This window comes from Pseudomonas sp. 313, assembly GCF_000316965.1.
In the GTDB taxonomy this organism is placed as follows: Bacteria; Pseudomonadota; Gammaproteobacteria; order Pseudomonadales; family Pseudomonadaceae; genus Chryseomonas; species Chryseomonas benzopyrenica.
This window is the reverse complement of the sequence record NZ_ANBZ01000072.1, coordinates 1-55,532: the sequence shown is the minus strand read 5'-3', so window position 1 is coordinate 55,532 and position 55,532 is coordinate 1. Positions and strand designations below refer to the sequence as shown.

54 protein-coding genes and 4 pseudogenes (1 of these 58 running past the window's edge) are annotated in these 55,532 nt (G+C 65.5%); 36 read left to right on the top strand and 22 right to left on the bottom strand.

The features are described 5' to 3' along the window. Positions 1-776: the 5' portion of a choline-sulfatase gene (betC, locus tag C722_RS0116180; RefSeq protein WP_017641508.1), read on the bottom strand. Its footprint begins 724 nt before the window's first position; only the first 776 of its 1,500 coding nucleotides appear in the window; it begins with the start codon at positions 774-776; its stop codon lies beyond the left edge, outside the window. A 118-nt stretch (positions 777-894) separates the two neighbouring features. On the opposite strand from betC, the gene C722_RS25040 reads away from it, so the two are divergent. Next, positions 895-1,881 (top strand): LysR substrate-binding domain-containing protein, encoded by a 987-nt coding sequence (locus tag C722_RS25040; protein WP_017641507.1) that lies wholly within the window; start codon positions 895-897, stop codon positions 1,879-1,881. A 7-nt stretch (positions 1,882-1,888) separates the two neighbouring features. Here the strand turns inward: C722_RS25040 and C722_RS0116170 are convergent, their stop codons facing one another. The 5 genes from C722_RS0116170 to prlC all read right to left on the bottom strand — a co-directional run bounded on the left by C722_RS0116170 (position 1,889) and on the right by prlC (position 6,895). Beyond that, entirely contained in the window at positions 1,889-2,278 is a 390-nt protein-coding gene (locus C722_RS0116170) for a VOC family protein (protein WP_017641506.1), read from the bottom strand. Beyond that, the gene (locus C722_RS0116165; protein WP_017641505.1) at positions 2,278-3,444 is read right to left on the bottom strand and encodes a lactonase family protein; all 1,167 of its coding nucleotides are present in this window, start codon (positions 3,442-3,444) and stop codon (positions 2,278-2,280) included. Before C722_RS0116165 ends, C722_RS0116170 begins: the two co-directional genes overlap by 1 nt. A 262-nt stretch (positions 3,445-3,706) precedes the next feature. Beyond that, positions 3,707-4,165 (bottom strand): anti-virulence regulator CigR family protein, encoded by a 459-nt coding sequence (locus C722_RS26745; RefSeq protein ID WP_017641504.1) that lies wholly within the window; start codon positions 4,163-4,165, stop codon positions 3,707-3,709. Positions 4,166-4,529: 364 nt separating this feature from the next. Beyond that, positions 4,530-4,802 carry a YheV family putative zinc ribbon protein gene (locus C722_RS0116155; RefSeq protein ID WP_017641503.1) on the bottom strand — a complete coding sequence of 91 codons (273 nt, stop codon included), beginning with the start codon at positions 4,800-4,802 and terminating at the stop codon, positions 4,530-4,532. After that, positions 4,799-6,895 (bottom strand): oligopeptidase A, encoded by a 2,097-nt coding sequence (gene prlC, locus C722_RS0116150; protein ID WP_177323669.1) that lies wholly within the window; start codon positions 6,893-6,895, stop codon positions 4,799-4,801. The genes C722_RS0116155 and prlC overlap by 4 nt, the downstream gene beginning before the upstream one ends. 44 nt (positions 6,896-6,939) lie before the next feature. On the opposite strand from prlC, the gene C722_RS0116145 reads away from it, so the two are divergent. Next, the gene (locus C722_RS0116145) at positions 6,940-7,491 is read left to right on the top strand and encodes a gamma carbonic anhydrase family protein (RefSeq protein WP_017641501.1); all 552 of its coding nucleotides are present in this window, start codon (positions 6,940-6,942) and stop codon (positions 7,489-7,491) included. Between the two features lie 187 nt (positions 7,492-7,678). Here C722_RS0116145 and C722_RS0116140 read toward each other — a convergent pair whose 3' ends face one another. After that, positions 7,679-8,029, bottom strand: a complete 351-nt coding sequence (locus C722_RS0116140) for a MerR family transcriptional regulator (RefSeq protein ID WP_017641500.1) — start codon at positions 8,027-8,029, stop codon at positions 7,679-7,681. Between the two features lie 70 nt (positions 8,030-8,099). Here C722_RS0116140 and C722_RS0116135 point away from each other — a divergent pair, with 70 nt between their 5' ends. Further along, positions 8,100-8,525, top strand: a complete 426-nt coding sequence (locus tag C722_RS0116135; RefSeq protein ID WP_017641499.1) for a hypothetical protein — start codon at positions 8,100-8,102, stop codon at positions 8,523-8,525. Between the two features lie 193 nt (positions 8,526-8,718). Here C722_RS0116135 and aroE read toward each other — a convergent pair whose 3' ends face one another. Both aroE and hemF read right to left on the bottom strand, forming a co-directional pair. Next, positions 8,719-9,534, bottom strand: a complete 816-nt coding sequence (gene aroE, locus C722_RS0116130; RefSeq protein WP_017641498.1) for a shikimate dehydrogenase — start codon at positions 9,532-9,534, stop codon at positions 8,719-8,721. Positions 9,535-9,538: 4 nt separating this feature from the next. Continuing rightward, positions 9,539-10,468: an oxygen-dependent coproporphyrinogen oxidase gene (gene hemF, locus C722_RS0116125; protein ID WP_017641497.1), complete on the bottom strand. Its 930-nt coding sequence runs from the start codon at positions 10,466-10,468 to the stop codon at positions 9,539-9,541. Between the two features lie 118 nt (positions 10,469-10,586). On the opposite strand from hemF, the gene C722_RS0116120 reads away from it, so the two are divergent. The 4 genes and pseudogenes from C722_RS0116120 to C722_RS27110 all read left to right on the top strand — a co-directional run bounded on the left by C722_RS0116120 (position 10,587) and on the right by C722_RS27110 (position 15,106). After that, positions 10,587-11,564: an NADPH:quinone reductase gene (locus tag C722_RS0116120; protein ID WP_017641496.1), complete on the top strand. Its 978-nt coding sequence runs from the start codon at positions 10,587-10,589 to the stop codon at positions 11,562-11,564. Between the two features lie 158 nt (positions 11,565-11,722). Then, positions 11,723-14,206 (top strand): annotated as a pseudogene (locus C722_RS0116115) (PAS domain S-box protein); the annotation flags it as partial. 198 nt (positions 14,207-14,404) lie between these two features. After that, positions 14,405-14,647 (top strand): annotated as a pseudogene (locus C722_RS27115) (ATP-binding protein); the annotation flags it as partial. Next, positions 14,648-15,106 (top strand): response regulator, encoded by a 459-nt coding sequence (locus C722_RS27110; RefSeq protein WP_371099799.1) that lies wholly within the window; start codon positions 14,648-14,650, stop codon positions 15,104-15,106. A 1-nt stretch (position 15,107) separates the two neighbouring features. Here C722_RS27110 and C722_RS0116110 read toward each other — a convergent pair whose 3' ends face one another. The 3 genes from C722_RS0116110 to C722_RS0116100 form a co-directional block, all read right to left on the bottom strand. Next, on the bottom strand, positions 15,108-15,662 hold the full coding sequence (locus C722_RS0116110; protein ID WP_017641494.1) for an L-threonylcarbamoyladenylate synthase: 555 nt from the start codon (positions 15,660-15,662) through the stop codon (positions 15,108-15,110). Between the two features lie 64 nt (positions 15,663-15,726). Next, on the bottom strand, positions 15,727-16,812 hold the full coding sequence (gene dprA / locus C722_RS0116105) for a DNA-processing protein DprA (protein WP_017641493.1): 1,086 nt from the start codon (positions 16,810-16,812) through the stop codon (positions 15,727-15,729). A gap of 50 nt (positions 16,813-16,862) precedes the next feature. Continuing rightward, complete coding sequence (locus C722_RS0116100; protein ID WP_026083893.1) at positions 16,863-17,894, bottom strand: LysM peptidoglycan-binding domain-containing protein; 1,032 nt, start codon at positions 17,892-17,894, stop codon at positions 16,863-16,865. Between the two features lie 229 nt (positions 17,895-18,123). Here C722_RS0116100 and def point away from each other — a divergent pair, with 229 nt between their 5' ends. Genes def through rsmB form a run of 3 tightly spaced genes read left to right on the top strand, consistent with a single transcriptional unit; the run spans position 18,124 to position 20,931 of the window. Further along, positions 18,124-18,630, top strand: coding sequence for a peptide deformylase (gene def, locus C722_RS0116095; RefSeq protein WP_017641491.1), 507 nt, complete (start codon positions 18,124-18,126; stop codon positions 18,628-18,630). Positions 18,631-18,688: 58 nt separating this feature from the next. Next, complete coding sequence (gene fmt / locus C722_RS0116090) at positions 18,689-19,633, top strand: methionyl-tRNA formyltransferase (RefSeq protein WP_017641490.1); 945 nt, start codon at positions 18,689-18,691, stop codon at positions 19,631-19,633. Further along, positions 19,630-20,931, top strand: a complete 1,302-nt coding sequence (gene rsmB, locus C722_RS0116085) for a 16S rRNA (cytosine(967)-C(5))-methyltransferase RsmB (protein ID WP_017641489.1) — start codon at positions 19,630-19,632, stop codon at positions 20,929-20,931. Before fmt ends, rsmB begins: the two co-directional genes overlap by 4 nt. Here rsmB and C722_RS0116080 read toward each other — a convergent pair. The 3 genes and pseudogenes from C722_RS0116080 to C722_RS27105 all read right to left on the bottom strand — a co-directional run bounded on the left by C722_RS0116080 (position 20,915) and on the right by C722_RS27105 (position 22,145). Continuing rightward, on the bottom strand, positions 20,915-21,355 hold the full coding sequence (locus tag C722_RS0116080; RefSeq protein WP_017641488.1) for a polymer-forming cytoskeletal protein: 441 nt from the start codon (positions 21,353-21,355) through the stop codon (positions 20,915-20,917). The genes rsmB and C722_RS0116080 overlap by 17 nt on opposite strands. Positions 21,356-21,371: 16 nt before the next feature. After that, positions 21,372-21,731: a hypothetical protein gene (locus tag C722_RS0116075; protein WP_026083892.1), complete on the bottom strand. Its 360-nt coding sequence runs from the start codon at positions 21,729-21,731 to the stop codon at positions 21,372-21,374. Further along, positions 21,712-22,145 (bottom strand): annotated as a pseudogene (locus C722_RS27105) (M23 family metallopeptidase). Before C722_RS27105 ends, C722_RS0116075 begins: the two are co-directional and overlap by 20 nt. A gap of 744 nt (positions 22,146-22,889) precedes the next feature. Between C722_RS27105 and C722_RS0116065 the strand changes: the two are divergent. Next, a complete protein-coding gene (locus C722_RS0116065; RefSeq protein ID WP_017641487.1) occupies positions 22,890-23,207 on the top strand; it encodes a tetratricopeptide repeat protein in 318 nt (105 codons plus the stop codon). On the opposite strand, the gene C722_RS0116060 is transcribed toward C722_RS0116065, so the two are convergent. The 3 genes from C722_RS0116060 to C722_RS0116050 form a co-directional block, all read right to left on the bottom strand. After that, the gene (locus C722_RS0116060; protein ID WP_017641486.1) at positions 23,198-23,470 is read right to left on the bottom strand and encodes a PilZ domain-containing protein; all 273 of its coding nucleotides are present in this window, start codon (positions 23,468-23,470) and stop codon (positions 23,198-23,200) included. The genes C722_RS0116065 and C722_RS0116060 overlap by 10 nt on opposite strands. 168 nt (positions 23,471-23,638) lie before the next feature. Next, positions 23,639-24,526 carry a lysophospholipid acyltransferase gene (locus C722_RS0116055; protein ID WP_017641485.1) on the bottom strand — a complete coding sequence of 296 codons (888 nt, stop codon included), beginning with the start codon at positions 24,524-24,526 and terminating at the stop codon, positions 23,639-23,641. 90 nt (positions 24,527-24,616) lie between these two features. After that, a complete protein-coding gene (locus C722_RS0116050) occupies positions 24,617-25,201 on the bottom strand; it encodes a DNA-3-methyladenine glycosylase I (protein WP_017641484.1) in 585 nt (194 codons plus the stop codon). Between the two features lie 342 nt (positions 25,202-25,543). Between C722_RS0116050 and glyQ the strand changes: the two genes are divergently transcribed. From glyQ to C722_RS0116030, 4 genes are read left to right on the top strand one after another with little or no spacing between them, the layout of a single operon-like run. Beyond that, positions 25,544-26,509, top strand: a complete 966-nt coding sequence (gene glyQ, locus C722_RS0116045; protein ID WP_017641483.1) for a glycine--tRNA ligase subunit alpha — start codon at positions 25,544-25,546, stop codon at positions 26,507-26,509. Next, complete coding sequence (gene glyS, locus C722_RS0116040; protein ID WP_017641482.1) at positions 26,509-28,566, top strand: glycine--tRNA ligase subunit beta; 2,058 nt, start codon at positions 26,509-26,511, stop codon at positions 28,564-28,566. The genes glyQ and glyS overlap by 1 nt, the downstream gene beginning before the upstream one ends. A 2-nt stretch (positions 28,567-28,568) precedes the next feature. Beyond that, entirely contained in the window at positions 28,569-29,111 is a 543-nt protein-coding gene (gmhB, locus tag C722_RS0116035) for a D-glycero-beta-D-manno-heptose 1,7-bisphosphate 7-phosphatase (RefSeq protein WP_017641481.1), read from the top strand. Beyond that, positions 29,111-29,860, top strand: coding sequence for a 1-acyl-sn-glycerol-3-phosphate acyltransferase (locus tag C722_RS0116030; RefSeq protein ID WP_017641480.1), 750 nt, complete (start codon positions 29,111-29,113; stop codon positions 29,858-29,860). Before gmhB ends, C722_RS0116030 begins: the two co-directional genes overlap by 1 nt. 385 nt (positions 29,861-30,245) lie before the next feature. On the opposite strand, the gene gyrB is transcribed toward C722_RS0116030, so the two are convergent. The 4 genes from gyrB to dnaA are packed head-to-tail and all read right to left on the bottom strand — an operon-like array spanning position 30,246 to position 36,384. Beyond that, positions 30,246-32,666 (bottom strand): DNA topoisomerase (ATP-hydrolyzing) subunit B, encoded by a 2,421-nt coding sequence (gyrB, locus tag C722_RS0116025; RefSeq protein ID WP_017641479.1) that lies wholly within the window; start codon positions 32,664-32,666, stop codon positions 30,246-30,248. Further along, positions 32,663-33,772: a DNA replication/repair protein RecF gene (gene recF / locus C722_RS0116020; RefSeq protein WP_017641478.1), complete on the bottom strand. Its 1,110-nt coding sequence runs from the start codon at positions 33,770-33,772 to the stop codon at positions 32,663-32,665. The genes gyrB and recF overlap by 4 nt, the downstream gene beginning before the upstream one ends. A gap of 10 nt (positions 33,773-33,782) precedes the next feature. Then, positions 33,783-34,886: a DNA polymerase III subunit beta gene (dnaN, locus tag C722_RS0116015; RefSeq protein ID WP_007160136.1), complete on the bottom strand. Its 1,104-nt coding sequence runs from the start codon at positions 34,884-34,886 to the stop codon at positions 33,783-33,785. A gap of 28 nt (positions 34,887-34,914) precedes the next feature. Then, positions 34,915-36,384 carry a chromosomal replication initiator protein DnaA gene (dnaA, locus tag C722_RS0116010; RefSeq protein WP_017641477.1) on the bottom strand — a complete coding sequence of 490 codons (1,470 nt, stop codon included), beginning with the start codon at positions 36,382-36,384 and terminating at the stop codon, positions 34,915-34,917. A gap of 526 nt (positions 36,385-36,910) precedes the next feature. On the opposite strand from dnaA, the gene rpmH reads away from it, so the two are divergent. The 21 genes and pseudogenes from rpmH to C722_RS0115910 form a co-directional block, all read left to right on the top strand. Then, positions 36,911-37,045, top strand: coding sequence for a 50S ribosomal protein L34 (rpmH, locus tag C722_RS0116005; RefSeq protein WP_017641476.1), 135 nt, complete (start codon positions 36,911-36,913; stop codon positions 37,043-37,045). 12 nt (positions 37,046-37,057) lie between these two features. Then, entirely contained in the window at positions 37,058-37,459 is a 402-nt protein-coding gene (rnpA, locus tag C722_RS0116000; RefSeq protein ID WP_026083891.1) for a ribonuclease P protein component, read from the top strand. Next, positions 37,452-37,700 (top strand): membrane protein insertion efficiency factor YidD, encoded by a 249-nt coding sequence (yidD, locus tag C722_RS25880; protein WP_081594596.1) that lies wholly within the window; start codon positions 37,452-37,454, stop codon positions 37,698-37,700. Before rnpA ends, yidD begins: the two co-directional genes overlap by 8 nt. Positions 37,701-37,702: 2 nt before the next feature. Then, the gene (yidC, locus tag C722_RS0115995) at positions 37,703-39,418 is read left to right on the top strand and encodes a membrane protein insertase YidC (RefSeq protein ID WP_017641474.1); all 1,716 of its coding nucleotides are present in this window, start codon (positions 37,703-37,705) and stop codon (positions 39,416-39,418) included. Positions 39,419-39,481: 63 nt separating this feature from the next. Beyond that, the gene (gene mnmE / locus C722_RS0115990) at positions 39,482-40,846 is read left to right on the top strand and encodes a tRNA uridine-5-carboxymethylaminomethyl(34) synthesis GTPase MnmE (protein ID WP_017641473.1); all 1,365 of its coding nucleotides are present in this window, start codon (positions 39,482-39,484) and stop codon (positions 40,844-40,846) included. Positions 40,847-41,290: 444 nt separating this feature from the next. Then, the gene (mnmG, locus tag C722_RS0115985) at positions 41,291-43,183 is read left to right on the top strand and encodes a tRNA uridine-5-carboxymethylaminomethyl(34) synthesis enzyme MnmG (RefSeq protein ID WP_017641472.1); all 1,893 of its coding nucleotides are present in this window, start codon (positions 41,291-41,293) and stop codon (positions 43,181-43,183) included. Next, entirely contained in the window at positions 43,183-43,827 is a 645-nt protein-coding gene (gene rsmG, locus C722_RS0115980) for a 16S rRNA (guanine(527)-N(7))-methyltransferase RsmG (protein WP_017641471.1), read from the top strand. Before mnmG ends, rsmG begins: the two co-directional genes overlap by 1 nt. 8 nt (positions 43,828-43,835) lie before the next feature. Continuing rightward, positions 43,836-44,630, top strand: coding sequence for a ParA family protein (locus tag C722_RS0115975; protein ID WP_007160127.1), 795 nt, complete (start codon positions 43,836-43,838; stop codon positions 44,628-44,630). A 9-nt stretch (positions 44,631-44,639) separates the two neighbouring features. Next, positions 44,640-45,512 carry a ParB/RepB/Spo0J family partition protein gene (locus tag C722_RS0115970; RefSeq protein WP_017641470.1) on the top strand — a complete coding sequence of 291 codons (873 nt, stop codon included), beginning with the start codon at positions 44,640-44,642 and terminating at the stop codon, positions 45,510-45,512. Between the two features lie 146 nt (positions 45,513-45,658). Next, positions 45,659-46,063: a F0F1 ATP synthase subunit I gene (locus C722_RS0115965; RefSeq protein ID WP_017641469.1), complete on the top strand. Its 405-nt coding sequence runs from the start codon at positions 45,659-45,661 to the stop codon at positions 46,061-46,063. 16 nt (positions 46,064-46,079) lie between these two features. After that, a complete protein-coding gene (atpB, locus tag C722_RS0115960) occupies positions 46,080-46,943 on the top strand; it encodes a F0F1 ATP synthase subunit A (protein WP_007160124.1) in 864 nt (287 codons plus the stop codon). 139 nt (positions 46,944-47,082) lie between these two features. After that, positions 47,083-47,340: a F0F1 ATP synthase subunit C gene (atpE, locus tag C722_RS0115955; RefSeq protein WP_003097235.1), complete on the top strand. Its 258-nt coding sequence runs from the start codon at positions 47,083-47,085 to the stop codon at positions 47,338-47,340. A 55-nt stretch (positions 47,341-47,395) separates the two neighbouring features. Further along, the gene (locus C722_RS0115950; RefSeq protein ID WP_007160122.1) at positions 47,396-47,866 is read left to right on the top strand and encodes a F0F1 ATP synthase subunit B; all 471 of its coding nucleotides are present in this window, start codon (positions 47,396-47,398) and stop codon (positions 47,864-47,866) included. Between the two features lie 12 nt (positions 47,867-47,878). Further along, complete coding sequence (locus C722_RS0115945) at positions 47,879-48,415, top strand: F0F1 ATP synthase subunit delta (RefSeq protein ID WP_017641468.1); 537 nt, start codon at positions 47,879-47,881, stop codon at positions 48,413-48,415. 18 nt (positions 48,416-48,433) lie between these two features. Continuing rightward, positions 48,434-49,978, top strand: coding sequence for a F0F1 ATP synthase subunit alpha (gene atpA / locus C722_RS0115940; protein WP_017641467.1), 1,545 nt, complete (start codon positions 48,434-48,436; stop codon positions 49,976-49,978). Positions 49,979-50,026: 48 nt separating this feature from the next. Next, positions 50,027-50,890: a F0F1 ATP synthase subunit gamma gene (atpG, locus tag C722_RS0115935; protein ID WP_007160119.1), complete on the top strand. Its 864-nt coding sequence runs from the start codon at positions 50,027-50,029 to the stop codon at positions 50,888-50,890. 30 nt (positions 50,891-50,920) lie between these two features. Further along, on the top strand, positions 50,921-52,297 hold the full coding sequence (gene atpD / locus C722_RS0115930; RefSeq protein WP_017641466.1) for a F0F1 ATP synthase subunit beta: 1,377 nt from the start codon (positions 50,921-50,923) through the stop codon (positions 52,295-52,297). A gap of 38 nt (positions 52,298-52,335) precedes the next feature. Further along, complete coding sequence (locus tag C722_RS0115925) at positions 52,336-52,761, top strand: F0F1 ATP synthase subunit epsilon (RefSeq protein ID WP_007160117.1); 426 nt, start codon at positions 52,336-52,338, stop codon at positions 52,759-52,761. 154 nt (positions 52,762-52,915) lie between these two features. Then, on the top strand, positions 52,916-54,283 hold the full coding sequence (gene glmU / locus C722_RS0115920) for a bifunctional UDP-N-acetylglucosamine diphosphorylase/glucosamine-1-phosphate N-acetyltransferase GlmU (protein ID WP_017641465.1): 1,368 nt from the start codon (positions 52,916-52,918) through the stop codon (positions 54,281-54,283). Between the two features lie 54 nt (positions 54,284-54,337). Beyond that, positions 54,338-55,108, top strand: a complete 771-nt coding sequence (locus C722_RS0115915; RefSeq protein WP_017641464.1) for a DeoR/GlpR family DNA-binding transcription regulator — start codon at positions 54,338-54,340, stop codon at positions 55,106-55,108. Positions 55,109-55,174: 66 nt separating this feature from the next. Next, positions 55,175-55,516: pseudogene (locus C722_RS0115910) on the top strand (hypothetical protein); the annotation flags it as partial. Positions 55,517-55,532: the final 16 nt, after the last annotated feature.

Genomic DNA, 55,532 nt, shown 5'->3' with positions numbered 1-55,532 from the left:
TAGCTGCAGGCACCATAGTAGGCCTGGCGGGCGTCACGGATCTTGGCCTCGGGCAGCGGCTTGTCCCAGAGATCGATCACCTTGAGCAGGCGCTGGCTGTGGGGGTCCTGCTCGGCCTGGGGAATGGCGCCTTCCGGCAGGGGGATGTCGACGTCGTTGTACAGGTCCCAGTATTCCCGCGGAATGGTGTAGGGATCGTGGGGGTGGGTCAGGGACACGGTCAGGCAGAACGGCTTGTCGTCGCCACGGCGCACGTGATCGTAGAGATACTGGCGCGCCTTGAAGACCACCTCCTCGTCGAAATCCAGCTGGTTGGTGCGCACGCAGGGCCCGGCCTGCAGCACCGAGGACATGTTGTGGTACCAGCTCGGGCGCACGTCCGCTTCGTCCCAGTTCACCGCCCAGCCATAGTCGGCGGGATAGATGTCGCTGGTCAGGCGCTCTTCGTAGCCGTGCAGCTGATCCGGTCCGCAGAAGTGCATCTTGCCCGAGAGCGCCGTGCGATAGCCGAGGCGGCGCAGGTGGTGGGCATAGGTGGGGATATCGGCGGCGAAGTCGGCGGCGTTGTCGTAGCCGCCGATCTTCGACGGCAGCTGGCCGCTCACCAGGGTGAAGCGCGAGGGCGCGCACAGCGGGCTGTTGCAGTAGGCGGAATCGAACACCACGGCGCGCTCGGCCAGGCGTTGCAGATTTGGCAGCTTGATCGGCGAGGCGGCGTCGTACAGCGGCAGGACGGGTGCCGCCATCTGGTCGGCCATGAGAAAGAGGATGTTCATCGGCTTGGACAAGATCGCCTCCGCTTCGGATCAGGGTTGCTTATGGGTGGTCCATCATCCGATGCCAGAAAAATCACGTGAAGGGCATAGGAGATGATGTTTCGGATAAGCTGGGCTTATGTCTGATCATCGCGGGGATTTTACCTTGGACGCCACTACGCCTGCCGACCGCCCTGCCCTGGCGCTGGACAGCCTGCGCACCTTCGAGGTGGTGGCGCGCCGCCTGAGCTTTACCGCGGCGGCCAGCGAACTGGGCACCACCCAGCCGGCGATCAGCCAGCAGATCAAGCGTCTGGAAGCCCAGTTGCAGGTCCGGCTGTTCGACCGGGTCCATCGTGGCATCCTGCTCACCGAGGCCGGGCGGGTACTGCAGGAATATGTGGAAGCCGGACTCGCCACCCTGGACGAAGGGGTACGCCTGGTCACCGCCCGGCCTGCCCATGAAGTCCTGCAGGTGGCCACCGACTTCGCCTTCGCCGCCTATTGGCTGCTGCCGCGCCTGCCGCGCTTCCATGCCCGCCATCCGGAGCTGGACGTCAGCCTGGTCACCAGCGATCGAGTGCCGCTGCCCGGCCCGGAGATCGACATCACCCTGGGCTTCGGCGACGGCCGCTTCAAGCATGGCGAGGCCTGGCCGCTGTTTCGCGAGGAAGTCTTTCCGGTGTGCAGTCCGCGGCTGCTCCAGGGCCGGCAACCGCCGCTGCCCGCCACGGAGCTGGGGCGCTGGCCGCTGCTGCACCTCAAGGCGGCGCCCAACAGTCGCTGGTACGACTGGAAGACCCTGTTGCCGGCGCTGGACCTGGCGCCCCTGCCCGCGGCACCGTCCGGCGCGGTGCTGAGCTTCGACAACTACACCCTGGTGATCCAGGCGGCCATTGCCGGCCAGGGCCTGGCGATCGGCTGGCGCCACCTGGTGGACGACCTGCTGCAGCAGGAGCTGCTCTGTCGCCCCTTCGCCGGACTGGCCACCTCGCGCTACGGCTATTACGCCATCCTGCCCGAGCGCAAGCGGCGCCAGCGACTGGTGCAGCGCTTTCTCGACTGGCTGCTGGAAGAGCTGGAAATGCCGCGCGAGTCCCTGGCCAGCGCACGGCTGGCGACCTGAGCTGAACTCAGCGCTCGTAAACTTCCAGCGGCAGATCGTCCGGGTCGGCGAAGAAGGTGAATCTCTTGCCGGTCAGCTCGTCGGTGCGGATCGGCTCGGTGACCACGCCATGGCCGTGCAGGTGGGCGACGGTGGCGTCCAGGTCGGCCACGGCGAAGGCCAGGTGGCGCAGGCCCTGGGCCTCCGGACGCGACGGCCTGGGCGGGGCATCGGGAAAGGAGAACAGCTCCAGCTGGGCATGCGTGCCCACTGCCAGATCCAGCTTCCAGGAGCGCCGGGCCTCGCGATAGGTCTCGGCGATCACCGGCAACCCGAGGATCTCGGTATAGAAGTGCCGGGAGCGTTCGTAGTCGGCGCAGATCAGCGCCACATGGTGCAGACGGTCGAAGTGGGTCATCAGGGTACCGCGACGAATTTGAGGTCAGCCGGGGCGCCCACATCCAGGCTCTGCAGTTCATCACCGAGCGTGCCGCTGTCGGGATCCCGGGCGAAGACCTTGAGCTGGTTGGATTTCTGGTTGGCCACCAGCAGGTACCGCCCGGACGGGTCGATGGCGAACTCCCGTGGCGACAGGCCATTGACCGGATGGCGCTGGACAAAGGTCAGGGTGCCGTCGGGATTGACCGCGAACACCGCCAGCTGGTTGTCCGTGCCGCGACTGGCGACATAGAGGAAGCGCCCGTCGCCGGACAGGTGCAGGGCCCCGGCATCCCGCTCGCCGGTGAATTCCTGGGGCGTCAGGCTGTAGCTCTGCAACTGGCGCAGCATGCCGTCCTGATGGGCGAAGGCCATGACCTGGCCGGCCAGCTCCAGGGTCAGGTAGGCATAGCGGCCATCGGCGCTGAACACCAGATGGCGCGGACCGCTGCCTTCCGGCACCGGGACGAAGGGCGTCTCGGCGGCCACCAGCGGCCGCTCCGGCTGCTGCGGCAGATAGCGATAGACGAACACCTTGTCGGCGCCCAGATCCGGGGCGAAGACGAAGCGGCCATCCGGGGTGGTCACCGCCGCGTGCACGTGGCTGGACTGCTGACGCGGGTGCTGTTCGCTGGGCTGATGGAATTCGATCTGGGCCACCGGGCTGAGCACGCCGCCGTCCTGGATCGGCAGCACCGCCAGCGAGCCCTCCGGCAGGCTGGAGTAGTTGGCCACGAACAGGAACTTGCCGTCGGTGCTGAGGCTGGAATGGGTCGGCTCGTCGCCCAGGCTCTTGACCTGGCTGATCTGCTGCAGGCGGCCATTGCCCGGTTCGAAACGATAGGAGGTGACCCGGCCGATGCTGTCGCCACTCGAACCGCGGCCGTTCTCGTTGACGGCGAACAGGGTGCGGCCATCGCGGGACAGGGTCAGGAACGACGGATTGGAGGCCTTGACGATCCGTAGCGGGCCATCGATCTGGCCATTGCGACTGTTGAAGCGGTAGACATACAGTCCCTGGCTGCTGCCCGCGGTGTAACTGCCCACCAGCAGATTGAACAGACCGGGTTCGGCGCGGGCTGGGGCGTTATGCCCCACAAGCAGGGCGAACAGGGCCAGCGGCAGCAGACGGGGAAGAGCTCTCATGGGAAATCCTTGGCGAGCGATGGGCGTTGAGACCGATACGAAGCGGCCCGGTTTCCCTACCGTCTGAAGGCGGAGGGCGGCCGCGCGCGGCGGTTATTCTACTGAAATCCGGGCTGGCACTGTGCCAGAGGTCTTTCTCCATTTATCGCCTGCGATGGCGCGCCGGCCAGTTCCGTCGGGCCGGCAGGCCCCAGGAGCCTGTGCCAGAGCCTGCGGTGAGCTCGGCGCTACTCCTTGGCTACCGCTAAAAGAATCGTCCCGGTCAGTCCAGTACGCCTTGCAGGATGGCGTAGACGATCCCGGTGCCCACGGCGACCAGTACCATGTCGGTTCCCAGACGCCGCCATTCGTAGCCCGGGTAGTCCGGCAACTGGCGGGCGATACCCGGCGGCAGCGGTCGGCCATAACCAGGTGGGAGAGGGCGCCCGCGCTCCAGACGCAGCCCCGGCGGCAGGTCGCCCCCGCGACCGATCTGGCCGCGTAGCGCCTGGATACGCTCCCGCGCCGGTCCCAGATCCGGCGGGCCGCCGGCACCCGGTCCGGCACCCGGGCGACCCTGGCCACGCGACTCGGGACCCGGTCCCTTGCCATGCGGACCGCCCTGGTCCTGCCAGCCCGGGCCATGCGGCCCCTTGGGTCCTCCCGGTCCATGTTCCGGCGGCGCGGCCAGGGCCAGGTTGCCTATCAGACAGAGGACTGCAGCAGAAAGGACGGTACGCATGGGATTTCCTCGTCAGGGACGATGGCGTCGGCTATCCACTTGGAGTCTGATTGCAGGAAAAGACTCCCAAGTCATTCCAGGACTCTTCAGCCTGTGGATAAATCGGGGATAAAATCGGTATAACTTCAGGAGAAAACCCTGACGCCAATCAGAGACTCAATAAAATCCCTTTATTATCAATAGATTAAAAAGATGATCGGCTGGCTATCGAATCCGCTTTTTGTGGATAAAGCCTGAGACCCCCCTGCGCTGACGCTCGTTTTCGCCTGCACTCAAGCCGTGCGCGGATCGATTTTCCCCAGCCTGGAAACGGAAAAGCCGCGCCTGGATGACCGGGCGCGGCTTTTCTGAAGGTCGCCTTTCGCTATTCCGGCTTTTTCAGCTTGGGATTGGGAAAGAACTGCACGGCCTGCACCTTAGGATCAGGCTTCTTGGGTTTCAGCGCACTGATATTGACCCGCGTCGGCAATTCCTTGGGGACCGAATTGCCACGCTCGTCCAGGGTGTCGCTGTAGCCGCAGGAGAGGCACTCGCGGTGGGGCGTACCGTCCTGGGTCCACATCTTGAGGGTGTCCTGCGCCTGGCACGCCGGGCAGACCGCCCCGGCGATGAACCTCTTGCGGATCGGCTCGCTCACGCCGCCTCCTCGCTCAGCCCGGAATGGCGGAGCAGGGCGTCGATGCTGGGCTCGCGACCGCGGAAGTCGACGAACAGCACCATGGGCGCCTGGGAGCCGCCGCGGGCCAGGATGGCCTCGCGGAAGGCGCGCCCGGTCTCGGGGTTGAAGACGCCTTCTTCCTCGAACTTGGCGAAGGCATCGGCGGACAGCACCTCGGCCCACTTGTAGCTGTAGTAGCCCGCCGCATAACCGCCGGCGAAGATGTGGGCAAAGCTGTTGGGGAAGCGGTTGTAGGCCGGCGGCCGTACGACGGAGATCTCGTCGCGGATGCCTTCCAGCACCTCGCGCACGCTGCGACCGTCGCCATGGGTAGCGTGCAATTCGAAGTCGAACAGCGAGAATTCCAGCTGGCGCAGCATCATCAGGCCGGACTGGAAGTTCTTGGCCGCCAGCATCTTGTCCAGCAGTTCCTGGGGCAGCGGCTCGCCGGTCTCGTAGTGACCGGAGATCAGCGCCAGGCCCTCGGGCTCCCAGCACCAGTTCTCCATGAACTGGCTGGGCAGCTCCACCGCATCCCAGGCCACGCCGTTGATGCCGGAGACGCTGGCGTGCTCGACGCGGGTCAGCAGGTGGTGCAGGCCATGGCCGAATTCGTGGAAGAGGGTGGTCACCTCGTCATGGGTCAGCAGCGCCGGCTTGCCGGGGCTGGCCGGGGTGAAGTTGCAGACCAGGTAGGCCACCGGATCGATCAGCCGGCCCTGGGCATCGCGGCGCTTGTCGCGGGCGCCGTCCATCCAGGCACCGCCGCGCTTGTTGGCACGGGCGTAGAGGTCGAAATAGAAGCGGCCGATGGAGGTGCCGTTCTCCTTGATCTCGAACAGGCGCACGTCGGGATGCCACTTCTCGAAGTCGCGCAGCTCGGCGATCTCGATGCCATAGAGCTTCTGCACCGTGGCGAACAGGCCGGAGAGCACCTTGTCCACCGGGAACCAGGCGCGGACCTCTTCCTGGGACAGCGCGTAGCGCTGCTGGCGCAGCTTCTCGGCAAAGTAGCCGGTGTCCCAGCTCTGCAGATCCTGCACGCCCTGTTCGGCGGCGAAGGCGCGCAATTCTTCCAGGTCGCGCTGGGCGAAGGGCTTGGAGCGCACCGCCAAGTCGCGCAGGAAACCCAGCACCTGATCACTGCTCTCGGCCATCTTGGTGGCCAGCGACAGCTCGGCGTAGTTGGCGTAGCCCAGCAGACGCGCCAGTTCCTGGCGCAGGTCGAGCAGTTCTTCCATCACCGGGCCGTTGTCGAACTGACCGGCGTTGGGGCCCTGCTCGGAGGCGCGAGTGGCATAGGCGGCATAGACTTCCTCGCGCAGGGCACGGTCGTCGGCGTAGGTCATCACCGCGTAGTAGCTGGGGAATTCCAGGGTCACCAGCCAGCCGTCCAGCTCCTTGGCCTGGGCGGCGGCCTGCAGCTGGGCCTTGGCCGATTCAGGCAGGCCGGCAAGGGCGGCTTCATCGGTGAGGTGCTTGGTCCAGGCCTGCGTCGCGTCGAGCAACTGGTTGGAAAACTTGCTGCCCAGCTCGGACTTACGCGCCTGGATGGCGGCATAGCGCTGCTGCTCGGCCGGCGGCAGGTCGATGCCGGACAGGCGGAAGTCACGCAGGGCGTGTTCCAGGGTGGTCTTCTGGCCGGCGTCGAAGCCCTTGGCTTCTTCGCTTTCAGCCAGGCGGCTGTAGGCCTGGAAGAGATCCTTGTTCTGGCCGATCTCGGTGGAGTAGGCCGACAGCTTGGGCAGACAGGCCTCGTAGGCGGCGCGCAGCTCGGCGCTGTTGCACACGGCGTTGAGGTGGCCGATGGGGCTCCAGGCCTGACCCAGCCGATCGTTCAGCTCGTCCATCGCCAGCACCAGGCCGGCCCAGGTGGGGTGTTCCTTCTGGGTCTCCAGCAGCTTGGCCAGGGCGGCACGGTTCTCGGCCAGGACGGTGTCGATGGCCGGCTCGACGTGCTCGGGCTTGATGGCGGAAAAGGGCGGCAGGTCGTAGGACTGAAGCAGCGGATTGCTGGCGCTCACGGCGTTCCCCTCGGGGCGATGGCTTTGACAGTTATATATGGAGCCCATCCTAATAGGTCTCAAGACCCTTCCGACGAGAAAAGGTATCTATCGTGACCATAAGGACCTTCCAAGGTAAGACCCCGCACCTGGGCGAACGCGCCTTCGTCGATGCCACCGCGGTGGTGATCGGCGACGTGAGCCTTGGCGCAGACAGCTCGGTGTGGCCGCTGACGGTGATCCGTGGCGACATGCACTGTATCCGGATCGGCGCCCGCACCAGCATCCAGGACGGCAGCGTGCTGCACATCACCCACGCCGGCCCCTTCAATCCGGACGGCTATCCCTTGCTGATCGGCAGCGACGTCACCGTCGGCCACCAGGTGACGCTGCACGGCTGCACGATTGGCGACCGGGTGCTGGTGGGCATGGGCAGCATCGTCATGGACGGCGCGGTGGTGGAGGATGACGTGGTGATCGGCGCCGGCAGCCTGGTTCCGCCGGGCAAGCGGCTGGAAGGCGGCCACCTCTATGTCGGCCGTCCGGTCAAGCAGATCCGCCCGCTGGAAGAGAAGGAACGCGCCTTCTTCAGCTACAGCGCCGGCAACTACGTGAAGCTCAAGGACCAGCATCTGGCCGAGGGCTATGGGGAGGAGGGGGCCTAGCAGGCCTGGTCCTGTTGGGCTTCGGCGATGGAGCCGCCTCAACCGAACCTACAACTGATCACAGCCATGGCGGTCCGTCGATACGACCGCTCCTACAGGCTCCAACGCAATGGTAGGAGCGGCCCATGGCCGCGATCGCCGCTCACGGCCGTAGGTTGGGTCGAGCGCAGCGAAGCCCAACGCTCAGCTACGTTCGCAGCGGACAGGCTTCACCCAGGCGCGAATACAGCACCCCACGCAACGCCTGCAATTCATCGATGCGCGCCTCGATGACCCTGAGCTTGTCGCGCAGCAGCTCCTGCAGATAGGCATCCGGATCGGCGGCGCGCTCGACTGCGTCCAGGTTGGCGGCGATTTCCTGCAGGCTGAAGCCCAACCGCTGGGCGGTACGGATGTAGCCCAGCCATTCCACGGCTTCGGGCGGATAATCGCGGTAGCCGTTGGTCCGGCGCCGGGCCTTGAGCAGTCCCTGGCGCTCGTAGAATCTCAGGGTATCGCGGGTCAGGCCGGTGGCCTGGGCGAGGGTGCCGATACGCATCCGTTCTCCTTGACCCTGGACCTAGCTCCAGGGTCGACACTGGATTTCCTCTGTTCAAGGAAGTCCATCCATGTGGAAGCTTGCGCCCTATCTGCGACTGGTCCGTGCCAGCGCCCTCTATGATCTGCTGGTCACCGCGCCCTTCGCCACCCCCTGGAGTCTCGCCTGGCTGCTGCGGCAGCTCGACGCCCAGGGGCAGTGGCTGGGATTCGCGCCTCTGGCGACCTTCAGCCCGGAAGCCCTGCTGCTGGGCAACCTGCTCGGCTCCGTGGTATGCGTCTGGGCGGCGCTGCGGCTGGCCAGCCCCTCGGTGACGCTGGGGCGCTACGACGCCGCGGCCAGGGGCCTGTTCGCCCTCTGGCAGGCCTGGGCGCTGTACCAGGGTGCCAGTCCCTTGCTGGCCCTGTTCCTGGTGATCGAAATCAGCTTCGGCATCGCCCAGGCGTGGGCGGTGTCTTCGACCTCCGGCAGACTTCAGCCCAGGCTGGCGGGCTGACCGCGGCCCGTTGGGCTTCGGTGATGGAGCCGCCTCAACCCCACCTACGACTGATCGCGGCTATCGCGGCCATGGGCCGCTCCTACAGGCTCCAACGCAACTGTAGGAGGGGCAGCATAGGCGGACCGCCATGGCCGCGATGGCCGTAGGTTGGGTTGAGCACAGCGAAGCCCAACACCGCCCAAGCCCGACCTCAGCCCAGCTGCCGCCGCAACTCCGCCAGCACCGGCGCACCGTCGGGGCGCACGCCGCGCCAGAGTTCGAAGGCCTCCGCGGCCTGTTCCACCAGCATGCCCAGGCCGTCCAGGGTGTGGAAGGCGCCTTCATCCTGCGCCCAACGATTGAAGGCGGTCAGGTCCTTGCCGTACATCATGTCGTAGGTCACCGTCTGGGGGCCGATCACCGCTTCCGACAGCGGCGGACGACCGCCACCGAGGCTGGCGGAGGTGCCATTGATGATGACGTCGAAGGGCTCGCGCAGGGTGGAGAAGGCGGCCACCTCGATAGGCCCCAGCTCGGCGAATTCCCGCGCCAGCTGCACCGCCTTGAGTTCGGTGCGGTTGGCCAGCACCAGTTGCCCGGGCTGGCAGGCCAGCAGCGGCTCCAGCACGCCGCGTACCGCGCCCCCGGCGCCCAGCACCAGGACGCGCTGGCCAGCCAGCTGCAGACCGGCGTTGACGGTGAGGTCCCGCACCAGCCCGGCGCCATCGGTGTTGTCGCCCAGCAGGCGACCGTCAGGCTGGCGCTTGAGGGTGTTGACCGCCCCGGCGCGCCGGGCGCGCGGGGTGAGGTCGTCGCACAGCTGGTAGGCCTCTTCCTTGAAGGGCACCGTGACGTTGGCGCCCAGGCCGCTCTGGAAGAAGCTGCGGGCGCTTTCGGTGAAGCCGTCCAGCGGTGCCAGCAGCGGCCCGTAGTGCAGGCGCTGACCGGTCTGGTCGGCGAACAGGCTGTGGATCAGCGGCGACTTGCTGTGGGCGATGGGGTTGCCGAAGACGGCGTAGCGATCCATGGGGCTATCCTGCAGGCGTCGGGGCGAGCGCGAGCCAGTCGCGGTCGGTGAGAAAGAAATCGGTCAGTCGCGCTTCCGGCGAGCCGGGTACGGGTTTCCAGTCATAACCCCAGCGCACCTCGGGCGGCAGCGACATGAGGATGGACTCGGTGCGGCCGCCGGATTGCAGGCCGAACAGGGTGCCACGGTCGTAGACCAGGTTGAATTCCACGTAGCGCCCACGACGATAGGCCTGGAATTCCCGCTCGGCCTGGCCATAAGGCTGGTCACGGCGGCGTTGGACGATGGGCAGGTAGGCGTCGACGAAGGCATCGCCGATGGCGCGCTGGAAGGCGAAGCAGGTGTCGAAGTCCCAGTCGTTCAGGTCATCGAAGAACAGGCCACCGATGCCGCGCGGTTCGCCGCGGTGCTTGAGGTGGAAATAGCGGTCGCACCAGGCCTTGTAGCGCGGATAGACGTCGGCGCCGAAAGGTGCGCAGGCGTCATGGCAGACCTGGTGCCAGTGCACGCAGTCGGCCTCGTTGCCGTAGTAGGGGGTGAGGTCCAGACCGCCACCGAACCACCAGACCGGCGCTTCGCCAGGCTTTTCGGCGAGAAAGAAGCGCACATTGGCGTGGGCGGTGGGGATATGAGGATTACGCGGGTGCATGACCAGCGACACGCCCATGGCCTCGAAGCTGCGCCCGGCCAGTTCCGGACGATGGGCGCTGGCTGAGGGCGGCAGGCTGTCGCCATGCACATGGGAGAAGTTCACACCGCCCTTTTCCAGCAGGGCGCCCTCGGCGATGACCCGGGTGCGGCCACCACCGCCGGTCGGCCGGGTCCAGGCGTCTTCGACAAAATGCGCAGCGCCATCCTTGGCTTCCAGTGCGGCGCAGATGCGCTCCTGCAGATCGAGCAGATAGGCCTTGACGGCCTCCAGGGAGGGATTCATCGCAAGGATTTCCACAACAGGCGGGGAGGGCGGAGAGCATAACACCCGTATCCGACCGGTTGACGTGGCCCGCGGTTGCGGCTTGGATGAAGGCTCACGTCAATAAGGAACCGACAGCATGGCCCAGCGCATCCAGTTCAGCCGCACCGGTGGTCCCGAAGTACTCGAACTTGTGGATTTCGAACCCGCCGCGCCCGGCCCCGACGAGGTGCGGGTGCGCAACCACGCCATCGGCCTCAACTTCATCGAGACCTACTACCGCAGCGGCCTCTATCCGCCGCCGTCGCTGCCCTCGGGCCTGGGCACCGAGGGTGCCGGAGTGGTGGAGGCGGTGGGCAACGCCGTCACCCGCTTCAAGGCCGGCGACCGCGTCGCCTACGCCACCGGTCCGCTGGGCGCCTATGCCGAGGTCCATGTGCTGCCCGAGCGGCATCTGGTGCACCTGCCGGAGGCGGTCTCCTTCGAGCAGGGCGCTGCGGTCATGCTCAAGGGCCTGACGGTGCAGTACCTGCTGCGCCAGACCTATCCACTGCAGGCCGGCGACACCGTGCTGTTCCATGCCGCGGCGGGTGGCGTCGGCTCCCTGGCCTGCCAATGGGCCAAGGCCTTGGGCGTACGCCTGATCGGTACCGCCGGCTCGCCGGAAAAACTGGAAAAGGCCAAGGCCCTGGGCGCCTGGGCAGTGATCGACTATCGCCAGGAAGACGTCCCGGCGCGGGTCCGCGAGCTGACCGAGGGTGCCAAGGTGCCGGTGGTCTACGACGGCGTCGGCAAGGACACCTGGGAGATGTCGCTGGACTGTCTGGCCCCGCGCGGCCTGATGGTCAGCTTTGGCAACGCCTCGGGCGCGGTCACCGGTGTCAACCTGGGCATCCTCTCGCAGAAGGGTTCGCTCTATGTGACCCGGCCGACCCTGGCCACCTACGCCGCCTCGCCCGAAGCGCTGCAGGACATGGCCGATCAGCTGTTCGAGCTGATCACCGATGGCCGTATCCAGGTGGACATCGGTCGCCGCTATCCGCTGGCCGAGGTGCAGGAGGCGCACCGCGCCCTGTCAGGCCGCGAGACCAGCGGCTCGACCATCCTGCTGCCCTGAGGCTAGACGTTCGCGCGCCTGGCCGGGTAAATCGTGACGGCCATTAAGTTTCCCGTAACCAGGCGGCACGACGGGGGTAAACGCCGGTCTATCTCGGACAGTCAGGCCGCCAAGGTCTCGACGCTCTTTCCAGAATCGGCCGGATCGCTGCCCTCGTCATGCCCATCTCCAGCCCCCTCGCCAACCTGCTCGACACCGCCACGGACACGGCACTGATCACCCTGACCGCCGAAGGGTGCATCGGGCAGTGGTGCCCGGCCGTCGCCCGGCTGCTGGGCTGGAGCGCGCAGGACAAGGTCGGCGAGTCCATCGTCGGCCTGCTGCTCCCGGAACCCCCGGCGGACGGCTGGCTGACCGCCCTCGAACGCTGCCAGACCCAGGGCCTGCGCCATCGCGATGGTCATCTGGTGCGCCTCGACCTGCACCTGGTGCCGCTGCGCCGGGCGGATGTCGCCGTGGGTTGGCTGCTGCACGTCTGGCAGGCCCCAGCGAGCCGGGCTCGCTTCGCCGCCCGGCGCAGCGCCGAGCGGGATCTGCCACAACGCCTGCAGGCGCTTGGCGAATGGTCGCGGCGCCTCAGCGGCACGGCGGATCTTGCCGCTCTGCGCCTGTGCGCCACCCAGGCCCTGCGTGACCTGGCCGACGATCCCCAGGCGCGGCTGCTGTCCGTGGCCGAGGCCGGCAGCCTGCCGGCGGATCAGTCGCTCCTCCCGTTCGGCGCTGCGGCGCAGCCCCTGGGCTATCTGCAGCTGAGCAACGCCGTCGAGGCGGACACCCGGCTGTTGCTGGACCAGTTGGCCCTGCTGCTGGGCGCCCTGCTGGTGCGGCAGCAGACCCAGGACCAGGTCCGGCACCTGGAACGGCGGTTGTCGCTGGAACAGGGGCTCTTGGCCAGCGTGCTGCAGCAGGCGCCCCTGGGCATCTCCATCACCGAGGCCGGCAGCGAAGAAGCGGTGATGCTCAATGACCGCGTCGACCTCCTCCTGGGCAAGCGCCCGGCCGGTGAGACGCTGGACGAACGCTATGGCGCCATCGGCGCCCTGCATGCCAATGGCCAGCCCTATGCGGTGGACGACTATCCCACGGTCCGGGTGCTGCGCAGTGGCCAGGCGGTATCGCCCGAATTGATGCGCTATCGACGGCCCGACGGCAGCATCCGGCTGCTGGAAGTGTCCAGCGCGCCCGTTCGCTCGGCCACTGGCGAGGTGATCGCCTCGGTCACCCTGTTCGACGACGTTCAGCAACGGGTTGATGCGGAAAATGCCCTGCGCGAACACAGCGCGCGGCTGGCCAGCCTGATCAACCAGGCGGCGGTCGGCATCTGCCAGACCGACGCCCGCGGGCGCATCCTGCTCGCCAATCGCCGCTACTGCGAATTGCTCGATCGCAACGAGGTCGGGGTGCTGGAACAGACCCTGCAGGCCCAGACCCATCCCGAGGACCGGGCCATCCTGGAGCGCCATCTCGACACCCTGCGCGAGCGCGGCGACAGCTTCAAGCTGGACCAGCGCTTCCTGCGCCCGGATGGCTCGGTGGTCTGGGTCAGCCTGCATGGCTCGCCGCTGCAGTCGGAAATCGGCCAGGAGCTGTCGGTGAGTCTGGTGGTAGTGGATCTCACCCAGCGCAAGCAGGCCGAAGCCGCGCTGCACCTGTCCAACCAGCGTTTCCGCAACGCCGTGGAAGCGGTGCAGGGGGTGGTCTGGACCAGCAATGCCCAGGGGCATCTGCTCGGCGAACAACTCGCCTGGAGCACCCTGACCGGGCAGAGCTATGCCCAGTATCAGCAGGACGGCTGGGCCGCTGCCCTGCATCCCGAGGATGCCCCCCGCACCCTGCGCCGCTGGCGACTGGCGGTGCAGCAACAGGTGGACTTCCACGACGAACACCGGCTGCGCTGCCGCGACGGTCAGTGGCGCACCTTCAGCGTGCGCGCCCTGCCGGTGCGGGAAAACGGCGTGGTCTGCGAATGGGTGGGCGTGCACACCGACGTCAGCGAGATCCGCATGGCCGAACACCGCCTGCGGCGCCTGGCCGAACTGCTGGAACAGCGCGTCCATGAGCGCACCGTCGAGCGTGACCGCATGTGGCGGGTGGCCGACGACCTGCTCGGTGTCATCCAGGGGCAACGCTGGCTGAGTCGCAATCCGGCCTGGGGCCGCACCCTGGGTTGGGACGACGAGGAATTGCGCCACCAGCCGCCGACCTCGCTGGAGCACCCGGACGATCCGCCGGTGTTCCCGCGCCTGGCCGCCCTGCGCCATGGCGAGGTGCTCAGCGATCTGCCGGGCCGCCTGCGCACTCGCGACGGCCACTGGCGCCACATGATGTGGAAGGCCACCGCCGATCACGATGGCCGCATCTATGTCTTCGGCCGCGACGTCACCGTCGAGCACGACGCCGCCCTGGCTCTGCAGAACGCCGAGGCCGCGTTGCGCCAGGCACAGAAGATGGAAGCCATCGGCCATCTCACCGGCGGCATCGCCCACGACTTCAACAACCTGCTCACCGGCATCAGCGGCTCCCTGGAATTGCTGCGTCGGCGCCTGGACCAGGGCCGCCACGACAACCTGCAGCGCTACCTCGACACCGCCGAGCAATCCGCCACCCGCGCCGCCGCCCTGACCCATCGCCTGCTGGCCTTCGCGCGTCGGCAGACCCTCGACCCGCGGCCGGTGGATGTCAATGACCTGATCCTGTCCCTGGAAGAACTCTTCCAGCGCACCCTGGGCGAACGCATCAGCCTGCGCAGCAGCCTCGCGTTGCAATTGCCGCCGGCACGCACCGACACCAACCAGCTAGAGAACGCCCTGCTGAATCTGGTGATCAACGCCCGCGACGCCATGCCCGAGGGGGGTCAGCTGACCCTCGAAACCGCCCTCGATCACCTCACTGACCTGGCCGCCGAGCATGACCTGCCGCCGGGTGACTATGTGCGCCTGACCATCGCCGACACCGGCAGCGGCATGCCGGTCGAGGTGGTGGATCGCGCCTTCGATCCCTTCTTCACCACCAAGCCCATCGGCCAGGGCACCGGTCTGGGCCTGTCGATGCTCTATGGCTTCATCAAGCAGTCGGGTGGCCACGTGACCCTGGAGAGCGAACTGGGCAGCGGCACCCGGGTCAGCCTCTGGCTGCCCTGTGCCCAGCCCGAGAGACCGGCAGCGAGCGATACACCTCAGGCGGCCATCGCCCAGAGCCGGGGCGAACGCCTGCTGCTGGTGGAAGACGATGTCTCGGTGCGGCTGTTGCTGCGCGAGATGCTCACCGAGCTGGGCTATCGCGTGCGCACCGCGGCCAGTGCCTCGGCGGCGCTCACCCTGGTCGACGGCGACCTGCCCTGTGACCTGCTGATCACCGATCTCGGCCTGCCAGATCTCGACGGCGCCGACCTGGCCGGGCGCCTGCGCGAGCGCTGGCCGGAGTTGCCGGTGCTGTTCGTCAGCGGTCACGCCGAACGGCCGACCCCGAACGGCGAGCTCTCGCTGGCCAAGCCGTTCCAGATCGATGCGCTGGCGCGGCTGCTGCGCCAGTTGCTGGACTGACCTAGGGCCGGAAGACCTTGCCGGTCACCAGATCGCGAATCACGCTGGGATTCTTGCGCCCACCCAGTTCGCCCATGAGGATGCCATCCAGGTTATCGGGGAAGTACTGCTGAACCCGCAGTCGGGTGCGCGCGGCCGGGCGGCCGGCGGGATTGGCCGAGGTGGAGATCAGCGGACCGGTGAGGGCGCAGAGTTCGCCCACCAGCGGATGCTCGGAGACCCGTAGCGCCACGGTGGCGTGGGCGCCGGTCACCCAGCCGGGCAGGCGATTGTGGTGCGGCACCAGCCAGGTGTTGGGGCCGGGCCAGGTGCTGGCCAGCTTGGCCAGGGACTCTTCCGGCAGATCGTGGAGCAGGAAGTCGAACTGGCGGATGGTGTCGGCCACCAGGATCAAGCCCTTTTCCATTGGCCGCCGCTTGAGCGTCAGCAGGCGATAGACCGCGGCCTGATCCCAGGGATCGCAGCCCAGGCCCCAGACGGCCTCGGTGGGGTAGGCCAGCACGCCCCCCTCGCGCACGATTCGCGCCGCCTGCCGCACTCGCCAGCTGTTGTGCATCGCCTTGCCTCCGCCAAATCCCTGAAGTCTACCCGAGCGCGCCGCCGATGGTAGCCATCCACCGCTAGCCGAGACGCGTCCAGCTGCCCTGCTGCGCCACCACCCGGCCCTCCAGCTCCAACTCGGTCAGCTGGACCAGCACCTCCGGCAACGACAGGCGGCAGAGCTGCGCCAACTCTTCGCTGTTGAGCGGTCCGGCGGCCAGCTGCCGCAGCAGGGGGTGATCCTCGACCACCGCGGCCGTGGCGACCGGGGCCAGGCTGCGCCAGCCCTGCAGGGCTTCGAGGATATGCTCCACGCCCTCCACCAGTTGCGCCCCTTCACGGATCAGCTGATGACAGCCTCGCGCCCCGGGATGATGGATGGAGCCGGGCAGGGCGAACACCTCGCGGCCCTGCTCGGCGGCCAGCCGCGCGGTGATCAGCGAACCGCTGGAGGGGCTGGCCTCCACCACCAGGGTACCCAGGCTGAGGCCGCTGATGATCCGGTTGCGCCGCGGAAAGTTGGCGGCCTGGGGCGTGCAGTCCAGCGGCAATTCCGAGACCAGCGCACCACCCTCGGCCAGCAGGCGCCGGGCGAGGCCCAGATGACGGCGGGGATAGAGCTGCCGGAGGCCGGTGCCCAGCACGGCCACCGTACCGCCGCCGGCGTCCAGCGCACCCTGGTGCGCCGCGCCATCGATGCCCAGCGCCAGGCCACTGGTGATGCAGAAGCCGGCCGCGGCCAGGCTGTGGGCGAAGCGCCGGGCATTGTCGAGTCCCTGGGCACTGGCCTGGCGGCTGCCGACCAGGGCCAGTTGCGGTCGTTCGAGCAACTCGACCCGTCCTTCGACGAACAGCAGCGGCGGTGGATCGGCGATCTCGGCGAGCAGCGCCGGATAGCGCTTGTCGCCTAGGCAGAGCAGATGGCGCTCGGGGCCCTCCAGCCAGGCCAGGGCCTGGTCGACCCGTTCGCGGGTCGCGGGGCTGCGGCGGGCGTCCGCGGCCACCGCCGGCAGGCGCAGGGCGCGCCAGGCCGAGGCGGGGGCACTGAGGGCGGCGCTGGCACTGCCAAAGGCATCCAGCAGCAGGCGCTGGCGCACGGCACCGAGCTCCGGCAGGGCATGCAGGCGAAGCCGAGCGTCCAGCTCGGCAGGGGAGAGGCTGGCCATGCTGTCATCCTTGAGGGTGGCCGGTCGCCGTCCTGGCGACCCGGAAGAGGTTAGGGGTTGCGCACCTTGTCCATGATCGCCAGCTGGCGGGTGGCGGTCAGAACCAGGCCGTAGCTGATCTTGTCGTAGGTGCGAAAGACCATCAGCAGCCCGGCGCGCTCGTCGGGGATCTTCACCAGCTCGCCGGTGATGCGATCACGTACCGTCTCGCCGGTCTTGTTGACCGCCAGCACATTGCCCTCGGCCAGACCGTCCCGGGCGCCCTTGTTGAGGGTCACCACATCGAACTGGCCGATCTGGGTGACGCCGCGCGGCACGTCGAGGATCAGGCCGTTGATGTCACGGGCCGGTGCACTGGGCATGAAGGTGGAATTCACCAGCCGCTCCTCAGTGGGGAACAGCCGGTCGCCCAGGCGCACCTCCTGGGTGGTGCGGGTCAGGCGCAGGGTGGCGATGTCGCCCTCCTGGGTGACCAGATCGGCGCTGCCGATGAAGTCGCCATTGATGCCGAGAAAGGCGCCGGTCTTGGGATCGACATAGGTCTTGCCCTGGCGGTAGATGCCATAGGCCGAGACACCCGGCTGCAGCTTGCCGCGCACATAGATGCGATCGCCGGCGCCGCTCACCACGCGCTCGGCATTGCCGGCTACCACATAGGGTGCCGCCTGGAACTGTTCGGCCGAATCGATGGCGCGATTCTGCAAGAGGAAGCTGTTGACCGCTTCCAGCGGAATGGCCGGGATGGCTTCGGCGATGGGCGTGCTGCGCACCGTGGGCGACAGCTTGACAGTGCCACGCGAGGCGCCGCGGTTGAGCTGCAGCCGCGGCTGGCCGTCGACGTAGCTCAGCACCAGGGTATCGCCGGGATAGATGAGATGGGGATTCTTGACCTGCGGATTGGCCTGCCAGATCTCTGGCCATTCCCAGGGCTTGCTGAGGAATCTGGCGGAGATGTCCCAGAGGGTATCGCCACGGACCACGGTATAGCTCTCCGGGTGATCCTGACGCAGGGTGACCGCTGCGTACGCCGACTGCAGGGCGCCCCCGGCGACCAGTAGCAGGGCGAACAAAGATTTCCTCATGCGTCGAATCCCTTTACACTTAGCTTTGAAGAACCGTCTTCACGCAAACGTCGGGGAATCGCCCCAGTCGTGCCCTGATCGCCACCTTCGTCGGCACCGGGCAGCGCAGGCGCTCATCCCCGTCGACCGACGTCATCCACCGCTCGGGACCAGCCCGAGGCGGGTGGAAACAACGCTGCGGCATCTTAGCAGCGCCCCTTGACTGTATTCCACAAGTGCCCTCAACGCCATGGCGATCCTAGACATCCTCGAATTCCCCGATCCCCGCCTGCGCACCGTCGCCAAGCCCATCGACGTGGTCGACGACGCTCTGCGCCAGACCATCGACGACATGTTCGAGACCATGTACGAAGCGCCCGGCATCGGTCTGGCCGCCACCCAGGTCAACGTCCATCGCCGCCTGGTGGTGATCGACGTCAGCGAAGACAAGAGCGAACCGCTGGTCTTCATCAACCCGGAAGCCGAGCCGCTCACCCAGGAACTGGGCGAGTACCAGGAAGGCTGCCTGTCGATCCCCGGGTTCTACGAAAAGATCTGCCGCCCCGAGCGCGTCCGGGTGAAAGCCCTGGATCGCGACGGCAAGCCCTTCGAGCTGGAATGCGACGGCCTCTTGGCGGTATGCATCCAGCACGAGATCGATCACCTCGACGGCAAGCTGTTCGTCGACTATCTGTCGCCGCTCAAGCGCGATCGCATCAAGAAGAAGCTCGAAAAGCAGCAGCGCCACAAGGCCTGATCGCCCTGGCGGACGGCGTCATCGGCGTCCGCCGCTCGCCCTTTCCGCCAGGTCCGCCATGTCCAGATCCCTTCGCCTCGTCTTCGCCGGAACCCCGGAATTCGCCGCCGTGCACCTGCAGGCGCTGATCGACGCCGGTTATCCCATCGCCGCCGTCTACACCCAGCCGGATCGCCCCGCTGGGCGGGGCCAGAAACTGGCCATGAGTCCGGTCAAGCAGCTGGCGCTGAGCCACGGCATCCCCGTGCAGCAGCCGCCGACCCTGCGCGATCCCGCCGCCCAGGCCACCCTGGCGGCGCTGGAACCCGATCTGCTGGTGGTGGTGGCCTACGGCCTGATCCTGCCCCAGGCGGTGCTGGACATCCCGCGTCTGGGCTGCATCAACAGCCATGCCTCGCTGCTGCCGCGCTGGCGCGGCGCCGCGCCCATCCAGCGCGCCTTGGAAGCCGGCGATGCCGAGTCCGGGGTCACCGTGATGCGCATGGAAGCCGGTCTGGATACCGGCCCCATGCTGAGCAAGGTGACCACGCCGCTGACCGCCACGGACACCGGTGGCAGCCTGCACTATCGCCTGGCCGCCTTGGGCGCCGCCGCCGTGGTCCAGGCCCTGCCGGGGCTGGCCGACGGCAGTCTGCAGGGCGAGGTACAGGACGACAACCTGGCCACCTACGCCCACAAGCTCAACAAGGACGAGGCCCGCTTGGACTGGGGTCGTCCGGCGGCGGAGCTGGAGCGCCGTATCCGCGCCTTCGATCCCTGGCCGCTGTGCCACACCGCCCTGGCCGGCGAGCCACTCAAGGTCTGGGCCGCGGAACTGGCCGAAGGGCAGGGCGTGGCGGGCATGGTGCTGGATGCCGATCGCTCCGGCCTGCTGGTCGCCTGTGGCGAGGGTGCCCTGCGCCTGACCCGCCTGCAGCTGCCCGGTGGCAAGCCACTGGGCTTCGCCGATCTCTATAACGCCCGTCGCGAGCGCTTCGCCCCCGGTCAGGTGCTGGGTCTATGAATCCGCGACTGGCGGCTACCCGCGCCCTGGCGGCGGTCCTTGCCGGACGTGCCTCCCTGGGCAGCAGCCTGCCCGAGCAACTGGCCAAGGTCGATCCGCGTGACCGCGCCCTGGCCCAGGATCTGGCCTTCGGCACCGCCCGCTGGCAGCCGCGCCTGTCGCTGCTGGCGGAAAAGCTCATGCAGAAACCCTTCAAGGCCGGCGACCGCGATCTCGAAGCCCTGCTGCTGATCGGGCTCTACCAGCTGTTCCACACCCGCATCCCGGCCCACGCCGCCATCGGCGAAACGGTGGGCTGCGTCGATAAGCTGAAGAAGTCCTCGGCCAAGGGCCTGCTCAACGCCGTGCTGCGCCGTGCCCAGCGTGAATACGACAGCCTGCTGCCGGCCCTGGAGCATGACCCCGCCGCGCGCCTGGCCCATCCGCGCTGGTTGCAGAAGACGCTCAAGGCGCGCTGGCCGGAGCAGTGGGAAGCCATCGCCACGGCCAACAACCTGCACCCGCCGTTGATCCTCAGGGTCAATCGCCGCCAGGGCAGTCGCGACAGCTATCTGGCCGAGCTGGCCGCCGCCGGCATCGAGGCCGTGCCCTGCGCCTTCAGCGCCGACGGCATCCGCTTGCTGCAACCCCAGGACGTCACCGCCCTGCCGGGCTTTGCCGCGGGGCGTCTCAGCGTGCAGGACGAAGCCGCGCAGCTGGCCGCCGAACTGCTGGAGCTGGCGCCCGGGCAACGGGTGCTGGACGCCTGCGCCGCGCCCGGTGGCAAGACCTGCCACCTGCTGGAACGCGAACCGGCGCTGGCCGAGGTGGTGGCGCTGGACGCCGATGCCGGTCGCCTGGAGCGCGTCGAGCAGAATCTGGCACGGCTGGGCCTCACCGCCCGCACCCTGGCCGCCGACGGCCGCGCCGTAACCGACTGGTGGGACGGCACGCCCTTCCAGCGCATCCTGCTGGACGCTCCCTGCAGCGCCACCGGGGTGATCCGCCGCCATCCGGACATCAAGCTGACCCGTCAGGCCAGCGATATCGCGCCCCTGGTGCAGTTGCAGGGCGAATTGCTGGACGCCCTCTGGCCGACGCTGGACGTCGGCGGCATCCTGGTCTACGCCACCTGCTCGGTGTTGCCGGAAGAGAACAGCGACAACCTCGCCGCCTTTCTCGCCCGCACCCCGGGCGCCCGCGAACTGGATATCCCCGCGCCCTGGGGCCTCGCCCAGCCCCATGGTCGCCAGCTCCTGCCGCAGCCCGAAGGCCACGACGGCTTCTATTACGGCAAGCTGATCAAGATTGCTCGCTAGTCGCGGAAGGTAAGGCGGTGGTGGTGGGCTGAGGCAGTTCCAGCACCGGCGTGGCCTCGTCGAGACGGCGCAGGGTGCCCTCCACCACGGCGCCGTTCTCCATGCTCAGCTGGCGATAGGTGATGTTGCCCTGCACCCGCGCATTGGAATGCAGCTCCAGCAGATGCTCAACCCCCAGATCGCCGACGATGGTGCCATCGATCAGGGCGTCGTAGCTGCTCACGTCGCCCTCCACCACGCCATTGGCACTGATCGCCAGCAGGCTGGTGGTGCCGGACTTGAAACTGATGCTGCCGCATACCCGGCCGTCGACTTTGAGGCCATCGCTGAACTCCAGATCACCGCGGATCGACAGGTTGTCGGCGATGAGACTGGAAAAGCCATTCACCGCGGGGCGAGGAACCGCCTTCTTTCTGTTGAACATCCGTGCTGCTCTCCAACTAGGGTTTCTGATTCTGGCGACGGAAGAAGGCCAGCTCCGCGCTCAGGCGCTCGACCTGCGCCAACAGGGCGGCGTTGCGTTCGAGCAACTGGCGCTCGGTGGCCGCACCCAGTTGCAGATCCAGCGTCTGCTGCGCCAGACGATCGCGCAGGTGCTGATTCTCGGCTTGCAGGTGATTCAGTTCCGCCTGGTATCCCTGGTGGATCCGCTGCCCGACCACCAGCAACGCGAGCGGTATCAACAGCAGCAGGCACAAACCAACCCAGCCGGCCAGTCGCCGTCGCGGGACCGGCTGCAGGCGAAATTCGCCGCGCAGCAGCTCGCGACTCGACGCTCGACTAGTCGCGCGCCTGGCCATCGCGCTCGGGCTCCAGTCGGCCCAGGGCCAGAAAGCGCTGGGGGTCGAGGAATTGGCCGTCACGCAAGACCTCGAAATGCAGATGAGGCCCGGTCGAGCGTCCGGTGGAGCCCACCGCACCCAGGAGTTGCCGGGGGTGACCACCTGGCCTTCCTTGACGAAGATGCGGCTCAGATGGGCATAGCGGGTGACCAGGCCATTGCCGTGAGCGACCTCCACCCGATTGCCATAGCCACCCAGGGCGCCCGTGACCTGGACACGCCCCCCGGCAGCGGCGTGTACCTGGGTGCCAGTGGGCGCGGCGAAGTCGACACCGGAATGAAACGCCAGGTGACCGGTAAAGGGATCGACCCGATTGCCGAACAGCGATCCCAGACGGGCCTGTTCCACTGGGCGTAGCGAGGGAATCGCCATCAGGGCGGCATTGCGACTGGCCACCCGGTTCAGCAGCAGATCCAGTTGTTGACGCAGGCAGAGCGCTACCTGTTCGCTGGCACCCAGCATGCGCAGAGGCAAGCCCTGGCTGGCGGCGCCGGCGTTACAGGATCGCGCCGGCAGCCAGGCACCGCCCTGGGCACCTCGCGTGGAAGGCTCGACCAGCAGACTGGGGTCGACCGCGCTCACCTGGTCGCGCAATTGCCTGTTCTGCTCCAGCATCCGCTGCAGCGCCTGGGTATCGGCCTCCAGCGATTGCAGCCGGCCGACCAGCACGCCCATTCGCTCCAGGGCCACCGGTGTGCTGTCGCTGCCCGGAGTGGCAGCGACAGGGGTGGCCGGAGCTGCAGCAGGCGAAACCCGACCACCCAGCCAGCAGCCCAGAGCAAATGTCAGCAGCGATGTCAGCGTCAGGATCAGCAGCCAGGGGCTCTTTGCCTGACGCGGGTCGACGATGTGGGCACCGTCCCGCACAAGCTTGCGACTGAGGGAAGAAAACAGCTTCATCAGATCCTGCGGCCGTCCTAGGCGCCGATAGATCAGTCAGCTTAAAGTGAAACACGTCACAAAATGATGGCAAAAGGCCCGTTCCAGACCAATCCGCCCGTCTACCGGACATATGGCACTCTGCCAGCGGATCGCCAGCCAGCCGCAGGTCCGGGCAGAATGGCCGGTTCAGGGTCGTGAATCGGCCCGTCCCTCCCGCTGCTACCGGAGTCCGCCATGCTCGAATCCCTGGAGAAAATGCTCGCTCGCGGCCAGGACAACGCCCTGCTCAGATTCGGTCTGGGCAAGGGCTATCTGGATGCCGGGGAGCCCGCGCGGGCGATCGAGCACCTGGCGCGCTGCGTCGAATTCGATCCGGCCTATTCGGCGGCCTGGAAACTGCTGGGCAAGGCCCATGAGGGGAGCGGCGACCCGGCCAGCGCCGAGGCGGCCTGGACCCAGGGCCTGCAGGCGGCGCAGGCCAGGGGCGACAAGCAGGCGGAAAAGGAGATGACGGTGTTTCTCAAGCGCCTGGCGCGCCGCGCTCAGTCCTGATCGCGCAGGAACCTAAGGCCCGCGCCGTCGGCGTCGGTGCGCATGACTTCCATGGTCACCTTGGGCGCTTCGATCGGCAGATCGAGTACCTGGCCGACCACGCGGGTGCCCTGCGGTAGCCGGGTCAGCTCGGGATGCACCACATAGACGCCACCATCGGACAGGTCGCGGGTCTCACCGACGATCTCGCCATCCGGATAGGCGATCCACAGCCGGCACTTGAGTGGGGTACGGGTATGTTGGCGCTGATCGCGCGAATTCATCGCCTGACTCCCTGGCTTGGGCGTTCCCTAGAGGTCCGGGCAGCTTCCGGCAAAGCCCAGCGGCTGTCAGCCGCGCGCCGACCGAACGGTCCTGGCGAAGCACCGAGCGATAGGTCATGGGACCACCGCCTGCCCCTCAGCGCCCGGGCAGGACCCGGGCGAAAGACCTCAGTACCACTTCTCCTCGCCATCCGGGCGATTCTTGAACCTCTTCATGCTCCACATGTACTGGGTCGGATAGCGCCGTACGTAGCCGGCCAGCACCTCGCTCATGGCGGCCACCGAGACCTCCGGATCCGGGTCGTACATGGCTGCGGGCGCGGCTTCCAGGATCACCTTGTAACCACTGCCGTCTGCCAGGCGCACGGCATGGAAGAACACCCCGCGGGCCTTGCCGCGCGCCAGCAGCGAGGGCACGAACTTGCTGGTCAGGGCAGTGGTGCCGAGGAAGGGCACGAAGAGGCCGGCGCTGCGACTTGGCTCGGGATCGGCCGGAATCCCCACGGCGCCGCCGCGGCGGACTTCCTTGATCACGCTGATGATGCCTTCCGGAGTGGAGGGCGCCACGCGGTTGCCCAGCTGGACCCGCTGGCGCTTGAGCAGGTCGTCCACCGCCTTCAGCTTGGGCGGCCGATAGAAGATGATCGGCTTGGCATGGGAGCAGTAGAAGTGGTTGAGCAACTCCCAGTTGCCCAGATGGCTGGTGATGCCCACCACGCCATCGCCGGAGGCCAGGGCCTCCTGCAGGACGTCCATGCCTTCCACCTCGCGCACCAGGCGTAGGGAACGCTGGGGCGACCAGATCCAGGCGCAGGCGCTCTCGGTCAGGGTCTTGCCGATGCCGCGCAGGCACTCGCGCGACAGCCGCTCCAGGCCGGCGGCGTCGAGTTCGGGGAAACAGTGGGCGAGGTTGATGCGGGTAACCTTGCTGGCGCGGGTCGGCAGCTTCCACATGCACCAGCCGATGAATCCACCCAGGCGCTGGACCAATGGCCAGGGCAGCAGGGCGAAAAGGCGCAGGAAGGCGATCATCAGCGCGCCTTTGAATCTTTCCAAAAGAGGGACTCCTGTCTGAATGCGCCGACAGTTTAGCGTCTACAAGCCCCGGAAACGTTAAGAAAGCGTAAGGTTCGCGCTAACTGACGCCTATACATTCGACTTTTCCTGCGGTTCTGCCGACAAAGACGCCAGCTCGGCATGGCGGTCGCAATCGAGGGTGTGGTCCATCACCAGCCCCATGGCCTGCATGAAGGCATAGCAGATGGTCGGGCCGACAAAGGTGAAACCGGCTTTCTTGAGCGCCTTGCTCATGGCCTCGGCTTCCGGGGTGATCGCCGGTACCTCATGGCGGTCGCGAAAATGGTTGATCTTCGGCGCACCGCCGACGAAGGACCATAGCCAGCCGGTCGGGTCTTCGAGCCTGAGCCAGGCCTGGGCATTCTGACGGGCGGCGCGCAGCTTGGCGCCGTTGCGGATGATGCCCGGATCCTGCATCAGCGCCTCGATCTCGGCATCGCTCAGCTGCGCCAGGCGCCGGGGATCGAAGCCGTGCAGCACCTGGCGATAGCGCTCGCGCTTCTTCAGCACGGTGATCCACGACAGCCCGGCCTGAAAGCCTTCCAGCAAGAGAAATTCGAAGAGCACCGCCGGATCGCGCTGGGGCACGCCCCATTCGTGGTCGTGATACTCGATGTACAGCGGATCGGCGGTGCACCAGAAGCAACGCGGCATGGCGAAGACTCGGACGGCGAGGGGAGATGTCACCTTAGCGCAGTTGAGCGCCAGCGGAGGCGAGTCATAACGGCCTCTGGAATGGGTAGCACGGCGAACGCGCTGAACGCACGTTTCTAACAGACTGCAGGCGCTGCTACCGTAGTAGCAGCTACCTATATCGCGGCCATGGGCCGCTCCTACAGGCCACCCGTACCTGTAGAGCGGCCCATGGCCGCGATAAAGCGCGCAGCCGGTCATATCTGCCCAATACCGCCAGGCAGCCCTAATCCGCCAATGCGGCCACCTCCGGCTTTCAGCTATACTCCCCGGCTTTTCGTCGCAGCCGAACGGGTATCTTTCGTGAGCCAGTCCAAGCCCACCGTGCGCACCTTCCAAGACTTGATCCTGGCCTTGCAGCAATACTGGGCCGAGCAGGGCTGCGTGGTACTTCAGCCCTATGACATGGAAGTTGGCGCCGGTACCTTCCACACCGCCACTTTCCTGCGCGCCATCGGTCCCGAGACCTGGAACGCCGCCTATGTGCAGCCCAGCCGCCGCCCCACCGACGGCCGCTATGGCGAGAACCCCAACCGCCTGCAGCACTACTACCAGTTCCAGGTGGTCCTCAAGCCCAATCCGGACAACTTCCAGGAGCTCTACCTCGGTTCCCTGGCTGCCATCGGTCTGGATCCGCTGGTGCACGACGTGCGCTTCGTCGAGGACAACTGGGAATCGCCCACCCTGGGCGCCTGGGGTCTGGGCTGGGAAGTCTGGCTCAACGGCATGGAAGTCACCCAGTTCACCTACTTCCAGCAGGCGGGCGGTATCGAGTGCTATCCGGTGACCGGCGAGATCACCTATGGCCTGGAGCGCCTGGCCATGTACCTGCAGGGCGTGGACTCGGTCTACGACCTGATCTGGGCCGACGGCCCCTTCGGCACCGTGACCTACGGCGACGTCTTCCACCAGAACGAAGTGGAGCAGAGCACCTACAACTTCGAGCACGCCAATGTGCCCAAGCTGTTCGAACTGTTCGACTTCTACGAGTCCGAGGCCAATCGCCTGATCGCCCTGGACCTGCCGCTGCCCACCTACGAGATGGTGCTCAAGGCCTCCCACACCTTCAACCTGCTGGACGCCCGCCGCGCCATCTCGGTGACCGAGCGCCAGCGTTACATCCTGCGCGTGCGCACCCTGGCGCGCAGCGTCGCCCAGGGCTACTTCAAGGCCCGTGCCCGCCTGGGCTTCCCCCTGGCCACCCCGGCGCTGCGTGACGAGGTCCTGGGCCGCGACGATGTCCAGGCGCTGCTCAAGGAGGGCGAATGATGAGCACCACTCTGGATTTCCTGGTCGAACTGGGTACCGAAGAACTGCCGCCCAAGGCGCTCAAGACCCTCGGCGACAGCTTTCTAGCCGGCATCGAGAAGGGCCTCAAGCAGGCCGGCCTCGGCTATGCCGGCGCCCGCGCCTATGCCGCGCCGCGCCGCCTGGCCGTGCTGGTCGAAGCCCTGCAGACCCAGCAGCCCGAGCGTAGCGTCAACCTGGACGGCCCGCCGCTCCAGGCCGCCTTTGGCGCCGATGGCCAGCCGACCCAGGCCGCCCTGGGTTTCGCCCGCAAGTGTGGCGTCGACATCAGCGCCATCGATCGCAGCGGTCCCAAGCTGAGATTTTCCCAAAGCATTCCCGGCCAGCCAGCCGCCTCCCTGCTGCCTGGTATCGTCGAAGCCTCCCTCGCCGAGCTGCCGATTCCCAAGCGCATGCGCTGGGCCGCCCGCCGCGAGGAGTTCGTCCGGCCGACCCAGTGGCTGGTGATGCTGCTCGGTGACGAGGTCATCGACTGCGAGATCCTCACCCGCCGTGCCGGTCGTGAGTCCCGCGGCCATCGTTTCCACCATCCCGATGCCGTGCGTATCAGCGCCCCGGCCCACTACGCCGCCGACCTGCGCGCCGCCCATGTGCTGGCCGACTTCGCCGAGCGCCGCCAGCTCATCGAGTCCCGCGTGGCCGAACTGGCTGCGGCGGAGCAGGGCAGTGCCGTGGTGCCGCCCGCGCTGCTGGACGAGGTGACCGCCCTGGTGGAATGGCCGGTGCCCCTGGTCTGCGCCTTCGAGGAACGCTTCCTCGAAGTACCCCAGGAAGCGCTCATCACCACCATGCAGGACAACCAGAAGTACTTCTGCCTGCTGGACGCCCAGGGCAAGCTGCTGCCACGCTTCATCACCGTGGCCAACCTGGAGAGCAAGGATCCGGCGCAGATCGTCAGCGGCAACGAGAAGGTTGTCCGCCCCCGTCTCACCGACGCCGAGTTCTTCTTCAAGCAGGACCAGAAGCAGCCGCTGGAAAGCTTCAACGAGCGCCTCAAGAACGTGGTCTTCCAGGCCCAGCTCGGTACGGTCTACGACAAGGCCCAGCGCGTCGCTGCCCTGGCCGCGTTCATCGCCGAACGCATCGGCGGTGATGCCGAGCGCGCCCACCGCGCCGGCGTGCTCGCCAAGTGCGACCTGGCCACCGAGATGGTCGGCGAATTTCCCGAGATGCAGGGTATCGCCGGCTACTACTACGCTAGGAAAGGCGGCGAGGCGGAAGACGTGGCCCTGGCGCTCAACGAGCAGTACATGCCGCGTGGCGCTGGCGCCGAACTGCCGCAGACCCTGACCGGTGCGGCCGTGGCCCTGGCCGACAAGCTCGACACCCTGGTCGGCATCTTCGGCATCGGCATGCTGCCCACCGGCAGCAAGGATCCTTTCGCCCTGCGCCGTCAGGCCTTGGGCGTGCTGCGCATCCTCATCGAGAAAGGCCTGGAGCTGGATCTGCCGGCCGCCGTCGCCTTCGCCATCGGCGGCTACGGCGAGCGGGTCAAGGCCGCGGGCCTGCAGGAGCAGGTGCTGGACTTCGTCTTCGACCGGCTGCGCGCCCGCTACGAGGACGAAGGCATCGACACCGCCGCCTACCTGGCCGTGCGCGCCCTGCGCCCGGCCTCGGCGCTGGACTTCGACCAGCGCGTCCAGGCCGTGCAGGCCTTCCGTCGTCTCCCGGAGGCTGAAGCCCTGGCCGCCGCTAACAAGCGCGTCTCCAACCTGCTCGGCAAGTTCGAGGGCAAGGTCGCGGCCCAGGCCGATGCCGCTCTGTTCGAGACCGACGCCGAGCGCACCCTGGCCGCCGCCATCGCCGAGGCCGAGCGGGATGCCGCGCCCCTGGCCGAAGCCCGCCGTTATCGCGAAGCCCTGGAACGCCTGGCCAGTCTGCGCGCCCCGGTGGATGCCTTCTTCGACGAGGTACTGGTCAACGCCGAGGACGAGCGCGTCCGCGCCAATCGCTATGCGCTGCTCGCCCACCTGCGCGGCCTGTTCCTCGGCATCGCCGACATCTCGGTGCTGGGCTAGGCATGAAGCTGATCGTGCTGGACCGCGACGGCGTCATCAATGTCGATTCCGATGACTACGTGCGTAGCGCCGAGCAGTGGCAACCGCTGCCCGGCAGCCTCGCCGCCATCGCCCGCCTGAACCGGGCCGGCTGGCAGGTGGCCGTGGCCACCAACCAGTCAGGTCTGGCGCGGGGCTATTTCACGGAAGATGGCCTGGCGGCCATGCACGAGAAGCTGCAACGCCTGCTGGCGGAGGAGGGCGGTCGGGTCGATCTGATCCTGCACTGCCCCCATGGCCCGGAAGCGGGCTGTGACTGCCGCAAGCCGCTACCCGGCCTGTTCCGCGCCATTGCCACCCATTACGGGCGCCCTGATCTTGCAGAAGTCCCCGTGGTCGGCGACAGCCTGCGCGACCTGGAAGCCGGCGTGGCCCTTGGCTGTACGCCCTACCTAGTGCGTACCGGCAAGGGCGAGCGCACCCTGGCCAAGCCTTTGCCAGCCGGCACCCGGGTCTTCGCCGACCTGGCCGCGGTGGCTGATCACCTGCTCGAGGAAACGCGCTGATGCGGCTCTTGCGTACCCTGTTGTTCTACGTGCTGCTGGGGACCAGCGGCATCCTCTGGTCCTGCGTCAGCCTGCTGATCGCGCCCTTCCTGGCCTATCGCGCCCGCTATCGGCTAGTGGTCAAGGCCTGGACCGGCTTTGCCGTCTGGCTGGCCAAGGTCATCTGCGGCATTCGTTACGAAATCGAAGGGTTGGAAAACGTCCCGGCGCAGCCCTGCGTGATCGTGGCCAACCACCAGAGCACCTGGGAAACCTTCTTCCTGTCCGCCCAGTTCGAACCCACTTCCCAGGTGATCAAGCGCGAACTGCTCAGGATTCCCTTCTTTGGCTGGGCCTTCTCGCTGCTCAAGCCCATCGCCATCGACCGCGACAACGGCAAGCTGGCTCTCCAGCAGCTGACCGAGCAGGGCGGCCGCTACCTGGCCCAGGGCTGCTGGGTACTGATCTTTCCCCAAGGCACCCGCATCGATTACGGTCAGATGGGCAAGTTCTCCCGCGGTGGCGCCGCCCTGGCCTGCAGCCTGAACGTGCCCATCCTGCCCATCGCTCACGATGCCGGCGCCTACTGGCCCAATCGTTCCTGGATCAAGTCGCCGGGAACCATCAAGGTCAGCATCGGCCCCTTGCTCTATCCCCAGGGCCAGGATCCCCGCGCCATTGTCGATCTCAATGCCCGCTGCTTCGCCTTCATCGAACAGGCCCTTGCCCCCAAGCCCGACGCCAGCCCGGTCGAGCGCTGCGTCGCCTGACCGCCAGGCCGCAAGGCCTGGCTGTTCCCAGCAGTTTTCCTCGCGTTTCCCACAGACTTATCCACAGGACATCCTGAGGTTTTCCTGCGCCCTGATCGTGGGCCGCTACCGCGAATCCCCTGTCATCCACAAGTACCGATAAGCTTATTCCCAGGCTTATCCACAGGATCGTCCGTTATAGCCTGTGTCTCTATGCCGCATGGCACGGCCTCTTTGTGCTGCTTTACAGGCTTTGCGAAAAGCAGCTGAGGAAAACTATCCACAAAACCTCTGGCTATAAGATGAGCGGCAATTCTTCCTAGGGAACGAAACGGCATCTCCGTCTAGCCAGAATGTTTTCCACAAAAAAGCCCCGCATGGCGGGGCTTGTGCATAACCGCTGGAATCAGACGTCGAGGTTCGATACCGCCAAGGCATTGCTCTCGATGAAATCGCGACGCGGCTCCACGTGATCGCCCATCAGGGTGTTGAAGATCTGGTCGGCCGCCACGGCGTCCTCGATGGTCACCTGCAGCATGCGACGCACGTTCGGGTCCATGGTGGTTTCCCACAGCTGATCCGGATTCATCTCGCCCAGGCCCTTGTAGCGCTGGATGTTGAATCTCTTGCTGGTCTCGACCATCAGCCACTCCCAGGCTTCCTTGAAGGTGCTGACCGGGCGACGGCGTTCGCCGCGCTTGGCATAGGCGCCTTCTTCCAGCAGGTTGTCCAGCTGGGCAGCCAGCTCGGTCACCAGACGGTAATCGTTGCTGCCGAAGAAATCCCGGTTGAAGGTCACGTAGCTGGACAGGCCATGAGCCCGGGTCTCGACCTCCGGCAGCCACAGGCTGCGCTCGCGGTCTTCGCGCAGGCTCAAGGTGTAGGTGGTGCCATTGCGCTCGGCGGCCTTCAGGCGCGTCTCGAGAGTGGCTAGCCACTCGCGCATGGCCGCCTCGTCACCCAGCTGCTCCACGCCCACGCGGGGCAGGTACAGCAGGTGTTCGCTGACGTCGGCCGGATACAGCCGCGACAGGCGCTTGAAGGTCTTCATCACCTGGCGATAGCTGTTCACCAGCTTTTCGAGTTCCACACCGGACAGACCCGGGGCGTTCTCGTTGACGTGCAGGCTGGCTTCCTCCAGAGCGGTCTGGGTCAGGTATTCCTCCATCGCCTCGTCGTCCTTGATGTACTGCTCCTGCTTGCCACGCTTCACCTTGTACAGCGGCGGCTGAGCGATGTAGATGTAGCCCCGCTCGATCAGCAGCGGCATCTGGCGGAAGAAGAAGGTCAGCAGCAGGGTACGGATGTGCGAGCCGTCGACATCGGCATCGGTCATGATGATGATGTTGTGGTAGCGCAGCTTGTCGATGTTGAATTCTTCGCGACCGATGCCGCAGCCCAGCGCGGTGATCAGGGTGCCCACCTCCTGGGAGGAGAGCATCTTGTCGAAGCGCGCCTTCTCGACGTTGAGGATCTTGCCCTTGAGCGGCAGGATCGCCTGGGTGCGCCGATTGCGGCCCTGCTTGGCCGAACCACCGGCGGAGTCACCTTCCACGATGTAGAGTTCGGACAGCGCCGGATCCTTTTCCTGGCAATCCGCCAGCTTGCCGGGCAGGCCGGCGATGTCCAGCGCGCCCTTGCGGCGGGTCATCTCCCGCGCCTTGCGCGCCGCTTCCCGGGCCCGGGCCGCGTCGATCATCTTGCCGACCACCGCCTTGGCCTCGTTGGGATTCTCCAGCAGGAAGTCGGAGAAATGCTTGCCCATCTCCTGTTCCACCGCGGTCTTCACCTCGGAGGAAACCAGCTTGTCCTTGGTCTGGGAAGAGAACTTGGGATCCGGCACCTTGACCGAGATGATGGCGGTCAGGCCTTCGCGGGCGTCGTCACCGGTGGTGGCCACCTTGAACTTCTTGGCCAGGCCCTCGGCCTCGATGTAGCTGTTCAGGTTGCGCGTCAGCGCCGAACGGAAGCCCGCCAGGTGGGTGCCGCCGTCGCGCTGGGGAATGTTGTTGGTGAAGCAGAGGATGTTCTCGTTGAAGCTGTCGTTCCACTGCAGGGCCACCTCCACGCCGACGCCATCGTCGTCGCGCTGCACCTGGAAGTGGAACACCTCGTTCACCGCGGTCTTGTTGGTGTTCAGGTAATCGACGAAGGCGCGCAGGCCGCCTTCGTACTTGAACAGCTCTTCCTTGCCGCTGCGCTCGTCGCGCAGGACGATGCCGACGCCGGAGTTGAGGAAGGACAGCTCGCGAATCCGCTTGGCCAGGATGTCCCAGCTGAACTGGATGTTGTTGAAGGTCTCGGCCGAAGGCTTGAAGTGCACCTGGGTACCGGTGGTGTCGGTCTCGCCGATCACCGCCAGCGGCGCCTGGGGTACGCCGTGGACATAGACCTGCTCCCACACCTGGCCGGCACGGCGAATGGTCAGCCGCAGCTCCTCGGACAGGGCGTTCACCACCGAGACGCCCACGCCGTGCAGGCCGCCGGACACCTTGTAGGTGTTGTCGTCGAACTTACCGCCGGCGTGCAGCACGGTCATGATGACCTCGGCCGCCGAGACGCCTTCTTCCTTGTGGATGTCCACCGGGATGCCGCGGCCGTTGTCGCGCACGGTGATGGACTCGTCCATGTGGATGGTGATGCTGATCTCGCTGCAGAAGCCGGCCAGGGCCTCGTCGATGGAGTTGTCCACCACCTCGAAGACCATGTGGTGCAGGCCGGTGCCGTCATCGGTGTCGCCGATGTACATGCCGGGGCGCTTGCGCACGGCATCCAGTCCCTTCAGCACCTTGATGCTGGAAGAGTCGTAGGTATTGGTCTCGCTCATGCTTGGCTCCCGCTAGTGTGGGTCTGCTTGATATGGCCGTGTTCCACGTGAAACACGCTGACCTCTGTCTCCGGCCGCCAGGCGGCCTGTAGCGTCTCGCGCTCGACACAGGTGATGAAGACTTGGCACTCCAGTGCCTCCAGCAGCCGGCACAAGGCCAGCCGGTGTCCCTCGTCCAGTTCCGAAGGCAGGTCGTCGATGAGATAGACGCACTGGCCTCGCTTGACCTGGTTGACCAGCCGCCCCTGGGCGATGCGCAGTGCGCACACCACCAGCTTCTGCTGGCCGCGCGACAGGATGTCCGCCGCGTTGTGGTTGCCGATGCGGATCCGCAGGTCGGCACGCTGGGGACCGGCCTGGGTATGCCCCAGCTGCAGATCCCGTGGCAAGCTGTCCGCCAGCACCTCGCGCAGATCGCGCTCGCGGTCCCAGCCGCGGTAGTAACTCAGGGTCAGGCCATCGAGCTGGATCAGCTCGGCCAGCACCGCGGTGAACTCCGGCTTCAGACGCTGGATATAGGCCTGACGAAAGCCATCGATCTCGCCGCTGGCCAGGGCCAGTTCCTGATCCCAGGCGGCCTGCGCCGCAGGGTCGATTTTACCACGTCTGAGCCAGTGATTTCGCTGCCTGAGCGCCTTTTGCAGGCGTTGCCACAGGGGCAGGAAACGCTGTTCCTCGTGGAACACGCCCCAGTCGAGAAACTGCCGCCTGATCTTGGGACTGCCTTCGAGCAGCCGGAAGCCATCGGGGTTGATCAACTGCAGCGGCAGCACCTCGGCCAGCTGCGCCGCACTACGGGCATTCTCGCCATTGATGCGGATCTGGTAGTCGCCACCGCGCTCGCGCTGGATGCCCAGGTTGCAGTCCTGGCCACCGGGTAGCCGCACCTGGCCGAACACCGTGCAGCTGGCCTGCTCATGCTGGATGACCGGCGCCAGCTTGGTGCTGCGAAAGGAGCGGGCCAGCCCCAGCAGGTGGATGGCTTCCAGCAGGCTGGTCTTGCCGCTGCCGTTGGCGCCGTGCAGCAGATTGACCCGTGGCGAGGGTTGAAGCGCGACCGCCTGCAGATTGCGCAGGCGGTCGGCGTTGAAGCGGATCAGCGTCATCGAGCGGCGATCAGAGGCGCATCGGCATCACGACATAGGAGGAGTCGTCGTTGCCCGCCTCCTGCAACAGCGCACTGCTGCTGGAATCGGACAGGGTGATGCGCACCTGGTCGGTGGTCATCACGCCGAGCACGTCGAGCAGGTAGCTGACGTTGAAACCGATCTCCAGGCTGCCGCCGTCGTAGTCGACCTGCAGTTCTTCCTCGGCCTCTTCCTGCTCCGGGTTGTTGGCCTGGATCTTCATGAAGCCGTTTTCCAGCTGCAGACGGATACCACGGTACTTCTCGTTGGAGAGAATGGCGGTGCGGCTGAAGGCTTCGCGCAGATGCTGGCGCTCGCCCAGTACCAGTTTGTCGCCATGCCGCGGCAGCACGCGCTCGTAGTCGGGGAACTTGCCGTCCACCAGCTTGGAGGTAAAGGTGAAGTCGCCGGTGGTGGCGCGGATATGGTGCTGGCCCAGGACCACGTTGACCGGCTCTTCCGGTTCGGTGAGCAGGCGCGACAACTCCAGGATGCCCTTGCGCGGCACGATGACCTGGTGCTTCTCGGCCTGGTCCACATCGGCCTCCAGCATGCACATGGCCAGGCGGTGACCGTCGGTGGCCACGGCGCGCAGGCGGCCGGTGCTGGCTTCCAGCAGCATGCCGTTGAGGTAGTAGCGCACGTCCTGCTGGGCCATGGCGAAGCCGGTGCGCTCGATCAGGCGGCGCAGGCGGCCCTGGGGAATGCTGAATTTCAGCGAGCCCGGACCTTCCTCCACGGTGGGGAAGTCGTTGGCCGGCAGGGTGGACAGGGTGAAACGGCTGCGTCCGGCACGGATCAGCAGCTTCTGTTCCTCGGTGCGGATGTCGATCAGCGCATCGGGCTGCAGGCTCTTGCAGATGTCCATCAGCTTGCGCGCCGGCACGGTGATCTCACCGGCTTCGGCGGCTTCTTCCAGATCGACCCGGCCAACCAGCTCGACTTCCAGGTCGGTACCGGTTAGCGATAGCCGCTGGCCTTCCACGACCAGAAGTACGTTGGACAGCACCGGCAGCGTTTGCCGACGTTCCACGACACCGGCCACCAGCTGCAGCGGTTTCAACAGGGCTTCGCGTTGAATGGTGAAATGCATGGTCAGGTCCTTGCCAGGGCCGCGTCCGTCAGGTGGTCAGGGTACGCAGCAGGTTCTTGTAATCCTCGCGAATATCCGCGTCGGATTCCCGAAGTTCGGCGATCTTGCGACAGGCATGCAACACCGTCGTGTGATCGCGTCCGCCAAAGGCGTCGCCGATTTCCGGCAGGCTGTGGTTGGTCAGCTCCTTGGACAGCGCCATGGCGACCTGCCGCGGCCGGGCGACCGAACGCGAGCGGCGTTTGGACAGCAGATCGGCGATCTTGATCTTGTAGTACTCGGCCGCGGTGCGCTGGATGTTGTCGATGCTGACCAGCTTGTCCTGCAGCGCCAGCAGATCCTTGAGCGATTCGCGGATCAGCTCGATGGTGATGTCCCGGCCCATGAAGTGGGCATGGGCGATCACCCGCTTGAGCGCGCCTTCCAGTTCCCGCACGTTGGAGCGGATGCGCTGGGCGATGAAGAAGGCGGCGTCGTGGGGCAGGTCGACCTTGGCCTGATCGGCCTTCTTCATCAGGATCGCCACCCGCGTCTCCAACTCCGGCGGCTCCACGGCCACGGTGAGACCCCAGCCGAAACGCGATTTGAGCCGCTCTTCCAGGCCGTCGATCTCCTTGGGATAGCGATCGCTGGTGAGGATCACCTGTTGTCCACCTTCGAGCAGGGCGTTGAAGGTGTGGAAAAACTCTTCCTGCGAACGCTCCTTGCGGGCGAAGAACTGGATGTCGTCGATCAGCAGCGCATCCACCGAACGGTAGAAACGCTTGAATTCGTTGATGGCGTTGAGCTGCAGCGCCTTGACCATGTCGGCGACGAAGCGCTCCGAATGCAGATAGACGATCTTGGCGTTCGGATTGCGCTTGAGCAGGTGGTTGCCCACCGCGTGCATCAGGTGGGTCTTACCCAGACCCACGCCCCCATAAAGGAAGAGTGGGTTGTAGCCGTGCTTGGGATTGTCCGCCACCTGCCAGGCCGCGGCGCGGGCCAGCTGGTTGGACTTGCCCTCGACGAAGTTCTCGAAGGTGAAGGTCCGGTTCAGATAGCTGGTGTGCTTGAGCGCACCCTCCACCTGCACGGTACGCTCGGTCTTGACCGCCGGCTCGTCGGCCTCGGCCAGTTCCGCGGTCACGTCTTCCAGGGCGACGCCCGCGGTGACGATATCCGACTGGATCGGTTGCGGCGCCTGTACCGGGGGTGGCAGCGGACTGCTCTGGCTGCTGGGCGTCTGGGCCGGGCGCGGCTTGTTGCTGCGCTTGCTGCCGATCAGCAGGGAAAGCACCGGCGCGATGCCGTCGTCGGCATGTTCCTCGAGCAATTCGAGGATACGGCTCAGGTACTTCTCGTTGACCCAGTCGAGCACGAAGCGGTTGGGCGCGAACACCCGCAGCTCATCCCCTTCCGCTTCCACCTGCAGTGGCCGGATCCAGGTATTGAATTGTTGCGAAGGCAGCTCGTCGCGCAGCACATCCACGCAACGTTGCCAGAGTTCGACCGACACAGCGTCTCCCAAGAACTGGAGCGGCCCGGACGGGCCATGAGCAAACGCCCATTGTATCCCTCCCCACCCAGGTTATCCACATGGCCACGCAGTTTCCCGGTAGATAGCCGTTACGGTCATCAGGGGCGGACCCATGACCGTCAGCTCTGTGGATAACGCCGTCTGACCTCTCTGGACATCCCGGGGCTTTTTGTTGTGGATAATCGTGCTGTGCGTAACAGGTCTGCTTATCCACAGCCTCTCAGCAGGCAGAGCACCCGAATTGCACCTGTTGAAAACAGACTTTCCGTTCCCGCTCAGCGCAGAGGCCATCTGCCATGGCGCGATCTATCCACAGAAATCCGCTGCACCATACATATTCACTTCAACAGTCTTTTAAAACCTTCTGACCTGTTGATTTTATTTGCCTGGTCTCCTGTCAGCCGATGCTGGTTGGAAATTGACCTGCATCGAGGCTTTCTCTAGAATCGCCGGTCTCTTTGCGCGGGGCACTCATGCCTTGCCGCTTTCACCTAGGTAAAAGTCCATGAAACGCACCTTCCAACCCAGCACCCTGAAGCGCGCCCGTGTCCACGGTTTCCGTGCTCGTATGGCAACCAAGAACGGCCGTCAGGTTCTCGCCCGTCGCCGTGCCAAAGGCCGCAAGCGTCTGGCGATCTGATTGCCCGGTCAGGTGGTGAGTCAGGGTTTCGGTCGGGACAGGCGCTTACTGAGCTCCCAACAGTTCCAAGCGGTCTTTGACTCTCCCACCCACAAGGCATCCGGCAAGCACCTGCTGCTGCTCGCCCATGCCAATGGGCTCGACCATTCCCGTCTGGGGTTGGTCATCGGCAAGAAGAGCGTCAAGCTTTCTGTCGAGCGCAATCGCATCAAGCGGGTCATCCGAGATTCCTTCCGTCTGAATCAGGACCGCCTGGGCAGCTTCGATCTGGTCTTCGTCGCCCGTAAGGGACTTGGCGAAGTCGACAATCCCGAATTGCACGATCAGCTGCTGCAACTGTGGAAACGTCTCAATCGCCAGGCGAGCAAGACCGTTGCCCATCCAACCGACAGTCCCGACGGTGCTCATGCGTAAACCGGCCCTGCTGCTGATTCGCTTCTACCGTTATGCCATCAGCCCTATGATGGCCAGTCACTGTCGTTTCTATCCGACCTGTTCCGGTTACGCCCTCGAAGCCATCGAGCGCCACGGGCTGCTGCGTGGTGGCTGGCTGACCACACGGCGACTGTGCCGGTGCCATCCCTGGCACTCAGGCGGATATGATCCCGTTCCTCCCGCAAAGACCCCAGCCCCGACCTCTTCGATGGCCGAGTAAACATGGATATCAAGCGCCCGCTACTCATTGCCGCCTTGGCGATCGTGTCCTACACCCTGGTTTTCCAGTGGAACAAGGATTACGGCCAGGCCGATCTGCCCACGGCCAAGACGCAGACCAGCGTCCTGCCGGGTGACACTCCCAACGTGCCCACCGATGTTCCCGCTGACGCCAAGGCTGCGGCGCCGGTGGACAACTCGACCGCTCAGGCAAGCACTGCGCTCATCAAGGTACGTACCGACGTCCTGGATCTGGCCATCGATCCCCGCGGCGGCGACATCGTCCAGCTCGGTCTGGTGCAGTACCCCCGCCGTCAGGATCATCCCGACGTGCCCTTCATGCTGTTCGACAACGGCAACGAGCGTCTCTACCTGGCCCAGAGCGGCCTGACCGGTGCCAACGGTCCCGACGCCAACAGCGCCGGGCGTCCGCTGTACACCTCGGCCCAGTCCAGCTACGTGCTCGCCGATGGCCAGCAGCAGTTGGTGGTGGATCTCAAGTACCAGGCCAACGGCGTCGACTACACCAAGAGATTCACCTTCCACCGGGGCCTGAAGGTCGATTGCTCGGACGCCGAGAAGGCGCAGAAGAAGATCACCTGCATCAACCCGGACGCCTACCAGATCCAGGTCAGCTACCTGATCGACAACCAGAGCGCCAACGCCTGGAACGGTGTGCTCTACGCCCAGCTCAAGCGGGACAAGAGCGGCGATCCCTCGGCGACCACCGCCACCGGCGTGTCCACCTACCTGGGCGCCGCCGTCGGTACCCCGGCCGAGCCCTATCGCAAGGTGTCCATGAGCGACATGGACAAGAATCGCCTGCAGGAAGCCGTGCAGGGTGGTTGGGTCGGCTGGCTGCAGCACTACTTCGTCACCGCCTGGGTGCCGAACAAGGACGAGCAGCACCAGATCACCACCCGCAAGGACGCCCAGGGCAACTACATCGTCGGCTTCACCGGTCCGCGGTTCAGCGTGCCGGCGGGCGGCAAGGGCGAGACCTCGCTGACCCTCTATGCCGGTCCGAAGATCCAGGAGCACCTCAAGATCCTGTCCCACGGTCTGGAACTGACCGTCGATTACGGTTTCCTGTGGTTCATCGCTCAGCCGATCTTCTGGTTGCTGCAGCATATCCACAGCATCCTGGGTAACTGGGGCTGGTCGATCATCGTCCTGACCATCATCATCAAGCTGCTGTTCTTCCCGCTGTCCGCCGCCAGCTACCGCTCCATGGCGCGCATGCGCGCCGTCGGTCCGCGACTGCAGGCGCTCAAGGAGCAGCATGGCGACGATCGCCAGAAGATGTCCCAGGCGATGATGGAGCTGTACCGCAAGGAGAAGATCAATCCCCTGGGTGGCTGCCTGCCCATCGTGGTGCAGATGCCGGTGTTCCTGGCGCTGTACTGGGTGCTGCTGGAAAGCGTCGAGATGCGCCAGTCGCCCTGGATGTTCTGGATCACCGACCTGTCGGCCAAGGATCCCTTCTTCATCCTGCCGATCATCATGGGCGCCACCATGCTGGTGCAGCAGATGCTCAACCCGGCACCGCCGGATCCCATGCAGGCCAAGGTCATGAAGATGATGCCCATCGTCTTCACCTTCTTCTTCCTGTGGTTCCCGGCCGGTCTGGTGCTGTACTGGATCGTCAACAACTGCCTGTCGATCCTGCAGCAGTGGTACATTACCCGGAAGATCGAGGCGGCCAGCAAGAAGGCCTGACCTCGCTCACCCTGTCCACACGACGCCCCTTGATTGGGGCGTCGTGCTTTCTGGAGGATCGTCATGTCTCTGCCTTCCGACAGCATCGCCGCCATCGCCACCGCCACCGGGCGCGGCGGGGTCGGCATCGTCCGCGTCTCCGGTCCCCTGGCCGCCCCCTTGGCGCGGGCGATCTGCGGCCGTGAGCTGCCGCCTCGGCATGCCCACTACGGCAACTTCCTCGCCGCCGACGGCAGCGTGCTGGACGCCGGCATCGCCCTGTTCTTTCCCGGCCCCAACTCCTTCACCGGCGAAGACGTGCTGGAACTCCAGGGCCACGGCGGTCCGGTGATCCTCGATCTGCTCCTGCGCCGCACCCTGGAAGAGGGTGCACGCCTGGCCCGCCCCGGGGAATTCAGCGAACGCGCCTTTCTCAACGACAAGCTCGATCTGGCCCAGGCCGAGGCCATCGCCGACCTCATCGAGGCCAGCACCGAACAGGCGGCGCGCAATGCCCTGCGCTCGCTGCAGGGCGAATTCTCGCGCCGGGTGGAAAGCCTGGTCGAACAGCTGATCCGCCTGCGCATCTATGTCGAGGCCGCCATCGACTTTCCCGAGGAGGAGATCGACTTCCTCGCCGACGGCCGCGTGCAGGGCCTGCTGGAGGGCGTCCAGGCCGAGCTGCACGAGGTCCAGCGCGAAGCCAATCGCGGCGCCCTGCTGCGCGATGGCATGACCGTGGTGATCGCCGGCCGTCCCAATGCCGGCAAGTCCAGCCTGCTCAATGCCCTGGCCGGTCGCGAAGCCGCCATCGTCACCGACATCGCCGGCACTACCCGGGATGTCCTCCGCGAACATATCCACATCGACGGTATGCCGCTGCATGTGGTCGATACCGCCGGCCTGCGCGACACCACCGACCGGGTCGAGCAGATTGGCGTCCAGCGCGCCCTGGACGCCATCGCCGGCGCCGACCGGGTGCTGCTGGTGGTGGATGCCAGCGCGCCGGAAGCTCGGGATCCCCAGGCGCTCTGGCCGGAGCTGCTGAGCACCCGGCCGCCGCTGGACAAGCTGACGGTGATCCGCAACAAGGCCGATCTCACCGGCGAGGTTACCGGCCTGCTGGCCACCAGCGAACCGGTCGAGATCGCCCTCAGCGCCACCGATGGCGGCGGTGTCGAAGCCTTGCGCGAGCACCTCAAGGCCTGCATGGGCTTCGAGCAGACCACCGAGGGCGGCTTCAGCGCCCGGCGGCGTCACTTGGATGCCCTGCAAAGAGCCGCCAGTGCCTTGGACCATGGCTATCGTCAGCTCACCCTGGCCGGCTCCGGCGAGCTGCTGGCCGAAGACCTGCGCCAAGCCCAGCAGGTGCTCGGCGAGATCACCGGCGCTTTCAGCTCCGACGACCTGCTCGGCCGCATCTTCTCCAGCTTCTGCATCGGCAAGTAATTTCCCGCCCGCCGTTCCAGGCCTGTGCAAGGCAGGCCTTGACTGTCCTCATCTCTCCCTTCCAGAGCCCTGTTGATAACCCTGCCTGAGGTCTGCCCATAAATCGGTGCACGAGCTGTCCATGACTGCGCATGTGGATAAACAGGCAAAGGCTCCACAGGATGCTGAGAGCTTGTATCCATCCACAGCACAAGACATGCACGGGGCTCAGGTTTTCCCCAGCCCAGTGCTGACGAGGGCTGGATAACCTTATCCACAGCGAAGTGCCTGCATATACATAAGCTCTATATCAGTCCTTTTAAAACTTTCTTCCCTATTGTTTATATTGGAGGTCTCTCTTGACGGCTGGTCATTTTTTGGCCAGAACCCCTTCTGCAAGAGCCGCTCAGGCCTTATACTTGCCGGCTTTCCTTTGAATTCCTGCCAACAGGCACGAGGTGCGTGGTGGACTTCCCTTCCCGTTTCGACGTCATCGTGATCGGTGGCGGCCATGCCGGTACCGAAGCGGCCCTGGCGGCCGCTCGCATGGGTGTGCGCACCCTGCTGCTCACGCATAATGTGGAAACTCTCGGCCAGATGAGCTGCAACCCCGCCATTGGCGGCATCGGCAAGAGCCATCTGGTCAAGGAGATCGATGCCCTGGGCGGCGCCATGGCCGCGGCCACGGACCTCGCCGGCATTCAGTTCCGCATTCTCAACAGCCGCAAGGGACCTGCCGTGCGCGCCACTCGCGCCCAGGCCGACCGCGTGCTGTACAAGGCGGCCATCCGCCATACGCTGGAAAACCAGCCGAACCTGTGTATATTCCAGCAGGCCTGTGACGACCTCATCGTCGAAGGCGATCGCGTCGCCGGCGTGGTCACCCAGATGGGCCTGAAATTCCATGCCGACAACGTGGTGCTGACCGCCGGGACCTTCCTCGGTGGTCTTATCCACATCGGCCTGCAGAACCACAGCGGTGGACGAGCGGGCGATCCGCCGGCCATCGCCCTGGCTCAGCGCCTGCGGGAACTGCCGCTGCGGGTATCGCGGCTGAAGACCGGTACGCCACCGCGCATCGACGGCCGCTCGGTGGATTTCTCGGTGATGACCGAGCAGCCCGGAGATACCCCCCTGCCGGTAATGTCCTTCCTCGGCAATCGCGAGCAGCATCCGGCGCAGGTCAGCTGCTGGATCACCCATACCAACGCCCGCACCCACGACATCATCCGCGCCAACCTGGATCGTTCGCCCATGTACTCGGGCGTGATCGAAGGGGTAGGGCCGCGCTACTGCCCGTCCATCGAAGACAAGATCCATCGCTTCGCCGACAAGGACAGCCATCAGGTCTTTCTCGAACCCGAGGGCCTGACCACCCACGAGCTCTACCCCAACGGCATCTCCACCTCGCTGCCCTTCGATGTGCAGCTCGAGGTGGTGCGTTCCATGCGTGGCATGGAGAACGCCCACATCCTGCGGCCCGGCTACGCCATCGAATACGACTTCTTCGATCCGCGGGATCTCAAGTACAGCCTGGAAACCAAGGTCATCGCCGGCCTGTTCTTCGCCGGCCAGATCAATGGCACCACCGGTTACGAAGAAGCCGGCGCCCAGGGTCTGCTCGCCGGGGCCAACGCCGCGCTGCGCGCTCAGGGCCGTGAAGCCTGGTGTCCGCGCCGCGACGAGGCCTACCTCGGCGTCCTGGTGGACGATCTCATCACCCTGGGCACCCAGGAGCCCTACCGGATGTTCACCTCGCGCGCCGAGTACCGGCTGATCCTGCGCGAAGACAACGCCGACCTGCGCCTGACCGAAAAGGGCCGCGAGCTGGGCCTGGTGGACGACCAGCGCTGGGCGCTGTTCGAAGCCAAGCGCGAGGGCATCGTCCTGGAAGAGCAGCGTCTCAAGGCCACCTGGATCCGTCCGGGAACGCCCCAGGGCACGGCGGTCGCCGAGCGTTTCGGCACGCCGCTCAATCACGAATACAACCTGCAGAACCTGCTGGCCCGGCCGGAGATCGACTATGCCGGCCTGATGGCCGCGGTGGGCGAGACGCCGGCCGAGACCCAGGTCGCCGAGCAGATCGAGATCAAGACCAAGTACGCCGGCTACATCGATCGCCAGCAGGACGAGATCCAGCGACTGCGCGCCAGCGATGCCGTGGCGCTGCCCGCGGAGCTCGACTACGCCAGCATTTCCGGACTGTCCAAGGAGATCCAGCACAAGCTGGCCCAGGCCCGTCCCGAGACCCTGGGGCAGGCCTCGCGCATTCCCGGCGTCACGCCAGCGGCGGTCTCGCTGCTGCTGATCCACCTGAAGAAGCGCAGCGCCGGTCGCAGCCTGGAGCACAGCGCCTGATGGCCAGCGCGATCCAAGCCAACGAACTGCGTCAGGGCGCCGAGACCCTCGGCGTGGCCCTGACCGCCGCCGTGGAAGAGCGGTTGCTGGGCTACCTGGACCTGCTGGTCAAGTGGAACAAGGCCTACAATCTCACCGCGGTGCGCGATCCCAACGAGATGGTCTCGCGGCACCTGCTGGACAGCCTCAGCATCGTCCCCTACGTAGGCGCGGGGCAGTGGCTGGACGTAGGCAGCGGCGGCGGTATGCCGGGCATTCCCCTGGCGATCCTCTTTCCCGAGTCGCGCTTCACCCTGCTCGACAGCAACGGCAAGAAGACCCGCTTCCTGACCCAGGCCAGGATCGAACTGGGCCTGGCCAATCTCGACGTGGTCCACGCCCGCGTCGAGGCCTACCAGCCTGCCGCGCCCTTCACCGGCATCGTCTCGCGGGCGTTCAGCGCCATCGACGACTTCGCCACCTGGACGCGCCACCTGGGCGACAACCAAACACAGTGGCTGGCGATGAAGGGGCTGCACCCCGACGACGAACTGGCCAAGCTACCAGCGGATTTCCGGGTTGCGGCGGCGCACGTCCTCGCGGTTCCCGGTTGCCAAGGCCAGCGGCACTTGCTGATACTGCGCCGCACGAACGGAGAGGGGTAAGGCGGTACATGGCCAAGGTTTACGCGATAGCCAACCAGAAGGGCGGGGTGGGCAAGACCACCACGTGCATCAATCTCGCCGCTTCTCTGGCCGCCACCAACCGGCGCAAGGTGCTGCTGATCGACCTCGATCCCCAGGGTAACGCCACCATGGGCAGTGGGGTGGACAAGCATGCCCTGGAGCATTCGGTGCTGGACGTCCTCACCGGCGCCTGCGGTCTGCTCGACGCCATGCACTTCTCCGAGCACGGCGGCTACCAGCTGCTGCCCTCGAACCGCGACGTCACCGCCGCGGAAGTCGAGCTGCTGGAGATGAGCGGGCGTGAGAGTCGCCTACGCGACGCCCTGGCCCCCGTGCGGGACAACTACGACTACGTGCTCATCGACTGCCCGCCGTCGCTGTCCATGCTGACCATCAACGGGCTGGTGGCCGCCGACGGCGTGATCATCCCCATGCAGTGCGAATACTTCGCCCTGGAAGGCCTGACCGATCTGATCGGCAGCATCCAGCACATCGCCCAGCGGTTGAATCCGCAGCTCAAGATCGAAGGCCTGCTGCGCACCATGTTCGATCCGCGCATCGGCCTGGCCAACGACGTCGCCGCCCAGCTCAAGCAGCACTTCGGCGACGAGCTCTACGAAACCATCATTCCGCGCAACGTCCGCCTGGCCGAAGCACCCAGCTACGGCATGCCCGCGCTGGTCTACGACAAGAGCTCCAAGGGGGCCGCGGCCTATCTGGAGCTGGCCAGCGAGCTGGTCAAACGTCAGCGCAAGGCGGCTCGCGTCGCCAAGACTGCCTAAGGAATCCCCATGGCTGTGAAGAAACGAGGTCTGGGCCGCGGTCTCGACGCCCTGCTCGGCGGTGCCAGCGTCAAGGTCCTGCAGGAGCAGGCCGCCGCCACCCCGGTCAGCGAACTGCAATCGCTGCCGGTGGACATCATCCAGCGCGGCAAGTACCAGCCGCGCCGGCACATGGATCCGACCGCTCTGGAAGAGCTGGCCAACTCCATTCGCGTCCAAGGGCTGATGCAGCCCATCGTGGTACGTGCCATCGGCGAAGGCCGTTACGAGATCATCGCCGGTGAACGCCGCTGGCGTGCCAGCCAGCAGGCCGGCCTGGACCGCATCCCCGCCCTGGTGCGCGACGTCCCCGACCAGGTGGCCATCGCCCTGGCGCTGATCGAGAACATCCAGCGGCAGAATCTCAATCCGCTGGAAGAGGCCATGGCCCTGCAGCGGTTGCAGGACGAATTCGAGCTGACCCAGGCCCAGGTGGCTGAAGCCGTCGGCAAGTCGCGCTCGGGCGTGACCAATCTGCTGCGCCTGCTGGCGCTGGCCGAGGACGCCAAGGACCTGCTGGCCAAGGGCGAGCTGGAAATGGGCCATGCCCGGGCGCTGCTCGGTCTGCCCAAGGCCCGCCAGGCCGAAGGGGCGCGGCACGTTGTCGCACGGGGTCTCACCGTCCGCCAGACCGAGGCCCTGGTGCGCCAGTGGCTCAGCGGAACGGAGCCGGTTGAGAAGGCACCAGCCGTGGATCCGGACATCAGCCGTCTGGAGCAGCGTCTGGCCGAGCGTTTGGGCGCCAACGTGCAGATCCGCCATGGCGAGAAGGGCAAGGGTCAACTGGTGATCCGCTATACCTCTTTGGACGAACTTCAAGGCGTACTGGCGCACATTCGCTGACACAAATGCCTTCCGGCAATAAAGGCAATCTGTCCGGGGTGGCTTGAACCACCCCTGGCGCGCCCCTATACTTTGCCCGCTTTTTGTCGGCACAAAGCATGCCAGTGAAAACAACTATTAAGCCGACACCAGAGGACTTCGAGCCGATGGACCGCCGCACGCCCAAACGCCTGCCCTTCCATCATCAGCCTGCCTTTCGCCTGCTGCTCGTCCAACTGGCTGTCGCGTCGTGTGCCGCCGTTGTCTTGTATTGCTTCGTCGGTAAGGTCGCCGGTTATTCCGGATTGTTGGGTGGGCTGATTGCCTGGCTGCCCAATCTGTATTTTTCGTTCAAGGCGTTCCGCTATCGCGGCGCCCATGCCGCCCGAGACATCGTCCGTTCTTTCTACTCGGGCGAGGCGGGCAAACTGATTCTCACGGCAGTGCTCTTTGCACTGACGTTTGCCGGGGTAAAACCGCTTTCGGCTCCTGCACTGTTCGGCGTCTATCTGTTGACGCTGATGGTCAATGCCGGCGCGCCCCTGCTACTGAAAAAACCGACTAGACCTTAAGGCATTCGAGGCACACATGGCAGCAGACTCCGCTTCGGGCTACATCCAGCACCACCTGCAGAACCTGACCTATGGTATGCATCCGGTGAACGGCTGGAGCTTCGCCCACACCCCCGCTGAAGCTAAGGAAATGGGCTTCTGGGCCTTCCACGTGGACACCCTCGGCTGGTCGGTCGCCCTCGGCCTGATCTTCCTGGTGCTGTTCCGCAGCATCGCCAAGAAGGCCACCAGCGGTCAGCCCGGCGGCCTGCAGAACTTCGTCGAAGTGCTGGTGGAATTCGTCGACGGCAGCGTCCGTGACACCTTCCATGGCAAGAACGCCCTGATCGCGCCCCTGGCCCTGACCATCTTCGTCTGGATCTTCCTGATGAACCTGATGGACCTGGTGCCGGTGGACTGGCTGCCGTCCGTGGCCGGCATGCTGTTCGGCGAGCACACCTACTTCCGCGTGGTGCCCACCACCGACCCGAACGCCACCCTGGGCATGGCCCTGTCGGTGTTTGGCCTGATTATCTTCTACAGCATCAAGATGAAGGGTCTCGGCGGTTTCTTCGGCGAGCTGACCCTGCACCCCTTCAGCAGCAAGAATCCGCTGCTGCAGATCATCCTGATTCCGATCAACTTCCTGCTCGAATTCGTCACCCTGATCGCCAAGCCGATCTCGCTGGCACTGCGACTGTTCGGCAACATGTATGCGGGCGAGCTGATCTTCATCCTGATCGCCATCATGTTCGCCAACGGTCTGGCACTGGGCGGTCTGGGTATCGTGCTGCAGTGGGCGTGGGCGGTGTTCCACATCCTCATCATCACCCTGCAGGCCTTCATCTTCATGATGCTGACCATCGTTTACCTGTCGATGGCGCACGAAGAAAGTCACTAAGGAATGGCTTCCGGACGCTGCTGACGGCGTCCGGGGGCGGTTCTGCCGTGAGTCCCGGAGGACCTCGTCCGCCGGGTAACTTGGGAAAACTTTTTCGCTTCAACCTTAACCAAGACGACTAAAAAAGTCGGGAGGAAAGATGGAAACTGTAGTTGGTTTGACCGCGATCGCCGTTGCTCTGCTGATTGGCCTGGGCGCTCTGGGTACCGCCATTGGCTTCGGTCTGCTGGGTGGCAAGTTCCTCGAAGGCGCCGCTCGTCAGCCGGAAATGGTTCCGATGCTGCAAGTCAAGATGTTCATCGTCGCCGGTCTGCTCGACGCCGTGACCATGATCGGTGTTGGTATCGCCCTGTTCTTCACCTTCGCTAACCCCTTCGTTGGTCAGATCGCCGGCTGATCACCCTCGCGGGTGTAGGCAGGACTGATGGACAACGAACGAGCGAGGTGTTGGCGTGAACATTAATGCAACCCTGATAGGCCAGTCCGTTGCCTTCTTCATCTTCGTGCTCTTCTGCATGAAGTACGTGTGGCCGCCGATCATCTCGGCGCTGCGTGAGCGTGAGAAGAAGATTGCCGATGGCCTTGACGCTGCCAACCGCGCGGCTCGTGATCTGGAAGTGGCACAGCAGCAAGCCAACCAGAAAGTGAACGAAGCCAAGGGTCAAGCAGCCGAGATCATCGAGCAAGCCAACAAGCGTGCCGCTCAGATCGTCGAGGACGCACAGGCCAAGGCCCGTGCCGAAGGCGACCGGATCAAGGCGCAGGCTCAGGCGGAAATCGAGCAGGAAATCAACACCGCGAAGGACGCTCTGCGTGCTCGCGTCGGCGTGCTGGCCGTGGCCGGCGCCGAGAAGATCCTCGGATCGACCGTTGATGCCAATGCTCATGCCCAGTTGGTCGACCGACTGGCAGCGGAAATCTAAGCGAGGCCACCAATGGCAGAACTGAACACGCTGGCCCGGCCCTATGCCAAGGCGGCTTTCGAGTTCGCACAGTCCCAGCAGCAGCTGACCCAATGGTCGGCCGCGCTCGGGCTGCTCGCCGCGGTATCCCAAGATGGGACCGTGCGCCAGCTGCTTCAGCAGCCGCAGTTGACTGCGGACGCCAAGGCCGGATTGCTCATCGATGTATGTGGCGATCAGCTGGATGCACAGTCCCAGAACTTCGTTCGGACCGTGGCAGAAAACAACCGGATCGACCTGTTCCCGGCCATCGCCGAGATCTACGAGGCGTACAAGGCCGAGCAGGAAAAATCCATCGAGGCGGAAGTCACCAGTGCTTTCGCCCTGAGCGAAGAACAGCAAGACAAACTCGCCAAGGCTCTCAGCGCAAGGCTAGGTCGACACGTGCGACTTAATGCATCCGAGGATGCGAGCCTGATCGGTGGTGTGGTTATCCGCGCCGGCGACTTGGTAATCGATGGCTCCGTTCGCGGCAAGCTCGCGCAACTGGCCGAAGCGTTGAAACCTTGAGTTTGAAGGGGCAGTAGCATGCAGCAACTCAATCCTTCCGAAATTAGTGAAATCATCAAGGGTCGCATCGACAAGCTCGACGTGACCTCGCAAGCCCGCAACGAAGGCACCATCGTCAGCGTGTCTGACGGTATCGTGCGGATCTTCGGTCTGGCCGACGTCATGTACGGCGAAATGATCGAATTCCCCGGCGGCATCTACGGTATGGCGCTGAACCTGGAGCAAGACTCCGTCGGCGCCGTGGTCCTGGGTAGCTACCTGGGTCTGGCCGAAGGCATGAGCGCCAAGTGCACCGGTCGCATCCTGGAAGTCCCGGTTGGTCCGGAACTGCTGGGTCGCGTCGTCGACGCCCTGGGCAACCCCATCGATGGCAAGGGTCCGCTGAATGCCAGCGCTACCGACGCCGTCGAGAAGGTCGCGCCGGGCGTGATCTGGCGTCAGTCGGTCGACCAGCCGGTGCAGACCGGCTACAAGGCCGTCGATGCCATGATCCCGGTTGGTCGTGGTCAGCGTGAGCTGATCATCGGTGACCGTCAGATCGGCAAGACCGCCATGGCGATCGATGCCATCATCAACCAGAAGAACAGCGGCATCCGCTGCGTCTACGTCGCCATTGGTCAGAAGCAGTCGACCATCGCCAACGTGGTACGCAAGCTGGAAGAGAACGGCGCTCTGCACAACACCATCGTGGTGGCAGCCAGTGCGTCCGAATCGGCTGCCCTGCAGTTCCTGGCGCCCTACTCGGGTTGCACCATGGGCGAATACTTCCGCGACCGCGGTGAAGACGCCCTGATCGTCTATGACGATCTGTCCAAGCAGGCCGTGGCCTATCGCCAGATCTCCCTGCTGCTGCGTCGTCCGCCGGGCCGTGAAGCCTATCCCGGCGACGTGTTCTATCTCCACAGCCGTCTGCTCGAGCGCGCGTCCCGCGTCTCCGCCGACTACGTCGAGAAGTTCACCAACGGCGCCGTGACCGGCAAGACCGGCTCGCTGACCGCGCTGCCGATCATCGAGACCCAGGCCGGCGACGTGTCCGCCTTCGTTCCGACCAACGTGATCTCCATCACCGACGGCCAGATCTTCCTGGAAGCCGGCCTGTTCAACTCGGGCATCCGCCCGGCGGTCAACGCCGGTGTCTCGGTATCCCGTGTGGGTGGTGCGGCCCAGACCAAGATCATCAAGAAGCTGTCCGGCGGTATCCGTACCGCGCTGGCCCAGTACCGTGAACTAGCGGCCTTCGCCCAGTTCGCCTCGGACCTGGACGAAGCCACCCGCAAGCAGCTTGAGCATGGTCAGCGCGTCACCGAGCTGATGAAGCAGAAGCAGTACGCGCCCATGTCCATCGCCGAGATGTCCCTGAGCCTGTACGCCGCCGAGCGTGGTTTCCTGAGCGATGTGTCCCTGGACAAGATCGGTAGCTTCGAGCAGGCCCTGATCGCCTACTTCAACCGCGATCACGCCGACCTGATGGCCAAGATCAACGTGAAGGGCGACTTCAACGACGAGATCGACGCCGGCATCAAGGCGGGAATCGAGAAGTTCAAGGCCACGCAAACCTGGTAAGCCGCGACGGGGGCGCCAGCCCCCGTTTGCCAACCCGATAGGTGTCACATGGCAGGCGCAAAAGAGATTCGCGGCAAGATCGCGAGCATCAAAAGCACACAGAAGATCACCAGCGCCATGGAAAAGGTTGCGGTCAGCAAGATGCGTAAGGCTCAGGCCCGCATGGCTGCCAGCAAGCCTTATGCCGAGCGCATCCGCGCTGTGATCGGCCACCTGGCCAACGCCAACCCCGAGTACCGCCATGCCTTCATGGTGGAACGCGAGGTCAAGCGCGTCGGTTACATCGTGGTCAGCTCCGATCGGGGTCTGGCCGGTGGTCTGAACACCAACCTGTTCAAGGCTCTGGTCCGCGACATGAGCGACCAGCGCGGCAAGGGTGTGGAAATCGATCTGGCGGTGATCGGGGCCAAGGGTGCCTCCTTCTTCCGCAGCTTCGGCGGCAACGTGGTCGCGGCCATCAGCCACCTCGGCGAAGCCCCGGCGATCGGCGATCTGATCGGCAGCATCAAGGTGATGCTGGATGCCTACCTGAACGGCCGTATCGACCGTCTGTACGTGGTGTCCAACGTCTTCGTCAACACCATGACCCAAAAGCCGACCATCCAGCAGCTGGTGCCCCTGGTGCCGGCCGAGGGCGGTGAGCTGCAAGGCAAGCATTGGGACTATCTCTACGAGCCCGACGCCAAGACCCTGCTCGACGGTCTGCTGGTGCGCTACGTGGAATCCCAGGTGTACCAGGCCGTGGTCGAGAACGCTGCCAGCGAACAGGCCGCGCGGATGATCGCGATGAAGAACGCCACCGACAACGCCGGCGATCTCATCAAGGAGCTGCAGCTGGTCTACAACAAGGCTCGCCAGGCTGCGATCACCCAAGAAATTTCGGAAATCGTCGGCGGCGCCGCCGCGGTCTGACGGACAGCTTAAACATTCGAGGAACGCGAAATGAGTAGCGGACGTATCGTACAAATCATCGGCGCCGTGATCGACGTGGAATTCCCGCGCGACGCGGTACCGCGCGTCTTTGACGCCCTCAAGGTGCAGGGTGCCGAAACCACTCTGGAAGTCCAGCAGCAGCTGGGCGACGGCGTGGTCCGTACCATCGCCATGGGTAGCACCGAAGGCCTCAAGCGCGGCCTGAACGTCGGCAACACCGGCGAGGCCATCAAGGTCCCGGTCGGCGTCAAGACCCTCGGCCGCATCATGGACGTGCTGGGCAACCCCATCGACGAAGCCGGCCCCATCGGCGAGGAAGAGCGTTGGGAAATCCACCGCAAGGCCCCGTCCTATGCCGAGCAGGCAGGTGGTAACGACCTGCTGGAAACCGGCATCAAGGTCATCGACCTGGTCTGCCCCTTCGCCAAGGGCGGCAAGGTCGGCCTGTTCGGCGGCGCCGGCGTGGGCAAGACCGTCAACATGATGGAACTCATCCGTAACATCGCCATCGAGCACAGCGGTTATTCCGTGTTCGCCGGCGTGGGCGAGCGTACCCGTGAAGGGAACGACTTCTACCACGAGATGAAGGACTCCAACGTTCTGGACAAGGTCGCCCTGGTCTATGGCCAGATGAACGAGCCGCCGGGTAACCGTCTGCGCGTGGCCCTGACCGGTCTGACCATGGCCGAGAAATTCCGTGACGAAGGCCGTGACGTCCTGCTGTTCGTCGACAACATCTACCGCTACACCCTGGCCGGCACCGAAGTGTCCGCGCTGCTGGGTCGTATGCCGTCCGCGGTAGGCTACCAGCCGACCCTGGCCGAGGAGATGGGTGTCCTGCAGGAGCGCATCACCTCCACCAAGCTGGGTTCGATCACCTCCGTACAGGCCGTTTACGTCCCGGCGGATGACTTGACCGACCCGTCCCCGGCGACCACCTTCGCCCACCTGGACGCCACCGTGGTTCTGTCCCGTGACATCGCCTCCCTGGGTATCTACCCGGCGGTCGATCCCCTGGACTCCACCTCGCGCCAGCTGGACCCGAACGTGATCGGCCAGGAGCACTACGACACCGCTCGCGGCGTCCAGTACGTGCTGCAGCGCTACAAGGAGCTGAAGGACATCATCGCGATCCTGGGCATGGACGAACTGTCCGAGTCCGACAAGCAGCTGGTATCCCGCGCGCGTAAGATCCAGCGCTTCCTGTCCCAGCCGTTCTTCGTGGCCGAAGTCTTCACCGGTTCGCCCGGCAAGTACGTGTCCCTCAAGGACACCATCGCCGGCTTCTCCGGGATCCTGCGTGGCGACTACGATCACCTGCCCGAGCAGGCGTTCTACATGGTCGGCGGCATCGACGAAGCCATCGAGAAAGCCAAGAAACTGTAACTGCCGCGCCCGGCAACGGGCGCTCTTAGAGGCACGCTATGGCCAAGACAGTCCAATGCGACATCGTCAGCGCGGAAGGGGAAATCTTCTCCGGCGCGGTGGAGATGATCATCGCCCACGGCCACCTGGGTGATCTGGGTATCGCCCCGGGCCATGCGCCGCTGCTCACCGATCTGAAACCGGGCCCCATCCGCCTGGTCAAGGCCGGGGGCGCCGAGGAGGTGTTCTACATCTCCGGCGGTTTTCTGGAAGTGCAGCCGAATGTCGTCGAAGTGCTGGCCGATACCGCCAGCCGCGCCGGTGACATCGACGAAGCTGCCGCTCTGGAAGCCAAGCAGCGCGCCGAGGCAGCGCTGAGCGACAAGGGCACGGAGTTCGACTACACCGCTGCCGCAACTCAGCTCGCCGAAGCCGCCGCCCAGCTGCGCACCATCCAGCAGCTCAAGCGGCAAGCCAAGCGCTAAGCGCAAGGTCAGGCTGTAACGACAAGGGTAGCTTCGGCTACCCTTTTCTTTTGTCGCCCAAAAAGTGGGCGAGAAATTTCGCGTGGTCGGACTCGGAAGGCGCCTGTCGCCTTCTGTCGCCGGCTCGTCTCTTCCTCCTGTCTCCGAGGTTCCGATGTCCCTGGAAATCGTCATCCTGGCTGCTGGCCAGGGCACCCGCATGAGATCCGCTCTACCCAAGGTGCTGCATCCCGTGGCCGGTCGCAGCATGCTGGGGCATGTCCTCGACCGTGCCCGTGAGCTGCAGCCGGCCGGCATCCATGTCGTCATCGGTCATGGCGCCGACCAGGTCCGCAGCCAGCTGGCCGCCGCCGATGTCAGCTTCGTGGTCCAGGCCGAGCAACTCGGTACCGGCCATGCCGTGGCCCAGGCAGCGCCGGCGCTGACGGCGGAGCGGGTATTAATACTCTATGGCGACGTGCCCCTGATCCAGACCGAGACCCTGCAGCGCCTGTTGCAGCAGGTGGATGACGGTCACCTGGCGCTGCTGACCGTGGAGCTGGACGATCCCACTGGCTATGGCCGCATCCTGCGCGATGAGCAGGGGCGGGTAACCGCCATCGTCGAGCACAAGGACGCCAGCGACGCCCAGCGCGCCATTCGCGAAGGCAATACCGGCATCCTCGCGGTACCCGGTCGGCGGCTGGCGGATTGGCTGGGTCGCCTGTCCAACAGCAATGCCCAGGGCGAGTACTACCTGACCGACGTCATCGCCCTCGCGGTGGCGGACGGCCTGACCATCGCCACCAGCCAGCCGGCGGATGCCATGGAAGTGCAGGGTGCCAACGATCGCCGGCAACTGGCCCAGCTGGAGCGGCACTTCCAGCACCGCGCCGCCGAGCGCCTGATGTTTCAGGGCGTGACCCTGCTGGATCCCACGCGCTTCGATCAGCGTGGCCAGGTCGAGGCCGGTCGCGACGTCTCCATCGACGTCAATGTCATTCTCGAAGGCCGGGTGGTGCTGGAAGACGGCGTGAGCATCGGTCCGAATTGTGTGATCAAGGACAGCGTGCTCAAGCGTGGCGCCATCATCAAGGCCAACAGTCATCTAGACGGCGCCGTGGTAGGGGAGGGCGCCGATGTCGGTCCCTTCGCCCGCCTGCGACCCGGCAGCGAACTGGGCAGCAAGGCCCATGTGGGTAACTTCGTCGAACTGAAGAACGCCCATTTGCAGGCCGGCGCCAAGGCCGGGCACCTGAGCTACCTGGGTGATGCCAGCATAGGTCCCGACAGCAACATAGGGGCAGGCACTATCACCTGCAACTACGATGGCGCCAACAAGTTTCGAACCGAAATCGGCGCGGACGTCTTCGTGGGTTCCAACAGTTCCCTGGTAGCGCCGGTTACCCTGGGTGCGGGGGCAACTACCGCTGCAGGTTCGGTCATCACTGCGGATGTACCAGAGGATACCCTGGCGCTGGGGCGGGCCCGCCAAGTCAACAAGACCGGCTGGCAGCGGCCGAAGAAGACCCCCAAGGCTTGACGGCTGCTCGCTATTAGGTTTTGATTCGATCCATTATCTTTCGAATCGAAATTTATGACCCGTCGCAATACCGCGCAGCGCCGTCACGCCATCCTCGCCCAGCTCCAAGAGCAGGGCGAGGTCAGCGTGGACGGGCTGGCCCGTCAGCTGGAGACCTCCGAGGTCACCATCCGCAAGGACCTGGCCGCCCTCGAGCGCAATGGCCTGCTGCTGCGTCGCTATGGCGGCGCGGTGGCCATGCCCCAGGAACTGCTGGCCGATGCACCGCCCCAGGCGTCGCCCTTCAAGCAGGCCATCGCCCGGGCCGCGGCCCAGCGCCTGCGCGAACATGCACGGATCATCATCGACTGCGGCAGCACCACGGCGGCGCTGATTCCCCAGCTCGATCGCCGCCCCGGGCTGGTGGTCATGACCAATTCCCTGCAGGTGGCCATGGCGCTGCGCGAGCTGGAGCAGGAACCCATGCTGCTGATGACTGGCGGCACCTGGGATCCGCACTCGGAATCCTTCCAGGGTCAGGTCGCCGAGCAGGTGCTCCGCTCCTACGACTTCGACCAGCTGTTCATCGGTGCCGACGGCCTCGATCCGGAGCGTGGCACCACTACCTTCAACGAGCATCTGTCGCTATCGCGGGTGATGGCCGAGGTGGCGCGGGAGGTGGTGGTCATGGCCGAAGCGAGCAAGCTGGGCAGGCGAATTCCCAATCTGGAACTACCTTGGGAAAGGGTGGACGTGCTCATCACCGATGAGCGCCTGCCCGCCGAGGCGGCCCGGGCGATCGAAACCCGGGGGGTGCAGGTGGTCTGCGCCCCGGTGGACAACTAGACAATCAGGTCATCCACAGCTGGCCCCGCCGGGTCGCTGTGGATAAACCGGCAACGGGAGGTAAGCATGTGTGGAATCGTCGGCGCCATTGCCGAGCGTAACATCACCGCCATTCTGGTCGAGGGTCTCAAGCGCCTGGAATACCGTGGCTACGACAGCGCCGGCCTGGCCCTGCTGGATGCCCAAGGCGAGTTGCAGCGCCTGCGCCGTATCGGCAAGGTCAGTGAACTGGAAGCAGCGCTGTTGGCCGATCCCCTGGCCGGTCGCCTGGGTATCGCCCACACCCGCTGGGCGACCCACGGTGCGCCCACCGAAGCCAATGCCCACCCACATTTCTCCCAGGGTGACGTGGCCGTGGTGCACAACGGCATCATCGAAAACCACGAAGCCCTGCGCGCCCAGCTCAAGGCACACAGGGGATAGG

Bases quoted from the DNA above. Each gene is read 5' to 3' on its own strand.
- C722_RS25040 (WP_017641507.1), top strand. From the start codon at position 895: ATGTCTGATCATCGCGGGGATTTTACCTTGGACGCCACTACGCCTGCC.
- C722_RS0116170 (WP_017641506.1), bottom strand. From the start codon at position 2,278: ATGACCCACTTCGACCGTCTGCACCATGTGGCGCTGATCTGCGCCGAC.
- C722_RS0116165 (WP_017641505.1), bottom strand. From the start codon at position 3,444: ATGAGAGCTCTTCCCCGTCTGCTGCCGCTGGCCCTGTTCGCCCTGCTT.
- C722_RS26745 (WP_017641504.1), bottom strand. From the start codon at position 4,165: ATGCGTACCGTCCTTTCTGCTGCAGTCCTCTGTCTGATAGGCAACCTG.
- prlC (WP_177323669.1), bottom strand. From the start codon at position 6,895: ATGGGCTCCATATATAACTGTCAAAGCCATCGCCCCGAGGGGAACGCC.
- C722_RS0116140 (WP_017641500.1), bottom strand. From the start codon at position 8,029: ATGCGTATCGGCACCCTCGCCCAGGCCACCGGCCTGACCCGCGATACC.
- C722_RS0116135 (WP_017641499.1), top strand. From the start codon at position 8,100: ATGTGGAAGCTTGCGCCCTATCTGCGACTGGTCCGTGCCAGCGCCCTC.
- aroE (WP_017641498.1), bottom strand. From the start codon at position 9,534: ATGGATCGCTACGCCGTCTTCGGCAACCCCATCGCCCACAGCAAGTCG.
- hemF (WP_017641497.1), bottom strand. From the start codon at position 10,468: ATGAATCCCTCCCTGGAGGCCGTCAAGGCCTATCTGCTCGATCTGCAG.
- C722_RS0116120 (WP_017641496.1), top strand. From the start codon at position 10,587: ATGGCCCAGCGCATCCAGTTCAGCCGCACCGGTGGTCCCGAAGTACTC.
- C722_RS0116110 (WP_017641494.1), bottom strand. From the start codon at position 15,662: ATGCACAACAGCTGGCGAGTGCGGCAGGCGGCGCGAATCGTGCGCGAG.
- dprA (WP_017641493.1), bottom strand. From the start codon at position 16,812: ATGGCCAGCCTCTCCCCTGCCGAGCTGGACGCTCGGCTTCGCCTGCAT.
- C722_RS0116100 (WP_026083893.1), bottom strand. From the start codon at position 17,894: ATGAGGAAATCTTTGTTCGCCCTGCTACTGGTCGCCGGGGGCGCCCTG.
- def (WP_017641491.1), top strand. From the start codon at position 18,124: ATGGCGATCCTAGACATCCTCGAATTCCCCGATCCCCGCCTGCGCACC.
- fmt (WP_017641490.1), top strand. From the start codon at position 18,689: ATGTCCAGATCCCTTCGCCTCGTCTTCGCCGGAACCCCGGAATTCGCC.
- rsmB (WP_017641489.1), top strand. From the start codon at position 19,630: ATGAATCCGCGACTGGCGGCTACCCGCGCCCTGGCGGCGGTCCTTGCC.
- C722_RS0116080 (WP_017641488.1), bottom strand. From the start codon at position 21,355: ATGTTCAACAGAAAGAAGGCGGTTCCTCGCCCCGCGGTGAATGGCTTT.
- C722_RS0116075 (WP_026083892.1), bottom strand. From the start codon at position 21,731: ATGGCCAGGCGCGCGACTAGTCGAGCGTCGAGTCGCGAGCTGCTGCGC.
- C722_RS0116065 (WP_017641487.1), top strand. From the start codon at position 22,890: ATGCTCGAATCCCTGGAGAAAATGCTCGCTCGCGGCCAGGACAACGCC.
- C722_RS0116060 (WP_017641486.1), bottom strand. From the start codon at position 23,470: ATGAATTCGCGCGATCAGCGCCAACATACCCGTACCCCACTCAAGTGC.
- C722_RS0116050 (WP_017641484.1), bottom strand. From the start codon at position 25,201: ATGCCGCGTTGCTTCTGGTGCACCGCCGATCCGCTGTACATCGAGTAT.
- glyS (WP_017641482.1), top strand. From the start codon at position 26,509: ATGAGCACCACTCTGGATTTCCTGGTCGAACTGGGTACCGAAGAACTG.
- gmhB (WP_017641481.1), top strand. From the start codon at position 28,569: ATGAAGCTGATCGTGCTGGACCGCGACGGCGTCATCAATGTCGATTCC.
- C722_RS0116030 (WP_017641480.1), top strand. From the start codon at position 29,111: ATGCGGCTCTTGCGTACCCTGTTGTTCTACGTGCTGCTGGGGACCAGC.
- gyrB (WP_017641479.1), bottom strand. From the start codon at position 32,666: ATGAGCGAGACCAATACCTACGACTCTTCCAGCATCAAGGTGCTGAAG.
- recF (WP_017641478.1), bottom strand. From the start codon at position 33,772: ATGACGCTGATCCGCTTCAACGCCGACCGCCTGCGCAATCTGCAGGCG.
- dnaN (WP_007160136.1), bottom strand. From the start codon at position 34,886: ATGCATTTCACCATTCAACGCGAAGCCCTGTTGAAACCGCTGCAGCTG.
- rpmH (WP_017641476.1), top strand. From the start codon at position 36,911: ATGAAACGCACCTTCCAACCCAGCACCCTGAAGCGCGCCCGTGTCCAC.
- yidD (WP_081594596.1), top strand. From the start codon at position 37,452: ATGCGTAAACCGGCCCTGCTGCTGATTCGCTTCTACCGTTATGCCATC.
- yidC (WP_017641474.1), top strand. From the start codon at position 37,703: ATGGATATCAAGCGCCCGCTACTCATTGCCGCCTTGGCGATCGTGTCC.
- mnmE (WP_017641473.1), top strand. From the start codon at position 39,482: ATGTCTCTGCCTTCCGACAGCATCGCCGCCATCGCCACCGCCACCGGG.
- rsmG (WP_017641471.1), top strand. From the start codon at position 43,183: ATGGCCAGCGCGATCCAAGCCAACGAACTGCGTCAGGGCGCCGAGACC.
- C722_RS0115975 (WP_007160127.1), top strand. From the start codon at position 43,836: ATGGCCAAGGTTTACGCGATAGCCAACCAGAAGGGCGGGGTGGGCAAG.
- C722_RS0115970 (WP_017641470.1), top strand. From the start codon at position 44,640: ATGGCTGTGAAGAAACGAGGTCTGGGCCGCGGTCTCGACGCCCTGCTC.
- C722_RS0115965 (WP_017641469.1), top strand. From the start codon at position 45,659: ATGGACCGCCGCACGCCCAAACGCCTGCCCTTCCATCATCAGCCTGCC.
- atpB (WP_007160124.1), top strand. From the start codon at position 46,080: ATGGCAGCAGACTCCGCTTCGGGCTACATCCAGCACCACCTGCAGAAC.
- atpE (WP_003097235.1), top strand. From the start codon at position 47,083: ATGGAAACTGTAGTTGGTTTGACCGCGATCGCCGTTGCTCTGCTGATT.
- C722_RS0115945 (WP_017641468.1), top strand. From the start codon at position 47,879: ATGGCAGAACTGAACACGCTGGCCCGGCCCTATGCCAAGGCGGCTTTC.
- atpA (WP_017641467.1), top strand. From the start codon at position 48,434: ATGCAGCAACTCAATCCTTCCGAAATTAGTGAAATCATCAAGGGTCGC.
- atpG (WP_007160119.1), top strand. From the start codon at position 50,027: ATGGCAGGCGCAAAAGAGATTCGCGGCAAGATCGCGAGCATCAAAAGC.
- atpD (WP_017641466.1), top strand. From the start codon at position 50,921: ATGAGTAGCGGACGTATCGTACAAATCATCGGCGCCGTGATCGACGTG.
- C722_RS0115925 (WP_007160117.1), top strand. From the start codon at position 52,336: ATGGCCAAGACAGTCCAATGCGACATCGTCAGCGCGGAAGGGGAAATC.
- glmU (WP_017641465.1), top strand. From the start codon at position 52,916: ATGTCCCTGGAAATCGTCATCCTGGCTGCTGGCCAGGGCACCCGCATG.
- C722_RS0115915 (WP_017641464.1), top strand. From the start codon at position 54,338: ATGACCCGTCGCAATACCGCGCAGCGCCGTCACGCCATCCTCGCCCAG.